This window comes from Longispora sp. NPDC051575 (assembly GCF_040681875.1).
In the GTDB taxonomy this organism is placed as follows: Bacteria; Actinomycetota; Actinomycetes; order Mycobacteriales; family Micromonosporaceae; genus Longispora.
This window is the reverse complement of sequence record NZ_JBFAZP010000003.1, coordinates 567993-625663: the sequence shown is the minus strand read 5'-3', so window position 1 is coordinate 625663 and position 57671 is coordinate 567993. Positions and strand designations below refer to the sequence as shown.

General features: G+C 73.2%; 49 protein-coding genes (2 of these 49 cut by a window edge). 26 read left to right on the top strand and 23 right to left on the bottom strand.

The features are described from left to right. A protein-coding gene (locus tag AB0M43_RS10240) for an AAA family ATPase (RefSeq protein ID WP_363723025.1) crosses the window boundary here: on the top strand, window positions 1–430 show its 3' portion. The gene continues 2306 nt to the left of window position 1, outside the view; only the last 430 of its 2736 coding nucleotides appear in the window; its start codon lies beyond the left edge, outside the window; its stop codon occupies window positions 428–430. Here AB0M43_RS10240 and AB0M43_RS10235 read toward each other — a convergent pair. Continuing rightward, window positions 402–1979, bottom strand: a complete 1578-nt coding sequence (locus AB0M43_RS10235) for a GGDEF domain-containing protein (protein ID WP_363723023.1) — start codon at window positions 1977–1979, stop codon at window positions 402–404. The genes AB0M43_RS10240 and AB0M43_RS10235 overlap by 29 nt on opposite strands. 117 nt (window positions 1980–2096) lie before the next feature. Continuing rightward, complete coding sequence (locus AB0M43_RS10230; protein ID WP_363723022.1) at window positions 2097–3332, bottom strand: hypothetical protein; 1236 nt, start codon at window positions 3330–3332, stop codon at window positions 2097–2099. A 365-nt stretch (window positions 3333–3697) separates the two neighbouring features. Here AB0M43_RS10230 and AB0M43_RS10225 point away from each other — a divergent pair, with 365 nt between their 5' ends. Continuing rightward, complete coding sequence (locus tag AB0M43_RS10225) at window positions 3698–5629, top strand: M3 family metallopeptidase (protein WP_363723020.1); 1932 nt, start codon at window positions 3698–3700, stop codon at window positions 5627–5629. Window positions 5630–5665: 36 nt separating this feature from the next. Here the strand turns inward: AB0M43_RS10225 and AB0M43_RS10220 are convergent, their stop codons facing one another. Both AB0M43_RS10220 and AB0M43_RS10215 read right to left on the bottom strand, forming a co-directional pair. Continuing rightward, complete coding sequence (locus AB0M43_RS10220; protein ID WP_363723018.1) at window positions 5666–6115, bottom strand: hypothetical protein; 450 nt, start codon at window positions 6113–6115, stop codon at window positions 5666–5668. 20 nt (window positions 6116–6135) lie between these two features. Beyond that, window positions 6136–6498, bottom strand: coding sequence for a DUF2089 domain-containing protein (locus AB0M43_RS10215; protein ID WP_363723016.1), 363 nt, complete (start codon window positions 6496–6498; stop codon window positions 6136–6138). 310 nt (window positions 6499–6808) lie between these two features. Between AB0M43_RS10215 and AB0M43_RS10210 the strand changes: the two genes are divergently transcribed. Further along, window positions 6809–7126, top strand: a complete 318-nt coding sequence (locus AB0M43_RS10210) for a DUF6355 family natural product biosynthesis protein (RefSeq protein WP_363723014.1) — start codon at window positions 6809–6811, stop codon at window positions 7124–7126. 209 nt (window positions 7127–7335) lie between these two features. Here the strand turns inward: AB0M43_RS10210 and AB0M43_RS10205 are convergent, their stop codons facing one another. After that, on the bottom strand, window positions 7336–10176 hold the full coding sequence (locus AB0M43_RS10205) for a M36 family metallopeptidase (RefSeq protein ID WP_363723013.1): 2841 nt from the start codon (window positions 10174–10176) through the stop codon (window positions 7336–7338). A gap of 296 nt (window positions 10177–10472) precedes the next feature. Here AB0M43_RS10205 and AB0M43_RS10200 point away from each other — a divergent pair, with 296 nt between their 5' ends. Further along, a complete protein-coding gene (locus AB0M43_RS10200; protein WP_363723011.1) occupies window positions 10473–10847 on the top strand; it encodes a hypothetical protein in 375 nt (124 codons plus the stop codon). Window positions 10848–10949: 102 nt separating this feature from the next. On the opposite strand, the gene AB0M43_RS10195 is transcribed toward AB0M43_RS10200, so the two are convergent. Next, on the bottom strand, window positions 10950–11825 hold the full coding sequence (locus AB0M43_RS10195) for a sigma-70 family RNA polymerase sigma factor (protein ID WP_363723009.1): 876 nt from the start codon (window positions 11823–11825) through the stop codon (window positions 10950–10952). Between the two features lie 319 nt (window positions 11826–12144). On the opposite strand from AB0M43_RS10195, the gene AB0M43_RS10190 reads away from it, so the two are divergent. Continuing rightward, window positions 12145–13692 carry a S1 family peptidase gene (locus AB0M43_RS10190; protein ID WP_363723007.1) on the top strand — a complete coding sequence of 516 codons (1548 nt, stop codon included), beginning with the start codon at window positions 12145–12147 and terminating at the stop codon, window positions 13690–13692. A 60-nt stretch (window positions 13693–13752) separates the two neighbouring features. On the opposite strand, the gene AB0M43_RS10185 is transcribed toward AB0M43_RS10190, so the two are convergent. Both AB0M43_RS10185 and AB0M43_RS10180 read right to left on the bottom strand, forming a co-directional pair. Continuing rightward, a complete protein-coding gene (locus AB0M43_RS10185; RefSeq protein WP_363723005.1) occupies window positions 13753–14142 on the bottom strand; it encodes a VOC family protein in 390 nt (129 codons plus the stop codon). Further along, on the bottom strand, window positions 14139–14426 hold the full coding sequence (locus AB0M43_RS10180) for a metalloregulator ArsR/SmtB family transcription factor (protein WP_363723003.1): 288 nt from the start codon (window positions 14424–14426) through the stop codon (window positions 14139–14141). Before AB0M43_RS10180 ends, AB0M43_RS10185 begins: the two co-directional genes overlap by 4 nt. 179 nt (window positions 14427–14605) lie before the next feature. Here AB0M43_RS10180 and AB0M43_RS10175 point away from each other — a divergent pair, with 179 nt between their 5' ends. Further along, window positions 14606–17824 carry a PQQ-dependent sugar dehydrogenase gene (locus tag AB0M43_RS10175; protein ID WP_363723001.1) on the top strand — a complete coding sequence of 1073 codons (3219 nt, stop codon included), beginning with the start codon at window positions 14606–14608 and terminating at the stop codon, window positions 17822–17824. 139 nt (window positions 17825–17963) lie between these two features. Here the strand turns inward: AB0M43_RS10175 and AB0M43_RS10170 are convergent, their stop codons facing one another. Beyond that, window positions 17964–18296: a helix-turn-helix domain-containing protein gene (locus AB0M43_RS10170; protein WP_363723000.1), complete on the bottom strand. Its 333-nt coding sequence runs from the start codon at window positions 18294–18296 to the stop codon at window positions 17964–17966. 87 nt (window positions 18297–18383) lie between these two features. On the opposite strand from AB0M43_RS10170, the gene AB0M43_RS10165 reads away from it, so the two are divergent. Further along, a complete protein-coding gene (locus AB0M43_RS10165) occupies window positions 18384–19379 on the top strand; it encodes a zinc-dependent alcohol dehydrogenase family protein (RefSeq protein ID WP_363722999.1) in 996 nt (331 codons plus the stop codon). 78 nt (window positions 19380–19457) lie between these two features. Here the strand turns inward: AB0M43_RS10165 and AB0M43_RS10160 are convergent, their stop codons facing one another. Together AB0M43_RS10160 and AB0M43_RS10155 are read right to left on the bottom strand one after the other, a co-directional pair. Then, window positions 19458–19931 carry a dihydrofolate reductase gene (locus AB0M43_RS10160; RefSeq protein WP_363722998.1) on the bottom strand — a complete coding sequence of 158 codons (474 nt, stop codon included), beginning with the start codon at window positions 19929–19931 and terminating at the stop codon, window positions 19458–19460. Beyond that, window positions 19928–20725 carry a thymidylate synthase gene (locus AB0M43_RS10155; protein WP_363722997.1) on the bottom strand — a complete coding sequence of 266 codons (798 nt, stop codon included), beginning with the start codon at window positions 20723–20725 and terminating at the stop codon, window positions 19928–19930. Before AB0M43_RS10155 ends, AB0M43_RS10160 begins: the two co-directional genes overlap by 4 nt. A gap of 100 nt (window positions 20726–20825) precedes the next feature. On the opposite strand from AB0M43_RS10155, the gene AB0M43_RS10150 reads away from it, so the two are divergent. From AB0M43_RS10150 to AB0M43_RS10140, 3 genes are all read left to right on the top strand, one after another. After that, complete coding sequence (locus AB0M43_RS10150; protein ID WP_363722995.1) at window positions 20826–21497, top strand: TetR/AcrR family transcriptional regulator; 672 nt, start codon at window positions 20826–20828, stop codon at window positions 21495–21497. A 78-nt stretch (window positions 21498–21575) separates the two neighbouring features. Continuing rightward, window positions 21576–22016, top strand: coding sequence for a GNAT family N-acetyltransferase (locus AB0M43_RS10145; protein ID WP_363722993.1), 441 nt, complete (start codon window positions 21576–21578; stop codon window positions 22014–22016). Between the two features lie 264 nt (window positions 22017–22280). Continuing rightward, window positions 22281–23246, top strand: coding sequence for an NAD(P)-dependent alcohol dehydrogenase (locus tag AB0M43_RS10140; RefSeq protein WP_363722991.1), 966 nt, complete (start codon window positions 22281–22283; stop codon window positions 23244–23246). Window positions 23247–23430: 184 nt separating this feature from the next. On the opposite strand, the gene AB0M43_RS10135 is transcribed toward AB0M43_RS10140, so the two are convergent. Beyond that, window positions 23431–23874, bottom strand: coding sequence for a hypothetical protein (locus AB0M43_RS10135; RefSeq protein WP_363722989.1), 444 nt, complete (start codon window positions 23872–23874; stop codon window positions 23431–23433). A gap of 8 nt (window positions 23875–23882) precedes the next feature. Next, window positions 23883–24227, bottom strand: coding sequence for a hypothetical protein (locus AB0M43_RS10130; protein ID WP_363722987.1), 345 nt, complete (start codon window positions 24225–24227; stop codon window positions 23883–23885). 178 nt (window positions 24228–24405) lie between these two features. Between AB0M43_RS10130 and AB0M43_RS10125 the strand changes: the two genes are divergently transcribed. The 5 genes from AB0M43_RS10125 (at window position 24406) to AB0M43_RS10105 (ending at window position 30594) form a co-directional block, all read left to right on the top strand. Beyond that, window positions 24406–25113, top strand: a complete 708-nt coding sequence (locus AB0M43_RS10125; RefSeq protein ID WP_363722985.1) for a hypothetical protein — start codon at window positions 24406–24408, stop codon at window positions 25111–25113. Then, entirely contained in the window at window positions 25110–26687 is a 1578-nt protein-coding gene (locus AB0M43_RS10120; RefSeq protein ID WP_363722983.1) for a protein kinase, read from the top strand. The genes AB0M43_RS10125 and AB0M43_RS10120 overlap by 4 nt, the downstream gene beginning before the upstream one ends. Before the next feature lie 134 nt (window positions 26688–26821). Beyond that, window positions 26822–27418, top strand: coding sequence for a TetR/AcrR family transcriptional regulator (locus AB0M43_RS10115; protein WP_363722981.1), 597 nt, complete (start codon window positions 26822–26824; stop codon window positions 27416–27418). 97 nt (window positions 27419–27515) lie between these two features. Further along, window positions 27516–29717 (top strand): MMPL family transporter, encoded by a 2202-nt coding sequence (locus AB0M43_RS10110; RefSeq protein WP_363722979.1) that lies wholly within the window; start codon window positions 27516–27518, stop codon window positions 29715–29717. Between the two features lie 235 nt (window positions 29718–29952). Continuing rightward, window positions 29953–30594: a hypothetical protein gene (locus tag AB0M43_RS10105; protein WP_363722977.1), complete on the top strand. Its 642-nt coding sequence runs from the start codon at window positions 29953–29955 to the stop codon at window positions 30592–30594. A gap of 219 nt (window positions 30595–30813) precedes the next feature. Here the strand turns inward: AB0M43_RS10105 and AB0M43_RS10100 are convergent, their stop codons facing one another. Further along, window positions 30814–31446: a TetR/AcrR family transcriptional regulator gene (locus AB0M43_RS10100; protein WP_363722975.1), complete on the bottom strand. Its 633-nt coding sequence runs from the start codon at window positions 31444–31446 to the stop codon at window positions 30814–30816. A 71-nt stretch (window positions 31447–31517) separates the two neighbouring features. Between AB0M43_RS10100 and AB0M43_RS10095 the strand changes: the two genes are divergently transcribed. Further along, window positions 31518–32180, top strand: a complete 663-nt coding sequence (locus AB0M43_RS10095; RefSeq protein WP_363722973.1) for a class I SAM-dependent methyltransferase — start codon at window positions 31518–31520, stop codon at window positions 32178–32180. 198 nt (window positions 32181–32378) lie between these two features. Here the strand turns inward: AB0M43_RS10095 and AB0M43_RS10090 are convergent, their stop codons facing one another. Then, window positions 32379–35207, bottom strand: a complete 2829-nt coding sequence (locus AB0M43_RS10090) for a LuxR family transcriptional regulator (RefSeq protein ID WP_363722971.1) — start codon at window positions 35205–35207, stop codon at window positions 32379–32381. A 185-nt stretch (window positions 35208–35392) separates the two neighbouring features. Between AB0M43_RS10090 and AB0M43_RS10085 the strand changes: the two genes are divergently transcribed. Both AB0M43_RS10085 and AB0M43_RS10080 read left to right on the top strand, forming a co-directional pair. Then, window positions 35393–37627, top strand: a complete 2235-nt coding sequence (locus AB0M43_RS10085) for a S8 family serine peptidase (RefSeq protein ID WP_363722969.1) — start codon at window positions 35393–35395, stop codon at window positions 37625–37627. A 74-nt stretch (window positions 37628–37701) separates the two neighbouring features. Beyond that, window positions 37702–39735, top strand: a complete 2034-nt coding sequence (locus AB0M43_RS10080; RefSeq protein WP_363722967.1) for a fibronectin type III domain-containing protein — start codon at window positions 37702–37704, stop codon at window positions 39733–39735. A gap of 380 nt (window positions 39736–40115) precedes the next feature. On the opposite strand, the gene AB0M43_RS10075 is transcribed toward AB0M43_RS10080, so the two are convergent. Next, window positions 40116–41120, bottom strand: a complete 1005-nt coding sequence (locus tag AB0M43_RS10075) for a helix-turn-helix transcriptional regulator (protein WP_363722965.1) — start codon at window positions 41118–41120, stop codon at window positions 40116–40118. Between the two features lie 520 nt (window positions 41121–41640). On the opposite strand from AB0M43_RS10075, the gene AB0M43_RS10070 reads away from it, so the two are divergent. Then, window positions 41641–41994, top strand: coding sequence for a hypothetical protein (locus AB0M43_RS10070; RefSeq protein ID WP_363722963.1), 354 nt, complete (start codon window positions 41641–41643; stop codon window positions 41992–41994). A 55-nt stretch (window positions 41995–42049) separates the two neighbouring features. Here AB0M43_RS10070 and AB0M43_RS10065 read toward each other — a convergent pair whose 3' ends face one another. After that, the gene (locus AB0M43_RS10065; protein ID WP_363722962.1) at window positions 42050–43657 is read right to left on the bottom strand and encodes a nucleotidyl transferase AbiEii/AbiGii toxin family protein; all 1608 of its coding nucleotides are present in this window, start codon (window positions 43655–43657) and stop codon (window positions 42050–42052) included. Window positions 43658–43836: 179 nt separating this feature from the next. Between AB0M43_RS10065 and AB0M43_RS10060 the strand changes: the two genes are divergently transcribed. The 3 genes from AB0M43_RS10060 to AB0M43_RS10050 all read left to right on the top strand — a co-directional run bounded on the left by AB0M43_RS10060 (window position 43837) and on the right by AB0M43_RS10050 (window position 45585). Beyond that, window positions 43837–44367 carry a GNAT family N-acetyltransferase gene (locus AB0M43_RS10060; RefSeq protein WP_363722960.1) on the top strand — a complete coding sequence of 177 codons (531 nt, stop codon included), beginning with the start codon at window positions 43837–43839 and terminating at the stop codon, window positions 44365–44367. A 262-nt stretch (window positions 44368–44629) separates the two neighbouring features. Then, entirely contained in the window at window positions 44630–44959 is a 330-nt protein-coding gene (locus AB0M43_RS10055; protein WP_363722958.1) for a hypothetical protein, read from the top strand. Window positions 44960–45081: 122 nt separating this feature from the next. Further along, window positions 45082–45585: an HIT family protein gene (locus AB0M43_RS10050; protein ID WP_363722957.1), complete on the top strand. Its 504-nt coding sequence runs from the start codon at window positions 45082–45084 to the stop codon at window positions 45583–45585. Between the two features lie 26 nt (window positions 45586–45611). Here AB0M43_RS10050 and AB0M43_RS10045 read toward each other — a convergent pair whose 3' ends face one another. Both AB0M43_RS10045 and AB0M43_RS10040 read right to left on the bottom strand, forming a co-directional pair. Continuing rightward, on the bottom strand, window positions 45612–45983 hold the full coding sequence (locus AB0M43_RS10045) for a hypothetical protein (protein WP_363722955.1): 372 nt from the start codon (window positions 45981–45983) through the stop codon (window positions 45612–45614). A gap of 41 nt (window positions 45984–46024) precedes the next feature. Continuing rightward, window positions 46025–47824 (bottom strand): caspase family protein, encoded by a 1800-nt coding sequence (locus tag AB0M43_RS10040; RefSeq protein WP_363722953.1) that lies wholly within the window; start codon window positions 47822–47824, stop codon window positions 46025–46027. Between the two features lie 385 nt (window positions 47825–48209). Between AB0M43_RS10040 and AB0M43_RS10035 the strand changes: the two genes are divergently transcribed. The 4 genes from AB0M43_RS10035 to AB0M43_RS10020 all read left to right on the top strand — a co-directional run bounded on the left by AB0M43_RS10035 (window position 48210) and on the right by AB0M43_RS10020 (window position 54711). Beyond that, window positions 48210–51797 carry a serine protease gene (locus AB0M43_RS10035; protein WP_363722952.1) on the top strand — a complete coding sequence of 1196 codons (3588 nt, stop codon included), beginning with the start codon at window positions 48210–48212 and terminating at the stop codon, window positions 51795–51797. Between the two features lie 11 nt (window positions 51798–51808). After that, entirely contained in the window at window positions 51809–52135 is a 327-nt protein-coding gene (locus tag AB0M43_RS10030) for a CU044_2847 family protein (RefSeq protein ID WP_363722950.1), read from the top strand. 128 nt (window positions 52136–52263) lie between these two features. Next, window positions 52264–53535, top strand: a complete 1272-nt coding sequence (locus tag AB0M43_RS10025; RefSeq protein ID WP_363722948.1) for a hypothetical protein — start codon at window positions 52264–52266, stop codon at window positions 53533–53535. Window positions 53536–53628: 93 nt separating this feature from the next. Next, window positions 53629–54711 (top strand): FAD-dependent oxidoreductase, encoded by a 1083-nt coding sequence (locus AB0M43_RS10020; protein ID WP_363722947.1) that lies wholly within the window; start codon window positions 53629–53631, stop codon window positions 54709–54711. A 167-nt stretch (window positions 54712–54878) separates the two neighbouring features. Here the strand turns inward: AB0M43_RS10020 and AB0M43_RS10015 are convergent, their stop codons facing one another. The 4 genes from AB0M43_RS10015 to AB0M43_RS10000 all read right to left on the bottom strand — a co-directional run. After that, window positions 54879–55766, bottom strand: a complete 888-nt coding sequence (locus AB0M43_RS10015) for a hypothetical protein (RefSeq protein ID WP_363722945.1) — start codon at window positions 55764–55766, stop codon at window positions 54879–54881. 10 nt (window positions 55767–55776) lie between these two features. Further along, window positions 55777–56268, bottom strand: coding sequence for a SigE family RNA polymerase sigma factor (locus AB0M43_RS10010; RefSeq protein WP_363722943.1), 492 nt, complete (start codon window positions 56266–56268; stop codon window positions 55777–55779). A 329-nt stretch (window positions 56269–56597) separates the two neighbouring features. Next, the gene (locus tag AB0M43_RS10005) at window positions 56598–57266 is read right to left on the bottom strand and encodes a response regulator transcription factor (RefSeq protein WP_363722942.1); all 669 of its coding nucleotides are present in this window, start codon (window positions 57264–57266) and stop codon (window positions 56598–56600) included. Window positions 57267–57283: 17 nt separating this feature from the next. Beyond that, window positions 57284–57671: the 3' portion of a histidine kinase gene (locus tag AB0M43_RS10000; protein WP_363722940.1), read on the bottom strand. 707 nt of this gene lie beyond the right edge of the window; 388 of the gene's 1095 nt are visible here — the last part of the coding sequence; the start codon falls outside the window, past its right edge; it ends in the stop codon at window positions 57284–57286.

The following is a 57671-nucleotide window of genomic DNA, read 5'->3' as shown; positions in this document are numbered from 1 at the left end:
GGCCGCCGACCGGCTGCGGGCGGCCCTGCCGGCGGCGCACCCGTACCCGTTGGAGATCGCCCGCGCCTATCTGACCCTCGCCGACATCGAACGGCGGGCCCGCCGCCGCGCCGCGTCCCGGACGGCCCTGCGCGAGGCCGCCGACCGGTTCGCCGAGGCGGGCTGCGTGCCGTGGCGGGTGTACGCCGAGGACCAGCTCCGCCGGCTCGACGGCCCCGCCCCGACCCTGACGGCGCTCCAGCGCGGCATCGTCACCATGGTCTGCTACGGGGCCACGAACCGCGAGATCGCCGCCACCATGCACCTGTCCGTGAAGACCGTGGAGGGCAACCTCACCCAGATCTACCGCCGGCTCGACGTCCGCAACCGGGCCGAGCTCGCGCTGTGGATGCCGGGCCGGGTCACCGGTCCTTCTTCTCCTGGAGCATGACCAGGTCGGCGGCCCGGAACGCGGTGGCCAGGTCCGTGCGCGGCCCCAGTTCCGCCAGGCCCATGGTGAGGGACACCGGGGTGCCGGGCACCACACTGGACCAGTCGAAACCGGCCACGGCGGCCACCAACCGGCCCGTCACCTCCGCCGCCGCGCCCAGGCGGGTGTCGGGCAGCACCACCACGAACTCGTCCCCGCCGTACCGGGCCAGGAAGTCGCCCCGGCGCAGCAGCCGGCTCAGGATCGCGGCCACCTGGCGCAGCACCTCGTCGCCGGACAGGTGCCCGTGCACGGTGTTCACGGCCTTGAACCCGTCGAGGTCGGCCACCCCGACCGTGCCGTACGTGCCCCGCCGGGTCAGGTCGGCCACGAACCGCTCCAGGTGCCGGCGGTTCGGCAGACCGGTCAGCATGTCGGTGTGCGCCTCGTCGGAGTAGCGGGTGACGCTCTGGCGCAGCTCGTCCTGGTCCAGGCGGGCGGCGACCCCCTCGACGTACAGGCCGTGCAGCCGGGCCGTCCGGTCGCGCAGGGCGCGGTGCACGGACCTCTCGCAGGCGAGCGCGGCGGCCAGTTGCCCGTCGCGCGCGTACGCCAGCGCCTGCAACCGGCGCACCTCCGGCTCGGACACGTGCCCGTCGCGGTCCACCTCGGCGAGATGGACGAGCGCGCGCCGGGGGTCGCCCGCCGCGATGGCCAGACACGCCCGGGCCGCGAGCATGACGGCCACGTCCTCGGGGGAGGTCGCCTCGTAGCTGAACGCGTCCGCCGGCTGCCGGGGCCGGACGCCGAGCGCGGCGAGCCGGGCGGCCGAGTACACCAGATAGGGGATCTCCTGGGGTTGGGCGTCGTGCTGGCCCAGCGTCGCGTTGATCCGCAGCAGCTCGCGCACGCAGCCGGACGTGTCGCCCTGCTGGTCCAGCCACAGGGCGTACCGGACCCGGATCTCGGGGTGCGAGAACGTCGCCGCGTCCAGCCCGGCGGCCCCGGCCACCCGTTGCGCCCGGGCCAGGGCCTCCACCGCGTCACTGTGGAACCCGATGTACGAGTACGTGACGGCGAGGTCCAGCCAGGCCATCGCCGTGGCGAAGCCGTCCGGGGCGCGCTCCAGCGCCCGCGCCCCGCGCACCAGGTGGTTGACGGATCGCTCCAGGGCCCCCAACCGCTGGGCCACCCCGGCGGCGAGGGCGTGGAACTCGCCCACCATCGCCGGGTCGTCGAACCGGCCGAGCAGCGTGTGCAACGCGTCGACGGCGGCCGGGCACCGTTCGATGTCGTCGAGGTTGAGCAGCGCGCCGAGCCGTTTGAGGTGCACCAGGGTGGCCGTGTGGTCGGGCAGGGACTCCTGGAGCGCGGTGTCGGCGAGCGCCACGGCCTCGCCGGGGCGACCGGCCCGGATCAGCCGGCCGAGCTCGTCGAGGAGGGCCGCGTGGCCGTCGTCCACGTGGCCCTCGGTCGCCGGATCCTGGGCCGAGTGCTCCTGGGCCGGGTGGTCCTCGGCGGCGTGGTTCTGGCCCGTGCGGTCCCGCTCCGTGCCGGTCTCCTGCGTCACCCGCGCCCCCGAGCAGTCCGTGGTTGACACCATTGTCGGCCACCGACGGCCCGGACGAGGCCCACTTCGACGCCCCCGGCCACACCACACCGCCCGCGACACCGTGTCCCGCCAGGGTCAGGGCACCGGGTTCTCGCACGCGTCGAGCGTCGTCCGCGCGCCGTTGAGCGTCGCCCCCGCCGGCAACGTCGCCTCCACCCACCACCGCAGCGGCAGGTTGCCCCACCCCGACACCGTCCACCGCTGATCGGCCCCCACGGTCATCGGTCCCGAGTACGTCCCCGTCGAGTCCGTGAACGAGAGCCTGACCTCGGTCGGCGTCGCGCCGGTCACCGTGGCCACGACGGTGAACCGCTGCCAGTCGCCCATGCACCGCGCCGAGCTGACCGCCGCGTCCAGCGCGGCCGGGGCCTGGCTGGTCGGCGACGGGGTGGGGCTGGACCGCCGGGCGCTCGGCGTCGGGCGCGCGCTGGGCGTCGGCGTCGCGAGCCTGGCCACCTGTCGGTCCTGCTGGGGCAGGGGCGGCGGCGCGGCGACGACCGGCCTGAGCCGGGGGGTGGGCTGCCCCGGCTGCACCACCACCGCCGACACGACGAGGACCACCGTGGCGATCACGGCCCCGGCCACGCACCAGCCGACGACGCGGACGCGGCGCCGCTCGCGCTGGCGGGGGAAGCCGTGCCGGTCGAGGGTGCCGACCTGGTCGGCCAGTTCCGTGAGCAGCGCGGGCGTGGTGCTGTCCAGGGTGGCCTGCAACCTGTGCCACGCGCCGGATCCGACCTCCGGCGGCGCGAGCCGGGCGTACCGGTCGAGCAGCCCGGGCGGACCGGCCCGGGTGATCAGGGTGAGGGACCGGGCCAGCCGGGCGGCGACGACCCGCGCCGGCGCGCCGGTGACCGCCGCGATGTCGGGGACCGCCAGGCCGTGCCGCACCGACAGTTCGACCCGTTCGAGGTCGGGTCCGCGCAGCCCGACCGTGGCGGCGGCGAAGGCCCCGAGGGTGCACCGCTCGTCCCCGCCGGCCGGCAGCTCCACGGTGTCGCGGGTCGGGCCGCCCGGCTCCGGGACCCGCCGGCGCGCCACCCACCTGACCAGTGCGAACAGCCATATCCGGGTACGACCCGGGTCGCCCAACCTCGGATACAGCTCGGCGGCGACGACGAACGCGTGGTGCACGATGTCCCCGGCGGCCGCGTCGTCGAACCCGAGCGCGGCACAGTATCCGCGCAGGCCGCCGCCGTGCTCCCGGACGGCCCGTTGGACCCACCCGGGTCCGGCTTCCGGGTCGGCGCCCGCGCCGTCCACCTCACCGGGGTCGCTCGGACTCGGGCGGTCGGCAGCGGCTGCGGGCACGGCGGGCTCCTTGAGGGGAAAGAGTGCGCGACCCGGGCCGACGGGCCGGGGCCCTGGGGGGACCTCCCCAGGGCCCCGGAGTTCCGGTCAGCCGAGACGCGTCGAAGAGTACGCATGCATCCCAACTCGGTCAATACATCCTTATCTATTAATAAGCTTGCCAGCTCCACAACGGACCCAGCACGTGGCCGTTCGCCCCCGCCGCGAAGCCGGGCCCTCCGGCGGTCCGGCCAGGCCCCGGCACCGCCCACCGCCACGCGCCCGCCGCCCGCTGCCACGCCCCGTCGACCGTGCCACCGCCCCCACCGCCGCCCCCGCCCGAAAATCCCGATCGCCCCCGCCCGCCGCTGGATAGGATGCCCGACATGTCACACACCCCGACCGGTACCGCGCTGATCACCGGCACCCCCGAGCAGCTCAGGACCGCCGCCACCGAGGCCATCGCCACGGCCCGGGACACCATGGCGGCCTTCGTCGCGGGAGCTTCCACGCTGCCCGCCGAGGAGGCGCTGGAGCTCTACGACGAGGCCCGCGCCACCCTGGACGGCGTCCTGCACGCGGCGGTCCTGGTCCGGCAGGCGCACCCCGACCCGCTGATGCGCGCGGAGGCGGAGGCCACCGAACAGCTGCTCGGCCGGGCCGGCACGGAGTTCTCCCTCGACCCGGCGGTGCACGCGGCCCTGGCGGCGCTGGACGTGGCAGCCCTGGACGCCCCCGGCCGGCACCTCGTGACCCGGGCCCTGCGCGACATGGGCCTGCTGGGCGTGGACCGCGACGAGGAGACCCGGGGCCGGGTCCGGGCGCTCCAGGACCGGCTGGTCGGCCTGGGGCAGGCGTTCGGCCGCAACATCGCCGCCGACACCCGGGAGCTGAAGGTCGACCCGGCGGCGTTGGCCGGGCTGCCCGCCGACTACGTGGCCGCCCACCCGCCGGGCGCGGACGGCCTGGTCACGGTCACGACGAACTACCCTGACCTGTTCCCGTTCCTGACGTACGCCTCCGACGCCGCCGCCCGCGAGCGGTTGTGGCTGCTGAACCGGCGGCGCGGGTACCCGGCGAACGTGTCCGTGCTGGCCGACCTGCTCGCCGGCCGGCACGAGCTGGCCACCCTGCTGGGTTTCGACACCTGGGCGGACTACGTCACGGCGAACAAGATGATCGGCTCGGAGGCGGCCGCCGCCGGGTTCGTGGCCGAGGTGTCGGCGCTGGCCGGCGACCGGGCGGCCCGGGACGTGGCGACCCTGTTGGAGCGCAAGCGGGTCGACGAGCCGGCGGCGGGGGAGCTGCGCCCGTGGGACCTGGGGTACCTGACGGACCGGGTGCGTTCGGAGCGGTTCGCGTTCGACTCGCAGTCCGTGCGGCCGTACTTCGAGTACGAGCGGGTGAAGGCGGGGCTGATGGCGGTGGCCGGCCGGCTGTTCGGGATCGAGTTCCGGGCCGTGGCGGTCGAGTCCTGGCACCCGGACGTGGAGACCTTCGACGTGCTGGAGGGCGGCCGGACGATCGGCCGGATCCACCTGGACATGTTCCCGAGGGCCGACAAGTTCAGCCACGCGGCGATGTACCGGGTCGTGACGGGCAAGCGCGGCGTGCGTACCCCCGAATGCGCACTGCTCTGCAATTTTCCGCAGCCGACGGCCGAGCCGGCGCTGATGCAGCCGTCGGACGTGGTCACGTTCTTCCACGAGTTCGGGCATCTGCTGCACCACGTGTTCTGCGGCGACGTCCGGTGGGCGGCGAACTCGGGGATGGCGATCGAGCGGGACTTCATCGAGGCCCCGTCGCAGCTGCTGGAGGAGTGGGTGCGCGACCCGGCGACGCTGGCGACGTTCGCCGTGCACCACGGGACGGGCGAACCGATCGACCCGGGGACGGTCGCGCGGATGCGGGCGGCCGACGAGTTCGGCAAGGGGCTCGACGTCCGGCAGCAGATGTTCTACGCGGCCCTGAGCCTGGAACTGCACCGGGGCGCGGACGTCGACCCGGTCGCGGTGGAGCGGGCGACGGCGGCCACCCACCTGCCCTACCCCTATGTGGACGACCCGCGCATGCACCTGTCGTTCGGCCACCTCGACGGCTACTCGGCGTTCGTCTACACCTACATGTGGAGCCTGGTGATCGCGAAGGACCTGATGACCGCGTTCGACGGGAAGGATCTGCTGGACCCGGCCCGGGCCGCCCGGTACCGCGAGGCGGTGCTCGCGCCCGGGGCCAGCGCGCCGGCCGCCGACCTGGTCCGCGACCTCCTGGGCCGCGCGTTCACCTTCGACGCCTACCGGGCCTGGCTGGACGCGTGAGTGGGGCCGGCCCGAAGGGCCGGCCCCACCGCGGAATCAGCGCTCGACGAAGAACCGGACCGTGCTGTTCTTGTTGTTCTTCTCGTTCTCCACGTCGACCGTCACGTCGTCGAGGTGTTCGAGCAGCAGGTCGAGGTCCTCGGTCTTGAGGGTGGACACGTCGAACGCCGCGCCCTTCTGCCGGAGCACGTCGTTGACCGTGTCCTTGGCCCGGTCCGGCAGCATGGTGCCGAGCTTCATGCCGGCCCGCAGCAGCTGCACGGGCACCCGGAGGTTGACCCGGGTGGCGTGCTTGCCTGTCTCGTCGTCGCCCTCCGCCACGACCACGCGCAGGTATCTCGCCTTGCCGGGGGCGACCGGCGGGGCGCTCCCGATGGCCGCCGTCGCGCTGTCGTGTCCGAGGACCGCGAGCAGCTGCTCGCCCTCCTCCGCGGTGATCTGGCCGGAGGCCACCATCCGCAGCACCTGCATCCGCTCTTCGCTCATGTCCGCTCCTTCGGGGGGTGTCACTGGCGGGACCGCAGTTCCCTGAGTGCGTCGGTCACGTCGATCTCGCCGCGCTGGAGCCGCTCCAGCACTTCTGTCCGGGGCGGGGCGGGGTCGGTCTCGACGTATTCGAGGCTCTGGGCGATGCGGTTCAACCGGTTCTTGATCGTCGGGTAGCTCACCCCGAAGATCCGCTCCATCTCCTTGATGGAGCCGTGGCAGCGGACGAAGGCGGTGACGAACACCTGGTCGGCCGCCTCGAGATGCGCGAGCTGGGGCAGCTCGAACTCGCCCTCGATCACCACGCCGCGCTCCGGCAGCCGGACCCGCTCGACCACCAGCGGTTGGCCCTGCGTCAGTTGCGTCAGCTCCTGCCATTCCATGCTTCAGTTCTACCTGAAGAATCTTAAGATCACAATCCAAAAACCTTAACTTCTTTGATTGTACGGTGAAGATAGATCGTTCCTTGCCCATGAATGCCCGAATACTCCGGTATGCGCGCGGGCCGAATCCGGTGATCATGAACGGTTCGTTGATCGTTTACCGGGCGGCCATCTGGCGTAGTCGCTGCATTCCAGTACTTAAAGCATCTTAAGTGGACATGGCGGGGCGTTACTCCACAAGCAATCCGGAGCACCGCAAGAGCCATGGACCCTGTGTTGTCGACACAAAGGAGTGAACACGATGCGAGGAATGACGAAGCATGGCGCGATCCTGTCCGGCGCGGTCCTGCTGGGCGCGGCCCTGACCGCCATGGCCCCGACCGCCGCCGTGGCAGCCCCGGCCGCCGCTTCGGCCCCGGCCTCGGCGAGCATCCAGGTGTGCGGCTTCTACGAGACGCACGCCACCGCCTACTACAACCACTGCGGCGACGCCCCGATCTGGATCGTCGTCGACTACGCCTCGGGCCCGAACCAGTACCGGCAGATCTGCGGCCGGGGCGTCACCGACATCGGGGGCGCCGGCGCCGTCGACAACGCGTGGTACTCGCACCCGGCCCCCGCCTGTTAGAGCCCGTCCACCCCACCGGAGGCCCCGCCCGCGCCGTCGGGCGGGGCCGTCCGTCCACCGTGTCCCGTCATGTGGACGGACACCGTGCGTTCCGGCAGCTGGAGCCGACCGAAAGTACGGGTCGGCGGCCCGCCCCGGGGCCACGGAGGTGGCAGCATGTGGGGCGTCCCGCCGGGCTCAGGAGGACCACTGAGCCCGGCGGGGCCACGTCAGCTCAGGGCGCCGTGCACGCCGAGCTCGCTCGCCGACACGTAGGTGCACGCGGAGAAGTTCCCCGGGCACACGCCGCCGATGTCGCCGAGCTGGGTGCCGACCATCGTGAACCGCAGGTACCGCACGCCCGTGCCGGTGCCCGCCGTCGGCACGACCGCGTTGGTGCGGTGCCGGTCCGCCGGCCCGAAGTGCCCGGCGGCGGCCGTCTGCCACGCCTGGCCGTCGGCGGACGTCTCGACCGTGTAGTCGCCGACCGAGGCGCTGCCGCCGAGCCCGCACGAGGACGCCGGGTCGATCAGGAACTCCGCGACCGTGACCGCGTCGGGCAACTTCACCGTGACGCTGCGCGGGGCGATCCCGTTGCCCTGCGCCACGACGTCGCTGACCCAGCCGTTGCCGGGGGACTGGTCGATCATGTTGCCCGGCCCGCAGCCGTCGGCCGTGAAGTCCTGGCCGGTGGACGCGGTGACCGCACCGCCGCCGGACCGCGAGGCCCAGTTGCGGGTGAGCGACCAGTCCGTGGTGTTGGCGCCGGTGTTCACCGACACCGCCGAGCTGCGCTGGTCGTAGCCGGCGGCGCTGGCCGACACCTTCGGGTACGTGCCGGCCGTGATGTTGTTGATCACGTACTTGCCGGCGGTGTCGGTGACCGCCGTGTACGCCCCGGCGAAGCTGGACCGGTGCCCGCCGAACACGACGACCGCCCCGGTGAGCGGCTTGCCCGTACCCGTGTCGGTGACCGTGCCGGTCAGGGAGCCGCGCGGCGTGTTCGGGCCCGGCGGCAGGCTGAAGTCCTCGGCCGGCGTGGTGTCGTCGCCGTCGAGCGTGCCGGCGAACCAGCCCATGCCGCGCGCCGCGAACACCTTCCAGATCGCGGCCTGGTGCTTGCCGCCGCCCACGATGTTGTCGGCGCGCAGGATCGCGTTGCGCTGGTCCAGGAAGGACGGGTTGGCCGGGGACAGCTCCATGCCCCGGGTGACCAGGTTGCGGGTCAGCTCGCTGCCGAGCGCGGTCCGCAGGTCCCACAGGGTCTCGCCCCAGATCTCGCCGTCGGCGTGCACCTCCGGCCCGGCCGTGATCTTCCCGAACTTCCCGTAGGTGTACCCGCCGCCCGGGCACTTCGGCGAGGCGGGCCCGACCGGGCAGTCCAGGGGCTGGGTGCGCAGCAGGTTCGCGCCCGCGCCCAGGTACTTGCCGAGCTGGATCTCGCCCGGGGCCGCCGTGTCGGGGAACAGCCCCTTGCTGGCCAGCAGGTCCATCGCGTACCAGTCGCTCCACGCCTCGCCCATCGAGCCGGCCTGGATCCCGCCGAGGGTGGACACCCCGTTGGCGTCGACGACGAGCCGGTTGGACAACCCGTGGGTGTACTCGTGGTAGACCACGTCGGCCACGTCGCCGGAGTTGCCGGCCAGGAACGGGTCGTCCGGGTTGGTGGGGCTGTGGAACAGGTACATCCGCATCTGGGGCGAGATCCCGTCGGGGAACGTCGCCATGTTCGCGTTGTCGATGTGGTCGGCGTCGGGCAGCCCGTCGGCCGTGTTGGCCCCGTCGAGGCCCCGGATCTGGACGGCGTCGTTGTCCTTGGCCTCGAAGTTGCCGGCGGCGCTGGTGAAGCCGATCGGCGCGGCGGCCAGGTGGTCGTGGAACGTGCCCGCGAACGCCAGCAGCTGCACCGCGTTCTGCTTCGCGTTCTTCTGCCACGAGTTGGCCACGGCCGGGTTCCACGAACACGGGTACTGCGCCGAGCACGGCGGCCCGACCGCCTGGTTGAAGTTGGTGAACGGGTAGTTCCACTTGCCGGGCGCGCTCGGCCCGACCTCCTCGCCCGGGTCGGCGGCGGCGTTGTCGTTGAGGTCGAGGTAGACGTGCGCGACGTTCCCCTTCAGGGTCGCCGACCCGGCCGGCAGCCAGCCCGGCTTCGTGAAGTCGCGGGACACCTGCTGGCCGCCCTTCGCGGCACCGGGGTAGTTCTCCCAGGTCGTGCCGGAGTCGTGGTGGGTCAGGTTGCGGCGGAGCAGCACCCAGCCGGTCCGCGCGTCCACCACGTGCAGGTACGCCGCGCCCCGCAGCGTCGTCTGCCAGCCGAGCCGGGGGCCCGTCGCGGTCTGGAACACCACGAGCTGGGCCCGGTCGCCGTTGCCGAACTGGGTGGCCCGCTCCGGGCCGTCGGTGCCGTCGCCGGAGCCGGACACCGGCGCGCCGTGCACGTCCTTCGCGGCGGCGGCGCGGGCGGCGGCGGCGGTCAGGGTCGCCGGTTCGAGCTTCGCGGGCAGGTCCGCCAGGGGCGAGCCGTCGATCTGGATCAGCTCGCCGGCCTTCGTGACGTGCGCCTTGACGCCGTTGCCGTACACGGGCACGCCCGCGACGCGCTGGACGTAGTGCAGGTGGTGGGTGCCGGCGATGTCCACGTAGTCCTTGCGGAGCGTGAGCCCGGCGACGGCCGCCGGGGTCAGCCCGAACTCGTCGGCGTGCGCGCGCAGGTAGTCGAGCGCGACCGTGCCCGCCTCCGCGCGGGCCGGGCCGGTGAGGAAGCCGTCGAGCCGGGTGACGAGCCTCGGGGTACCGGTCAGCGGGTCGATGTCCACGATGCCCTGGGTACCGAGGGACTCGCGCAGCGCCTGCACCCGGGCGTACGCGGCGGCGCGGTCGGGGGCCGCGCGGCCCGCTCCGGTTCGGGCGTCGTAGTCCGGCGGTCGTTCGCCCCGGGTCGCGCCGCCCGGGGTGGTCGGCGGGTCGGCCCGCGCGACGGTCGGCTGCAGCCAGGCGCCCAGCACCGCCAGTACGGCGACGCCGGTCGCGGCTCGTCGCCGCGAGAAGAACGCGAAAGGTGTACGCACAGAGCCTCCTCGACGTGGCGGCCGCACAGCGCTACCGCACCAGCGGGGACTCTATTGACAATTACGGCATAAATCCGTACTTTGCGGATTCAGCCGGTCCGGGGCCGGTCGGATGCTCACCGCCCCCCTGACATCCCCCGAACAACGGACATCGACCCACGCCGGTCGCTTCCGGGCCCCGAACAGGGCGGACGGCCCCCGACCGGCGGGGAGCGGGCCGGACGGCACCCCTCGTTTTCACCCTTGGCCTGCGGTCGCGGGTTGAAGAAAGCCCAGCGTGACCCCATGATCCAGACGTGGAACCGACCCTGTGCGACATATGTGGACGGGTCCTCGCGGCCTCCCAGGCCCGTACGGCCCTGGTCCCGGACTCCTCGGCGGTGCACCCGACCCGCCCGCACCTCGACGGCCTGCGCCCGGTCACGGCGTGCGGCGCGAACCACCTCGCGGCCGTCACCGCCGAGCTCGCCACCCGGGACTGGGTCGACGAGGAACTCTGGGCCGGCCAGATCATCCGCGCGCTGAACGCGGCGGTCCCGGACGCGCTCGGCGGCGACGACCTGGCCCGGGCGACGGCCCTGACCCGCGACCAGATCGAGCGGGCCGTGACCTGGCACAACACCCAGGTCCGCCGGTGCGACCTGACCGGCTTCGGCCCGCTGCCACTCTGACCCGTCCCGCGCGGGCGGACGGCCTCGATCAGCGCCCTGCCTCGACCAGCGGCCGGCCCGGCGCCCTCCGCCCGCGCGGATCCGGGGGCGCCCGGCCGGGCCTCAGTCGTCCAGCACCGTGAGGTCCAGCTCCCCGATGGTCGCCTTCTCGCCGACCAGGTCGATCGCGGAGATCCGACCGGCCACGATGGTGAACCGCAGCACCACCTTGGGCTTGCCGCCCGGCGCCCACGTCGCCCCGAACACCCCGTCGATGAGGGCGACCTTCGCCGCGGCGGCGCGCCCGTTGAAGTAGGTCGCCACGTCGAAGGCGCCCCGCGTGACACTCGTCGAGCCCAGCGCCACGGCGCCGCTGTCGGCCCGGACGACGACGTCGGGGTCGAGGACCTCCAGCAGGGCGGCGAAGTCCCCGCCGCGCGCGGCCGCGAGGAACGCGCGCACGATCTCGCGCTGCCGGGCCGGTTCGGTCTCGGGGGCGGGGTCCGCGCCCTGGACCCGGCGGCGGGCCCGGCTGGCGAGCTGCCGGGCGGCGGCCGGGGTCTTGCCCACGATCGGGGCGATCTCGTCGAAGGACACCGCGAACAGGTCGTGCAGGACGAACGCGAGCCGTTCGGCGGGGGCCAGGGTCTCCAGCACGACGAGCAGCGCGAGCCCGACCGCGTCGGCCCGCACGGCCTGCTGTTCCGGGTCGACCCCGTCCTCGGGGTCGGCGACCGGTTCGACGACGCGGGACTCCAGGGACTCCTCGCGCCGGGTCTTCCGGGAGCGCAGCATGTCCAGGCACACCCGGCCGACGACCGTGGTCAGCCAGCCGCCCAGGTTCTCCACCCCGTCGGTGTCGGAGCGGCTGAGCCGGATCCAGGCCTCCTGCACGGCGTCGTCGGCCTCGGTGTGCGAGCCGAGCATCCGGTAGGCGACCGCCCGCAGGTGGGTGCGGTTGGCCTCGAACCGCTCGGCCAGCACGTCGTGTTCGTCCATCGGGCACTTCCCCGTTCGTCGTCGCGTTCCGTCGCACCACTGACGCGCCGGCGCGCGCTGTTGTGACAGGGAGGCCCGCTCGGCGGCCAACCAAGATCATAAGAGCCGAAGATCCAGACCGGGGCCCATGGGGGTACGCGGCCCGCGCGGTGACCCTCGGTGTAACTCTTATGCCCGGAGTACCCCTCAATGGTGGTATTTCCGATGCCCCTGCGTGAGGACAAGGGTTTCCCCTGTATCGGCCCGCCCCGGTGCGCGGCGATGCTGGGCGGCACCCGCGCTCGGGGGAAGGCGCGTCCGTCGAACCCTGGAGTCCCGCATGTCCCGAACCCGCACCGCCGCCCTCGCCGCCTGCCTGCTCGCCACCGTGGTGGGGACGTTCGGGTCGGCCCCCGCCGGGGCGGCCCCGCCCGGCGCACCCGCCCCGGTTTCCTCCCCGGGCGGCGACGCGGCCGTCGCGTCGCCCGGCATGCTCGCCGCGATGCGCCGCGACCTCGGCCTCAGCGCCGACCAGGCCCGCGACCGGATCGCCCGCGAGTCCGCCGCCCGGCGCACCGCCGCCGACGTCCGGCGGGCGCTCGGCGACCGGCACGCCGGCGTCTGGTACGACGCGGAGGCCGGCGCGCTCGCCGTCGCGGTCACCGACCGGGCCGCCGCCGAGCGGGCCCGCGCGGCCGGGGCCCGCCCGACCCTGGTGCGCCACGACCAGCGGCACCTCGACCGGGCCGGGGCGGCCGTCGCGGCGCTCGTCGGCCGGGACCACCCGTCCGGGGTCAACGGCTGGGGCACCGACGCCCGCGCCAACGCCGTCGTCGTGACCCTCGACCGCACCACCGCCCCGGCGGGGCTGGCGGCCCGGCTCAGAGCCCTCGACGGGGCCGTCACCGTGGTCGAGACCGACTCCTCGCCCCGGCAGCAGGGCGGGGACGTCCGGGGCGGGGACGCGTGGCGGCCCGGCACGGAGACCAACTGTTCGATCGGGTTCGCCGCCACCGGACCGGGCGGCAGCAGACACTTCCTGACCGCCGGGCACTGCACGAACGACTACCCGACGAGCCAGGCCGCCTACGGCAAGGACGGCACCCAGCTCGGCGTCTCCGGCGCCAGCACCAACGGCGCGACCGGCGACTACGGCCGGGTCGACGTCACCGCGGCCGGCTGGAACCTGTCGGCCACGGTCAACGGCTACGGCAACGGCGACGTCATGGTCACCGGCACCGGGGACACGGTCGTCGGCCAGTCCGTGTGCCGGTCGGGCCAGACGACCCAGTGGCACTGCGGCACCGTCACCGAGGTCGACTACTCCGCCGTGTACGGCTCGCTGACCGTCAACGGCCTCGTCAAGACCGACGCCTGCTCGGAGGCCGGCGACTCCGGCGGCTCCTGGGTCTCGGGCAGCACCGCCGTCGGCCTGCACGAGGGCGGCACCACGAACGGCTGCCACGTCAGCACCCACGTCGCGTACTTCCAGCCGGTCGGCGAGGCGCTCGCCGCCTACGGCCTGACCCTCTACACCGGAGCCGCGACCCCGACCCCCACCCCGGTCCCGGCCGGGTGCACCGGCTACCAGTCCAGCTACTCCGGTTCCCTGACCGGCACGACGACCTCCCAGTTCCAGCCGAACGGCACCTACTACCAGACCACGGTGTCCGGCACCCACAAGGCGTGCCTGCGCGGCCCGGCCGGCGCGGACTTCGACCTGTTCCTGCAGAAGTGGAACGGCAGCGCCTGGACCACGGTGGCCACGTCGAACGGGTCGACCTCGGAGGAGAGCGTGACCTACACCGGCGCCGCCGGGTACTACGTCTACAAGGTCGTCGCCGACAGCGGCACCGGAAGCTACACCCTGGCGGTGACGAAGCCCTGACCGGCGCGGACGGCCGGCGCCGGCCCACCCGGGACCCCGGGCGGGCCGGCGCCGCCGGGTCTAGTTCATCTGCATCAGCTGGATGAGGTTGCCGCAGGTGTCGTCGAGGACGGCCGTGGTGACCGGCCCCATCACCGTCGGCGGCTGGGTGAACTCCACGCCCAGCCCGGTCAGCCGTTCGTACTCCGCCCGCACGTCGGTGACGGCGAACTGGGTGAACGGGATCCCGTCGGCCACGATCGCCGTCTTGAACTGCTTCGAGGCCGGGTGCTCGTCGGGCTCCAGCAGCAGTTCGACCCCGTCGGGGCGCTCGGGCGACACCACGGTCAGCCAGCTGTGGCCGTTGCCGAGGGGGACGTCGGTCTTCTTCACGAAGCCGAGTACCTCCGTGTAGAAGCGCAGGGCCTTGGCCTGGTCGTCCACCCAGACGCTGCACACGTTGACGATCATGTTGGCTCCTCAGTGTTCCGCCCCCGCCACCTGTCGGCGAGGCGCTCCAGCGGTCCGGTGTCGATGTCGTGGAACTTGTACCGCCCCTGCCTGCGGGACCGCACCAGCCCGGCCGCCTCCAGCACGTCGAGGTGCTGCGAAACCGCCTGCCGGGAGGAGGCGAGCTGGTGCTTCATCGCGAGCCGGGAGCAGAGCTCGAACAGGGTCTGCCCGTCGCGCTCCGCCAGCTCGTCGAGGATCAGGCGGCGCGTGGGATCCGCCAGCGCCTTGAAGATGTCTCCCACCCGGCCATCATAGGCAAGTAATCACTTGCCTATGCGAGGTCGGGCCAGGTTTCTGCGGGGGAGGAATGCAATTTGGGACGCCGGGGGAGCTATCTCCGAAGTCAATCCCGACTAATGACGCCTATGGGAGCATCTAGGCGCTGTCCGAGGAGAGTCCGCCGCGCTGGAGGTCCGTCCCGATGCACCGTTCGCCCCGCGCGTCGCGTACCCGTCGGCTGGTTGTCGTCGTTCTGGGGCTCGTTCTGGTCGTGCTGGGGTTGCCCCGGCCCGCGCTGGCCGCCGTGCCCACCGGCTTCTCCGAGTCGGTCGTGGCCGCGCCCACCGCGCCGACGGCGATGGAGTTCGCCCCCGACGGCCGGCTGTTCGTGTCCGAGCAGGCCGGCACGCTGCGCGTCGTCAAGAACGGGGCGATGCTGCCGACGCCGTTCGTGACCGTGGACACCGACGCGCAGAGCGAACGCGGCCTGCTCGGCATCGCCTTCGACCCGGCGTTCGCGACCAGCCACTTCGTGTACGTGTACTACACGGCCAAGCTCCCCGCCAGCCACAACCGGGTCAGCCGGTTCACGGCCAACGGCGACACCGCCGTCCCCGGCAGCGAACAGGTCCTGATCGAACTGCCGACCCTGGGCGCCCTGGTGCACAACGGCGGCGACATCCACTTCGGCACCGACGGCAAGCTCTACGTGCCCGTCGGGGACAACGCCTCGCCGTCCAGGGCGCAGCTGCTGACCAGCCCGCTCGGCAAGATCCTCCGGTTCAACGCCGACGGCACCATCCCGGCCGACAACCCGTTCCACGCCCAGACCACCGGCATCAACCAGGCCATCTGGGCGCTCGGGCTGCGCAACCCGTTCACGGCGGCCGTCCAGCCGGGCACCGGCCGGTACTACGTCAACGACGTCGGCGAGCACACCTGGGAGGAGGTCAACGAGGTCACGGCCGGCGCGAACCTCGGCTGGCCGACCGTCGAGGGCCCGTCGACCGACCCGCGTTTCACGGCCCCCCTGTTCGCCTACGGGCACGGCACCACCGCCACCACCGGCTGCTCGATCGCCGGCGGCGTGTTCTACGACCCGGCGACGGCCCGGTTCCCGGCGCAGTACGTGGGCCAGTACTTCTTCGGCGACTACTGCGGCTCCTGGGTCCGCCAGCTGAACCCGGCCAACGGCACGGTCACCCCGTTCGGGACCGGCTTCCGGTTCGTCGTCGACCTCGCGGTGTCCCCGGACGGATACCTCTACGTCCTGACCCGCGCCGACCGCGACCCCGCCCGGGTCCGGCGGATCTCCTACGACGCCGCCCTGCCGCCGACCGTCACCACCGACCCCGCGCCCCGGACCGTGTCCCTGGGCGACCCGGCCTCGTTCACGGTGTCGGCGAGCGGGACCCCGCCGCTGGCGTACCAGTGGCAGCGCGACGGCGTGGACATCCCCGGCGCGACCTCGGCCACCTTCACGATCGCCGCCACCACCCTCGCCGACGACAACGACGTGTTCCGGGTCCGGGTGACCAACGCGCACGGGACCGCCGTCAGCGCGGGAGCCCGGCTGCGGGTCCTCGACAACCGGCCGCCCGTCGCCACCATCGACCAGCCGGCGTCCGGCGCGCGGTACAGCGCGGGGGACACCGTCACCTACTCCGGCGGCGGCGCGGACCCCGAGAACGGCCCCCTGCCGCCGTCCGCCCTGACCTGGGAGGTCGTCTTCCACCACGACGACCACGTGCACCCGTTCCTCGGCCCGGTCACCGGTCAGGCGTCGGGTACCTTCGTCGTCCCGACCGTGGGGGAGGTGTCGGCGAACGTCTTCTACCGGATCCACCTGACCGCCACCGACGCCGCCGGGCTCACCCACCACGTCGTCCGCGACATCCACCCCAACACGGTGCAGGTGACCCTGGCGTCCACCCCGTCCGGGCTGCGGCTCACGCTCGACGGGCAGCCCGTCACCACCCCGCACACGGTGACCGGGGTGGTGGGCATGACCCGCGAGCTGGGCGTCGTGTCCCCGCAGGACGGGCGGGAGTTCTCCTCCTGGTCGGACGGCGGCGCGGCCACCCACCCGGTCACGCTGCCGGCGGCCCCGGTCACGTACACGGCCGCGTTCACCGCCCCGGCCGGGATCACGTTCCGGGCCGCCGCGTCGAACGGGTCGGACGCCGGCCGCAACAGCGTCACCATCGCCAAGCCGACCGGCACCGCGCCCGGGGACGTGATGGTCGCGGCCATCGTGGTCAACGGCCAGGCCCCGGGCCTCGGCACGCCCGCCGGCTGGACCCTGGTCCGGGAGGACAGCATCGCCGGCCGGCTGCGGCAGGCCGTCTACACCCGGGTCGCGGGCGGCACCGAACCGGCCGCCTACACCTGGACCCTGACCTCGGACTTCCGCAGGCTGGCCGGCGGCATCTCCTCCTACCAGGGCGTCGACCAGAACCAGTCGGTCGACGTCTCCGCCGCCACCGTCGACACCACGGCGGACACGGCGGTCGAGGCGCCCTCGGTCACCACCACCGTGCCCGGCACCCGGCTGCTGCACCTCGCCGCCGTCAACGCCGAGGGCGGCCTCACCCCGCCGGCGGGCCTGACCGAACGGTACGAGGCCTCCTCACCCAACCCGACCGACACCCGCGACGCCCTCGCCGGGGCGTCCGACGCGGCCCAGCCGACCGCCGGCGCGACCGGGGTCCGGACGGCCACGGCCAGCGCCGCCGGGGTGCACATCGGGGCGCTGGTCGCCCTGCGCCCGGCCGGATCGGTGCCCCCTGCGGGCGGGATCGGCTTCGTGGCCTCCGCCTCCTCGGGTTCCGCCGCCGGCCGGCAGAGCGTCACCGTCGCCCGGCCGGCCGGCACCACCGGCGGGGACGTGCTGGTGGCCTCCGTCGTGGTGAACGCGGACGACGCGCCGCTCACCGCCCCGCCGGGCTGGACCGAGGTCCGGCAGGGCACCGTCCCGGGCGCGCTGCGGCACGCCGTGTACGTGCGGGTCGCCGGGGCGGCCGAACCGGCCGGGTACACGTGGACGGCCACCCAGGTCCGGCGGCTGGCGGCCGGGATCTCCGCCTACCGGGGGGTCGCTCCGGGCAGCCCGGTGGACGTCTCGGGGATCACCGTGGACACCAGCGCGGACACGGCCGTCGAGGCGCCGTCGGTGACGACCACGGTGGCCGGTGCCCGGCTGGTCCACCTGGTCGGGCTCAACGCCGAGGGCGGGGTGACGCCGGCCGGCACCGAGCGGTACGACGTGTCCTCGCCGAATCCGGACCTGCCCCGCGACGCGCTGGCCGAGGCGTCCGACAGCGTGCTGGTGGCCGCCGGGGCGAGCGGGGTGCGGACCGCAACGGCGGCGAACCCGGGGGTGCACATCGGGATCCACGTGGCGCTGCGGCCGGCGCCGTGACCGGGGGCTGAGGATCCACGTGGCCGGTCGGCACGCGTGAGCCGGTTCGGCGGGTGTGCGCCGCCGGGTGCCGGTACCCCTCGGATCGGTTTCTGGGTCTTCGCGATGCGCCCGCCGTCGTGGGGACGACGCGCGGCGGTCACGTCGTCGCGGGCGCCCCGGCCTCCGCCGTGACCAGCGCCGCCAGCAGGCCAGGGAACGCCCCGTCCAGCTCCGTGTCGCGCAGGGCGTTCATCCGGGACGTGCCGACGTAGTACTGCCGGATCACGCCCGCCTCGCGGAGCACCTTGAAGTGGTGGGTGGCCGTGGACTTGCTCACCGGCAGGTCGAAGTCGCCGCACCGGATGTCGGCCCCGGCGGTGGCGAGCTGGGTCACGATGCCGCGCCGCACCGGGTCGACGAGCGCCTCCAGGACCTGCTGGAGGCCGACCTGGGCCAGGTCCGGGTGCGGCGGGGTGCGTCCTTCGTCCATCCGGCCATGGTACGACACCGATCAAAGTTTGACAGCCATCGTACCTTCGTGCTTGAGTCGATCATCCGGCGAGCGAGGGAGTTTGGCGTGGCGAGAACGGTGCGGTTCCACGAGATCGGCGGCCCGGAGGTCCTGCGGCTGGAGGACCTCGACGTGGGCGAACCGGGACCGGGCGAGGTGCGGATCCGGGTGCAGGCGATCGGGGTGAACAGGGCGGAGGCGCTGTTCCGCGGCGGGGTGTACATCGAGAACGTGACCCGCTTCCCGGCCCGGCTCGGCTCCGAGGCGGCCGGCGTCGTCGAGGCCGTCGGCCCCGGAGTCACCGGCTTCGCGCCCGGCCAGGCGGTGAGCACGGTGCCGGCGTTCTCCCAGAACGACTACGGGGTGTACGCCGACCGCGCGCTCGTCCCCGCCGCCGCGCTGCTGCGCCGCCCCGACGGGGTGGACGCGGTGTCCGGCGCGGCCGTCTGGATGCCCTACCTCACCGCGTACGGCGCGCTGGTGGAGGGCGGCATGCGGGCCGGCGACACGGTGGTGCTCACCGCCGCCTCCAGCAGTGTCGGCCTGGCCGCCATCCACACCGCGAACCGGGTCGGCGCCACCCCGATCGCCGTCACCCGGACCGGCGCCAAGCGGGCCCGGCTGCTGGAGGAGGGCGCGGCGCACGTGCTGGTCTCCGACGAGGAGGACGTGCCGGCCCGGGTGCTGGAACTGACCGGCGGCAAGGGTGCCGAGTACGTCTTCGACGCCGTCGCCGGCCCCGGCGTCACCGACCTGGCCCGCGCGGTCGCCCCGGGCGGCACGCTCCTGCTCTACGGCGGGCTGAGCGGCCGGCCGACGCCCTATCCGGGGTTCGACCTGGGCATGCCCGCCCTCAGTGTCCGCACCTACACGGTGCTGGAGACCACGACGGACCCGGAGCGGCTGCGCCGGGGCGCGGCGTACGTCGCCTCGGGGCTGCGGACCGGTGCCTTCCGGCCGGTGGTGGACCGGGTGTTCCCGCTGGAGGACATCGTGGCGGCGCACCGGCACATGGAGGCCGGGGAGCAGGTCGGGAAGATCGTGGTGACGGTGGGGGACTGAGGATCGGGGGCGGGCGCCGGGCCGCCGGGTCGTCGGGGTGCGGCCCGGTATCCGGTTGGTCCCGGCCCGGCGAGGTCCCTACCGGACGTAGGTGACGTGCCGGTAGTGCAGTCCGGTGCTGGACGTCGCCCACTCGGTCGTCCCGGACACCGGCAGGTCCACGGCCGGCGCGGTCACGTCGCCCTCGAAGGACTCCTGGAGTTCCGTCACCTCCACCCGGTCCGCGAACGGCAGTGCCTCGGCGTAGACGGCCGCGCCGCCCATCACCCAGACGTCCCCGGTCGCCGCGTCCAGCGCGGCGGCCAGGGAACCGAACACCTCCGCCCCCGGGGCGGACCAGTCCGGCCGCCGGGTGAGGACCAGGTTGCGCCGGCCGGGCAGCGGACGGAACCGCTCCGGCAGCGAGTCCCAGGTCCGCCGACCCATGATCATGGTGGCGCCGGCGGTCAGGGTGCGGAAGCGCTTCATGTCCTCGGGCAGGTGCCACGGCAGCGCGTTGTCCCGGCCGATCACGCCGTTGGCGGCCTGGGCCCAGATCAGTCCGAGTGTCATACCGCGATCGGGGCCTTGATCGACGGGTGGTGCCGGTAGCCGACGACCTCGAAGTCCTCGTACCGGTAGTCGAACAGCGAGTCCGCCTTGTGCAGGGTGAGCTGCGGGAACTCGTACGCCTCCCGGCTGAGCTGCTCGGTCACCTGGTCGACGTGGTTGTCGTAGATGTGCACGTCGCCACCGGTCCAGACGAAGTCGCCGACCTCCAGGCCGACCTGCTGGGCGATCATGTGGGTGAGCAGCGCGTAGCTGGCGATGTTGAACGGCACGCCGAGGAACAGGTCCGCGCTGCGCTGGTAGAGCTGGCAGGACAGCCGGCCGTCGGCCACGTGGAACTGGAAGAACGCGTGGCACGGCGGCAACGCCATCCGGTGCAGCTCCGCGACGTTCCAGGCCGACACGATCATGCGGCGGGAGTCGGGGTTCTCCCGCAGGGTGGTCAGCAGCTCGCCGATCTGGTCGACGTGCCCGCCGTCGGGGGTCGGCCAGGACCGCCACTGCACCCCGTAGACCGGTCCGAGGTCGCCGTCCGGGGCGGCCCACTCGTCCCAGATCGTCACGCCGTGGTCGCGCATCCACTGCACGTTGCTGTCGCCGCGCAGGAACCACAGCAGCTCGTAGGCGACCGACTTGAAGTGCACGCGCTTGGTCGTGACCAGCGGAAACCCGCGATCCAGAGCGAATCTCATCTGGTACCCGAACACCGAGCGCGTCCCCGTGCCGGTGCGGTCCTCCTTGCGGGTCCCCTTGTCGAGTACGTGCCGGAGGAGGTCCTCGTATTGGGTATCGGGCATCCCGCGAGGGTACAACGCCGCCGGCCGGGGCGCAGGTCAGCGCGCGGTGGTGTCACGGCCGTCACGAACCGATATAACGCGGTTATGGCACCATGGCGGGATGCGTTCCCGACCCGAGGACCCCGATCTGCGCGCCCGGCTGGTGGCGGCCGCCATCCGGCTGCTCGCCGAGGGCGGCCCCGAGGCGTTGCAGGCCCGCCCGCTGGTGGCGGAGGCCGGCACGTCGACCATGGCCGTCTACACCCGGTTCGGCGGCATGCCCGGGGTCGTGGAGGCCGTCGCCGAGGAGGGCTTCCGGCTGCTCGCCGCGCGCCTCGACGCCGTGCCGGAGACGGCCGACCCGGTCGCCGACATCTTCGGGCTCGCGCTGGGCTACCGGCAGGCGGCCCTCGACAACCCGCACCTGTACGGCGTGATGTTCGGCCTCACCGCCCCCGCCGGCCGCCGGGTCCCCACCGTCCAGGTCACCGCCGGGACACCCCAGTTGGGCCAGCGCGCCTTCGAACGCCTCACGGGCGCGGTCCGCCGGGCGTACGACGCGGGCCGGTTCCACGTCGGCGAGCCGTCCTCGGCCGCCGCGCAGCTGTGGAGCGGGCTGCACGGCTTCATCACCCTGGAACTCGCCGGCTACTTCGGCGCCGAGGACGACAGCCTCGCCCAGGTGCTCGCCCCGCTCGGCGCGAACCTGGCGGTCGGGCTCGGCGACGACCTGGAGTCCGCCGCGGCCTCCTCGCTGGCCGGGGCCGGCGCGTGGCTCCGGGAGAACCGGTAGCCCACCGGCCATGCCGTGCGCGGCGCCTTGTCGACCGCTGTCGCCGGCACCGGGCCGGGGCTGTTCTAGCCTGGTGCGATGCACAGCCTCCGCGTCGAACAGCCCGACGACGACCGCCGCCTCGAGGACTGGCGGCAGGTCCACAACGCGATCATCCCGACCCATCCGCTGACCCTCGACGAGGTGCGCGAACGCGCCGGGCGCAACCACCTGGAGGTCGCCTACCTCGACGACGTCGCGGTCGGCTGCTCCACGGTGCGCCCGCCGTCGGGTGGGGAGCCGGCCGTCGTGATCGCCCGGGTGCTGCCCGACTACCGCCGGCGCGGCTTCGGCGCGGAACTGTACGCGCGCGGCCTGGAGCGGGCCCGGGCGCTGGGCGCCGGCCCGGTCGGGACGATCATCCTGGCGTCCAACGTGGACGGGCTCCGGTTCGCGGTGGCGAACGGTTTCGTGGAGGTCGAGCGGTACGTCCTGCCGGGCGACACCATCCCCTACGTCACCCTGACGCTGCCGGCCTGACCCGCTCGGGCTCCCGAGGGCGGCGCCCCGCGTCCGGCCGGCGAGACGGGCCCCACGATCGACGCCCGGCGCGGCCGCGCTCCGCCCGGTCCCACGCCGTCCGGCCCCCACGCCCCCGTGCGCGGTTCTACGCCGCCCGGCGCAGCCGTCCGCCGCCCGGATACCGCCGGGGGAGTACCCCGGTCGCCGCCACCGGACGGACGCGGGCGCGGCCGGTGCTCCGGCAGGCTGGGCGCACCACCCCGGCGACGAATGGGAACACCGATGAAGGCGATCGTCCGAAGCGCGTACGGCCCGCCCGACGTGCTGGAACTCCGCGACGTCGAGGTGCCGGCGGTCGGGGACGACGAGGTGCTGGTCCGGGTCCGGGCGGCCGGCGTCAACCCGTACGACTGGCACCACGTGACCGGCAGGCCGTACATCATGCGGCTGGGCCGGGGGCTGCGGGCGCCGAAGCAGGCGGAGACCGGGGTCGACCTGGCGGGCACGGTGGAGGCCGTCGGCGCGGGGGTGACCCGGTTCCGCCCCGGCGACGAGGTGTTCGGCATGAAGGGCGGCGCGTTCGCCGAGTACGTCGCGGTGCCCGTGGACAGACTCGCCACCAAGCCGGTGAACCTGACGTTCGAGCAGGCGGCGGCCGTGCCGATGGCGGCCATCACCGCGCTGCAGGCCCTGCGGGACGCGGGCAGGATCCAACCCGGTCGACGGGTACTCGTCAACGGCGCCTCCGGCGGGGTCGGCTCCTTCGCGGTCCAGATCGCCCGCTCCCTCGGCGCGGAGGTCACGGCCGTGTGCGCGACGAGGAACGTCGAAGCCGTCCGCGCGCTGGGCGTCGACCACGTGGTGGACCGTACCCGCGAGGACTTCGTCCGGAGTGGACCGTTCGACCTGGTCCTCGACGTGGCGGGCGACCGCACGCTCGCCGACCGCCGGCGGGCCCTGACGCCGACGGGCACCCTGGTCGTGGTCGGCGGGCCCAAGCGGAACCGCTGGATCGGGCCGCTGGGCTCCCTGCTCAGGGCGAACCTGGCCTCGCGGTTCACCGACCAGCGGCTGGTCGGGATGCTGGCGAAGGTGAACCACGCGGACCTGGAGTGCCTGCGCGACCTGATCGAGGCGGGGCGGGTGCGGCCGGTGGTCGAGCGCAGCTACCCGTTGCGCGAGGCCGCCGAGGCCGTCCGGTACGTGGCGGCGGGCCACACCCGGGGCAAAGTCGTCCTCGTGGTCTGACCCCGGCGCGGACGGGCGCCCGCCGCGCCGGGGCCCCGTGCGGTGGGCGGCCCGGCCCGCTCCCGCGACCACGTCCGGTCGGAAGACGTTCCCGGCTCGGCCCCGCACCCCCGATCGCCGTCGCGGGACCGCCGGATCGGGACCGTGGTGGTGGCCGGGGGAGCACCCCGGCCACCACCGCCGGTCAGCAGTGCGTGAGCCTCGGCTGCCAGGTGCCGGGGCCGCCGGTGGTCAGGTACCAGTCGTTGACGTACGCGGGCCCGCTCGCCCGGTACAGCCCCATCCAGTACCTGTAGCTGGGCTTGTCGGCCGCGCCGTCCCCGGTGGTCCAGCAGTCCACCTCCACCGTGTTCCCGTTGTACAGCCGGTAGAGCACCGGGGAACCGTAGTGCGGGGTGGTGCGGACGCCCAGGTAGGAGCCCGCGTTGATGCCGGTCACCTTCGCGCACAGCGACTGGCCGTCGCTGGCCGGGTAGCCCGGGTCGATGTCCCGGCAGTAGCCGATCGCGGTGATCGCCAGACCGGAGGACGGGGCCGCCCGGGCGGCGGTCGGCGCGAGCGCGAGGCCCGTGCCGGCGAGCACGGCGGCCACCGAGGCGGCGGTCCGGCGGGAGCGGAGGATCGTCACCGGGTCCCCTATTCCGCGCACAGGCCGACGCGGGAGGTGTAGCCGGTGGACACCCAGCCGGACCTGCCGTGCTTGCCGCTGTAGACGAACCGGTAGCCCCCGGAGACGTTGTTGGGGTCCCCGGTCACGGTGTCGCCGACGTAGAACAGGCCGAGGACGGTCCCGGATCCCGGCTGGGTCCAGAACCGGACGCCGTCGCCGGTGATCCGGTAGGTGCACACGGCGGTCACGGACCCGGCGCCGGCCGGCGCGGCCGACTGGCCGGTGGACGCGGCGGCGGCCGGAGCGGCCCCGGCGAGGGCGAGGGCGGACACGGCCGCCGCGACCACCACGGTCTTGCGAATGCGTTGCACGTTCACGTCACTACTCCCCGAATGAGTGCGGAAACTGTCCGGTCCACTGTCTACCGTGGCCGACGAAACGGGTACCTGTGACGTCGCAGGTTGACAACGCCACACTTCTGGACAGGTCCACCGGTACCGGCCTAGGATCGGTGGCGAGAACGCCCTGCGACACAGGTGGGGGACCTGGATGCCGGACGACCGCGCAGCGCCCCACACGGTGATCGTCCAGTCCGGCGAGGGCGGCCCGCCGCACCGGATCGCCCCCGGCCAGCGGCTCACGTTCGGCCGTGGCGCCCCCGGCCGGACCCCGGACATCGTGCTGGCCAACCCCGCGGTGTCCCGGCTCGGCGGCGAGGTCGTGGCCCGCGAGGACTACTGGCGGGTCAGCAATTTCAGCGCCGACACCGGCTACGTGGTCGAAAACCTCGAAGGCGCCGGCGAGTACGTGCGGGTGCCGCCCCGCCGGCTCGGCGTCCCCGTCCCGTTCGAACTCAGCCGGCTCGTCCTGCCCGGCGTCGACGGCCGCGCCGAACTGAAGGTGTTCGCCCCCGGCCACGCGTTCGCCGACCTGCCGCCGCCCGGGGTGGCCGGCGAGCCGACCGTGAGCGCGTTCGCCCTGGACGAGACCGCCCGCTACTTCCAGGTCCTCACCGCCCTGTGCGAACCCCGGCTGCGGGACCCGTCGGCGACCCGGATCCCCGGCTCCGAACAGATCGCCGCCCGCCTGGGCCTCGGCGCCAGTGCCGTCGCGTTCCACATCGGCTACCTGGCCGACCACAAGCTGCGGCTGCGCGACCGGGGCGACAGCGGACGGGAGGCCCTCGTCGCGCTGGCCCTGCGGTTCGGCCTCGTCCGCGAGGAGCACCTGGCGCTGCTGCCGCCCGGAAACCCGTGACCGCCGGCTGGGCCGTGCCGGTACCCGTCGGGTTCGAGGTCGCCGGCCACCGGGTGACCGCCCCGCTGGGCACCGGCGCCTGGGGCAGCGTGTACGCCGCCGAGCCGGTCGACCCGGCCGTACCCCCCGACGGGGTGGCTCTGAAGTTCCTGCCCGCCGGGGCGCTGAGCCCCGCCCAGCACGCGCAACTGGCCGAGGTCGTCGCCCGGGAACGCCGCTACGCCACCCGGCTGCGGCACCCCCGGCTGATCCGGACCCGGGCCCTGGCCACCGCCCGCGACCCCGGCGGCCCGCTCGACGGCGCCCCGGTGCTCGTCATGGACCGCGCCCGCACCAGCCTCGCCGAACTCCTCGCCGCCGCCGAACCGGGCGCGCCCCTCCCCGACGCCGGCCGGCTGCTGGCCGAGATCTGCGAGGGGCTGGCGCACATGCACGGCAACGGCCTGGTGCACGGCGACCTCAAGCCGTCCAATGTGCTGCTGGCCGCCGACGGCGGGGTGCGGCTGTCCGACTTCGGGCTGACGGCCGAGCTGGAGGGTACGCACGCCTACGGCCCGCACGGCGGCACCCCCGACTACCTGCCGCCCGAATGGTCGACCGCGCTCCTCGGCGCGCGCGGCGTCCCGACCCGCACCACCCGCGACGTCTGGGCCTTCGGGGTCCTGGCGCACCAGGTGCTGGCGGGCGGGCTGCACCCGTTCCCGGGGCAGACGGGGCGGGCCCGGGCGGGCGCGGCCCTGGGGTACGCGGCCGGCGTCGACGGGCTGCGGCTGTGGCCGGGGATCCCGGCGCCGTGGCGGGCGCTGGTCGCCGACTGCCTGAGCCCGGACCACGCGCGCCGGTCGGCGTTTCCGGCGGCGGAGCTGCTGCGCCGGATCCGGGCGCTGGACGGCGGCGCGCGGACCGGACGCCGGTTCCGCCGGCGACGCGCCCTCGATGTGTCGGGGACCCCGGGCGGCGGGGCGCCGGGGACCGGCCGGTCCTGGTTCGCCGCGCGGACTTCCGCGCCGGGGCGCCCGGGAGTTAGTCGGCTCGTCTGGTCGGTGGTGGCCCTGCTGGCCGTGTGCGCCCTGCTCACCGGCCCGACCGGCGAACCCGCCCCGCCCCGCCGGCTCGCGGTCGGCGACCTGCGGCCCGACGCGGACGTCCCCGCCGTCTACCGGGCGATGATCACGGAGGCGGCGCACCGCTGCCAGCACCCCGACCTGGTCACGCCCGCGCTGGTGGCCGCGATCCTGTTCGTGGAGAGCGGCTTCGACCCGGACGCGCGCCGGCCCAACGGCGACGGCGGACTGGCCATGTGGACGCCGGGCGTCTTCAACTCCTGGGCCGTCGGCGTGCGCGGGCCCCAGCCGAGCATCTTCGACCCGGGCGACGCGATCGCGGTCCTCGGCCTGTACCTGTGCGGCATCGACGCCCGCTTCGCCCACCTGCCCGGCGACCACCACCCGCTGCTCGCGGCGGCCTACGAGTACGGCAGCGGCTCCGTGCTCGCGGCCGGCGGGGTGCCGGAGAAGGCCCGCGCGTTCGTCGACCGGGTCCTGGCGGCCTACGACCGGTACGCGGTCCGCTGAGCGGGTGCGGGGCCCCGTGGACGCGGACGGCTACGCGCTGTGACGTAAGCCATGAACGAAACTGTTTCGTTTCGATGGGGGCCGGGCTAGGCTACTTCCAGTACGGAACAGTTTCGTTTCTCGGGGAGGTCGGCATGCCGGTGGACGCGGGCACGGCGCGACGCGGGCGACTGACCCCGCAACGCGAGGCCGAGCTGTACGAGGCGGTGCTCGACCTGCTGTGCGAGGTCGGCTACGACGCCCTGACCATGGACGCGGTCGCGGCGCGCACCCACTCCAGCAAGGCCACCCTCTACCGCCAGTGGAAGGGCAAGCCCGAACTGGTCGTCCACGCCCTCCGGCACGACAAGCCGGGCGGGGACGTCGCCGCCATCGACACCGGCACGCTGCGGGGTGACCTGCACGCGCTCGTCGACGCCGTGTCCCCCCGCCGGATGGAGCGGGAGAACGCGCTGCGCAGGGCGATGGCGCACGCCGTACACACGAATCCCGACCTCTGCGAGGCCCTCCGCGAACTTCTTGTCGAGCCGGCCGTAGCGGGCGTCGAGGTGCTCCTGCACCGGGCGGTCGGCCGGGGCGAGATCCGCGCGGACGTCCCGGCACTGCCCTTCGTCGCCCACGCCCTGTTCGGGGCGGTCCTGTCCTGGGAGATCATCGAGAACCGCCCGATGACCCCCGACTTCCTCGGTACGTACCTCGACGCGGTGGTCCTGCCCTCGCTCGGCCTCTGACCTACACCCACCAGCCCGATCCACCCGGTAGACGCATGTCCTCGGGCCGGTGCCGCACGTCCGTTTCCGCCCTTCGACCAGATCGGAAGTACCTCCGGTGGCCACTTTCCTGTACCGACTCGGGCGGTTCGCCTTCCGGCGGCGCGGCCTCGTCGCCCTGATCTGGGTGGCGCTCGTCGCGCTCGCCGGATTCGGCGCGGCGACCGCCGCCCCCGCCGCGTCGAGCTCGTTCTCCATCCCCGGCACCGAGGCCCAGAAGGCCTTCGACCTGCTCGACCAGCGCTTCCCCGGCGGCAACGCGGACGGGGCCACCGCCCGGGTCGTCCTCAAGGCGCCGGCCGGCCAGAAGGTCACCGACCCTGCTGCCCGCGCCCAGGTCGACAAGATCGTCGCGGACCTCAAGGGCGGCTCCGACCAGATCGCCGCCGTCGTCGACCCGTACGCCGCGCACGCGGTGAGCAAGGACGACGAGTCGACCGCGTACGTGTCGGTCACCTACAAGGTCAGCGGCATGGAACTCACCGACGAGTCCCGCGAGGCGCTCACCGGCGTCGGCAAGGCCGCCCAGGACGCCGGCTTCACCGTGGAGATCGGCGGCAACGCGCTCCAGGCGATGCCCGAACAGGGCGTCGGCGAACTGATCGGCGTCGCCATCGCCGCGCTCGTCCTGATGATCACCTTCGGGTCGCTGGTCGCCGCAGGCCTGCCGCTGCTGACCGCCATCATGGGCGTCGCCGTCGGCATCTCCTCGATCACCGCCCTGGCCAACGTCCTGGACCTCGGCACCACCACCTCCACCCTGGCCATGATGATCGGCCTCGCGGTCGGCATCGACTACGCCCTGTTCATCGTCTCCCGGTACCGCACCGAACTCGCCCAGGGCCGCGAACCCGAGGACGCCGCCGGCCGGGCGCTCGGCACCGCGGGCTCCGCCGTGGTCTTCGCCGGCCTGACCGTGGTCATCGCCCTCGTCGGCCTGGCCGTCGTCAACATCCCGATGCTCACCAAGATGGGCGCGGCCGCCGCCGGTACCGTCGTCATCGCCGTCCTGATCGCCCTCACCCTGATCCCGGCCCTCCTCGGCTTCGCCGGCCGCAAGGTCATGGGCCGCAAGGCCCGGGCCGCCGTCGCCGAGGGCGCGGAGGAGAAGGAGAACGGTGGCAGCCGCTGGGCCCGGTTCGTGGTCCGCCGCCCGCTCCTGGTGCTGCTCGTCGCCGTCTTCGGACTCGGCGCGCTCGCCATCCCGGCCGCCTCCCTGCAGATGGGCCTGCCCGACGACGGTTCCCAGCCGACGTCGACCACCCAGCGCAAGGCGTACGACCTGCTCTCCGAGGGCTTCGGACCCGGCTTCAACGGGCCGCTGCTCCTCGTCGTCGACGCGGCCGGCAGCACCGACCCGAAGAGCGCCGTCGACAAGGTGTCCCAGCGGATCGGCGCGCTGCCGGACGTGAAGACCGTCGCCCCGGCCACCTTCAACAAGGCGAACGACACCGCGATGATCACGGTCATCCCGGCGTCGAAGCCCTCCTCGGTGGAGACCGAGAACCTCGTGCACGCCATCCGCGACCTCGCGCCCGAACTCAAGGGCGCCACCGGGGCCAGCGTGCTCGTCACCGGCTCCACCGCGATGAACATGGACTTCTCGCAGAAGATGAACGACGCGCTGCTGCCGTACCTGGCGCTCGTCGTCGGGCTCGCGTTCCTGCTGCTGATGCTGGTGTTCCGCTCCATCCTCGTACCCCTCAAGGCCGCTCTGGGTTTCCTGCTCTCGGTCGTCGCCGCCCTGGGAGCCGTCGTCGCGGTGTTCCAGTGGGGCTGGCTGGCCGGCATCATCGGCGTCGAACAGACCGGCCCAATCATGAGCATGATGCCGATCTTCATGATCGGAGTGGTGTTCGGGCTGGCCATGGACTACGAGGTCTTCCTCGTCACCCGGATGCGCGAGGCCTACATCCACGGCGAGACCCCGCAGCAGGCCATCGTGACCGGGTTCCGGCACGGCGCCCGGGTCGTCGCGGCCGCCGCCGTGATCATGATCGCGGTGTTCTCCGGGTTCATCGGGTCGAGTGAGTCGATGGTGAAGATGATCGGCTTCGGGCTCGCCGCGGCCGTGCTGTTCGACGCGTTCATCGTGCGGATGGCGATCGTGCCGGCGGTGCTGGCGCTGCTGGGGCGGTCCGCCTGGTGGTTGCCGCGGTGGCTCGACCGGGTACTGCCGAATGTGGACGTGGAGGGGGAGCGGTTGCAGCAGCGGTTGGCGGCTGAGGCGGACGCGGCCCGGGAACCGGTGGGCGTCTGAGTTCCTGACCGCGAACGGGCAGTATCCTTCCCTGACTAATCCGACCTGCGGTTCTTCATCCGAACGGATGAGGGGCCGCAGGTTTCGTTTCGCCGGGGTGCCCAGCGTCCAGGAGGCCACCGGTGGCGAAACGCGGTGCGCTGGGACCGGTCGCGTTCACTCGGTGACGGTGGTCGCGCCCGTTCCGTGCCGGTCAGGTCTTGCCGCCGTCACCGTGTTTCCCCACACTGACCGCATGGGGGATCTCCACGCGATCGCCGTGGCCTGGCTGACGGCCGGCCGTTGGCGCACGATCCAGACCGCGTACGCCGATCTTGTCGTGGCGGGTGCGGTCGAGCCGAGCAGGGGCGGACTGCGCCGGACGGGTGTCGTGCCGCGCGACTGCCACCCGGTGCGGCGTTCGCTCTACGGGGCGTTGAGCGCCACCCGCTTCCCGAAGGAGGCCGCCGCGCAGTGGGCGGTCGACCGCGCGCTGGGCGGCCTGAGGGTCGAGTTGCGCGGGGCGGGGCTCCTGCGGCCCGGCTGGCGGCGGGTGCTACTGCCCGCACTTTTTCTTCTGGTACCGAGCTGGTTGCTGGTGCGGATGGGCGCCGGGCATGTCCGGCTCGCGTTGGGGCTGGTGGTGCTGGGCGCGGTGCTCGCACTGGTCTTCCTGCCGCGCCGGACGATGCGGGCCGAGGTGCGTCTGGCCCGCATGCGCCGGGCGCGGTCCGGCGACGAACACGTCGCGATGGCGGTCGCCTGGGACGGCGGGCGGGCGCTCCGGGAACGACTACCCGAGATCGCCTTGTCGAGTGGGCTGCTCGCCAGCAGCAAGGGCGGCCGGCATCACGACTCGGCCAGCCTGAGCTTCACCCACGGTTCCTCCGACCTCTGAGCACGGCCCCCGATCCGTGACCGGGTGTGACCGCCGAGGCCGTCGACCGGAACGAGCCACGCTGGACCAGCACCCTGCACGGCGGCAGCGGTGTGCCCAGGAGGAACACACCGCTCCCTCGGATCACCCCGCGCCGGCACGGACGCCCGTGGGCCGAGTGCCGGCGTTGTCCTAGCCGGCAGCGGGCCCGGCCCTGGCGGCCCGGCGGCGGTAGGGCGGTCAGGAGGGTGGGGCACTGCGGGCGCGGATCAGGAAACCGTCGACCAGCCTGTCGACAAAGGCGTCGTCGACCGGATCCCCGGTGACGAGGACCCGGTGGAAGATGGACCCGACGAGTTGGTCGACCTCGGCCGCCGCGTCGAGGTCCGCGGGCAGGTCGCCGCGCCGCATCGCGCGTTCCAGCGGGAGCATGTCGCGCAGCCGCTGCTCGGTGAGGTACCTGGCCCGCAGCACGGTGGCGAACGCGGGATCGTGCTGGGCCTGCCCGAGCAGGGCGCGCAGGACCGCGCCGCCGTCGGACCGGGTGAGGAAGTGGGCCAGCTGGCGCAGGTGAGCGCGCAGATCCCGGCCCAGGTCGCCGTGGTCGGGCGGGGTCAACTCCTCGGCGGCGTCCTGGAGGAACGCGTCGAGAAGGATGTCGGTCTTGGAGGTCCACCAGCGGTAGATCGTCTGCTTGGCGACTCCGGCGCTGGCCGCGATGGCCTCGATGGTCACGCCGGCGAAGCCCTTGGCGACCAGGAGGTCGTCGGCGGCCTCCAGCACGGCGGTCCGGGCCTGCTCGCTGCGCCCGTGCCGGTTGCCGCGGTGCGCGCGGTCGGTCCCCGCCGTGGCGGTCGCGCCGTCCTGCTCCATGTCCACCTCCGGGGTAGATCGTAGACCCTGCGCTCTAGACGCAACGCAACGGTGCGTCTAGTCTAGGCGCCATGACACAGACCAGCACCCTCCAGGACCCGCGCGTCGTCTCCGCCCTCGACCGGATGTTCACCGACGCACGACGCGACGACCTGACCCGCGTCCGCATCGAGTCGTCCCGGCCCGAGGGGTTCGCGTCGGCGACCCCGCAGGAACAGGCCGACGCCAAGGCCGAGGTGTACATGCCGATCTCCGAGGAGGGCGGCAGGCTCCTCTACAACCTGGTCCGGGCCACCCGCCCGGCCACGGTCGTCGAGTTCGGCACCTCGTTCGGCATCTCCACCCTGTACCTGGCCGCGGCCGTGCGCGACAACGGCACGGGACGGATCCTCAGCACGGAGTTGAGCGCGAGCAAAGCCGCCGCCGCGCGGCGGACCTTCACCGAGACGGGCCTCGACGACCTGGTCACCGTCCTGGTCGGCGACGCCCGCCACACCCTCGCCGCCCACAGTGGTCCGGTGGACTTCGTCCTTCTCGACGGCTGGAAGGACCTGTGCCTGCCCGTGCTCCGGCTACTCGAACCACACCTGGCGCCGGGCACGCTCGTCGTCGCCGACGACATCGACCTGGATGACCTTCGGCCCTACCTGGACTACGTCCGTGAGACCCGCAACGGCTACCAGAGCGTCTCGTTCCCCGTCGAGGACGGCATGGAGATCAGCTGCCGGCTGTGAGGACCGACCCCGCCGCGCGCCAGGTCCACCACCCGGCCCGGCCACGCCACGGCCCTCGGCTGTTCGTAGCCGCCGGCCAGGTGGTGGCGGGTCCCGGCAGCCGTGCTCGGCGGAGGTAGCCGCAGCTCGGTGGCGCCAGGCGCACCGCATCGCCGCCCTGGACTTCGTGTCGCGGCGGCTCGCGGGGAGGCCGGGCGGTCACGACGTCAGTTCGTGACGGGACGCGGCACCGGTCTTGCGCATCGCCTTCGCGATGTGCTGTTCGACGGTTCGGACCGACAGACCCAGGCGCGCGGCGATCTGGGCATTGGTGCGGCCCGCCGAGGCGAGGTGGGCGACCTCCACCTCGCGGGGAGACAGCGCGGGGCCGTAGCTCGGCCTGCCACGGCGCTTGGGTCGCCGGCTGTGCAGGGAAGCTCTGGCGCTGCTCTCGGCGGCGGTCGCCCCGAGTGCCCCGAACAGCTCGATGGCCTGGTCGAGGTCGTCGGTCTCCTGGTGCAGTTCGGTGTGCACGAATCGATCGCGCCACACATGGGTCGTCGCCGTCCAGTAGGGACGGCCCAGGTCCGCGAACGAGGCCAGGGCGTCGTCGTAGGCCGCGACCACCGTGGGCGCCGCCCCGCCGCCCAGGTCGAGGTCCATGGCTCTGCTGAGCGTCAGACCCGCGGTCGCGGCGGGAGCGTCCCGGCCGTCGAGGCCGTGCTCCATCGTCCGCAGCAGGGCCGCGACCTCCGTGCCCCGGTCCAGGCCGTGCAGCACTTCGACGGCGATCGGCATGACCTCGCTGGCCCACACCCACAGGCCGGTCTGCTGGATGATCCGCAACGCGCCGTCGAGTTCACGGGCCGCCGTCGTTCTGGCTCCGCGATGGTAGTGGTGGCGGGCCAACAACGCCCCGGTCGTGGCGCGGACCGGCGGTGCGGCGGTTTCCCGCGACCGGGCCGCGCCCACACCGCTGAGCAGGGTGACGGCGGCCTGGCTGTCCCCGTGCTCGAAGGCGAGGGCGCCCGCGATGAGGCGGCACTCGGAGGCGACCCGTGGCAGCGAGTGGTAGCGCCCGACGAGCTGTTCCGCTGACGCCCGCAGGGTCGACCAGTCGCCGCGCAGCCAGTTCAGCCGCACCGCCGTGACCCGGAGCTGTTCGGCGAGGTAGTCGGCTCCGAGCTGGGTGGACCAGGCGCGGCCCCGGACGAGGAAACCCTGCGCCGCCGCGTAGTGCCCGAGCCAGCTCGACCCGTCGGCGAGGTTCAGGCAGCCCCGCATCCGCTGTCGGGCCAGTTCGGGGTCGTCCGTGTCGCGGCTGACGACCTCCGCCGCGGCCCACGCCTCAGGGGCACCGACCGTCATCAGCGCGGTGAGGCGGTTCACCTGGACGGTGGCCTCGGTCAGAGGGTCGAGGAGCGGGGCCGCGTCGAGCCCGGCCTCGACCTGGCCGAGCCAGCCGAGATGGGTGTCGACGTGCCGCTGGCCGGAATAGGGAAGCGCGAGCGAGGACATCACCTTCAGCGCCAGTGGTGGATCGCTGTCGCGGAGTTCACCGACCGCCGTCTCGAGTTCCCGGTACCCGCCCTCGTGGTCGCCGAACTGGCTCAGGAGCAGGATTCCCAGATTGTTGCGCAGCTCGCCCCGCGTCGCGCTGGGCAGCGGCACCTCCGAGAGGATCTCGCGCACGGTGACGACGATCTGTTCGCAGTCCAGCCCGTCGAACGCCGCCCGGCTGAGTACCGTCGCGAACCGCACCCGGTCGGAGTCGGTGAGGTCGGCGTTGCGCAGCAGGGCGCGCAGGAGGTGCACCGCCGTGGTCCAGTCACCGGACCCGATCGCGGCGTCGGCGTTGTGTTCGCTGTGGTCACGCCAGCGGTCGAGGTCGCCTGCCTGGTACAGGTGGTGCGCCGTGAACACGGCGTCGTGGGGCCGCAGCGCCGCAGCCGTGTGGTGCAGCCGACGCCTCGTGGCGGGCGAGGTCGACTCGTGCACGACGCGCCGCGCCACCTCCCGGCTCCAGACGAAGTGATTCGGCCACGCCTCGCGCAGCACCCCGGTCGCGACGGCCTCGGCCATGGCGTCGCCGATCGCGGTCGACGTCAATCCGGACAGCACGCGCAACTCGTCCTCGGTGACCGCCTGTTCGCAGACCGCCGCCGCGTGCAGCAGGGCGCGCGCCTCCTTGCCGCAGAGCCGGAACCACTCGGTGTGGACGTCGCGCAGAGCCCCGGGGATGGCGACCGCGACCGACTTCGCGCGCCCACCGGGGTCGTCACCTTCGGCGCGGCCGAAGTCCCGGACCAGCGCGGTGATCGCGTGGGGCAGCCCCTCCGCCAGCGACAGCGCCCGGCGCAACCCCGGAGGCAGTGGCCCCTGACCGTGAAGCGACTCGGCCAGGGCCACGGCTTCCCTGTCGCGGAGCGGGCCGAGCCGGACGTGCTCCACGGGGAAGGCCGGCTCGGCCAGGTGGGTCAACAGGGGCAGATCGGCGTGGGGACGGTACGCCAACACGATCGCCAGCGCGGGTAGCCGGTGCGCGCACAGGTAGCGCAGGAACGCCCGGCTTGCGGCGTCGCACCATTGGACGTCGTCCAGCATCAGCACCAAGGGCGCCGGATACGAGAACAGCTCGCGCAGGGCACGGAAACAGCGGGCGAGGTCGGCGCGGGGGTCCGGCAGCGGAGGGAGCGCGGGGGGCAGCCGGTCGGCCAGCTCGGGTAGTCGCGGAACCAGGGCGCCCAGCACGGGGTTGGGGCGCGGCGGCAGGCGCGGATGGCTCAGCGCCGCCTCCAGCACCGGGCCGAGTTCGCTGGCGAAGGGTGTGCACGCCGCCGACAGGGCGAGTCGCCCCCGCGCGGTGGTGGACGTCCGGAGTCCGCGCAGCAGATGGGACTTGCCGACCCCCAGCTCCCCTTCGATCAGCACCACCGACGGCGCGGCGTCGATCAGGCCGGTGATCGTCTTCGCGATCCGGCCGCGCTCGGACCGGTCACCGGCACCGTGACCGGGTGTCGGTGCGGTCCCCGCTGGGGCGCCGTTCATCGGCACATTGTAGGCGCGAAACGGGATCGACGACAATCACGCGACGATGGCTTCTGACCAGGTCAGGAGCCGGATTTTCTGCGTGAGGACGTGCTTTTTCTGGGTGGCGCCACGGCTTGAAGACCCTTCGTGGATCGAGGACCGTCGGAAGCCGCACGCATCGATATCTCACCAGGAGGACCGTCATGATCCGACGTCCGTCCCGCCCCCGATCGAGAGCGGCGGCAGTACTCGCGGCCGCTGTCTCCCTCATCGCCCTGACTTCTCAGGCGTCCTTCGCGGCGCCCCCGACCGGCCCCACCGCGGCCGCCGCGAGCGTACGCGCCTACCTCGTGCTCACCAGTCCTGGATCCGTCGACGCCGTGACCCCGGCGATCACCGCCAACGGCGGCCAGGTTCGTGCGAGTTACAACACGATCGGCGTGATTCTCGCCCATTCCGGCGCCTCCGACTTCGCCACCAGGATGCGCAGGGTCACCGGGGTGCAGAAGGTCGGCGACACGCGCGGCGGCTACGACGTGCCGACCCCGGGCACGCTGGCCGCGACCACGGGCCGCGACTCGGCGGCCCGCCGGGTCCTCGAACGGGAGCTCGGCGCCGCCATCGCCGCTCCCGCCGAGCCGGTCGACTGGAACATGCAGCAAATGGGCGCGGACCAGGCCTGGGCGATCAACCCCGGCAGCAGGTCCGTGACCGTCGGGATCCTCGACACCGGGGTCCAGGGAACACACGAGGACCTGCGGGACAACTTCGACTCCGCGAACTCGGTGTCCTGTCTCTACGGCAGGCCCAACACCGCGCCGGGTGCCTGGGAGCCGGACAACGGCGCACCCGCCGCCGGGCACGGCACGTCGGTCGCGGGCATCATCGCCGCCGCCAAGAACGGCAAGGGCGTCGTCGGCGTCGCGCCCAACGTGAAGATCGCTTCGGTCAAGGTCATGGAGCCCGAGGGGTACATGTACCCGGAGAACGTGGTCTGCGGTCTGATGTGGTCGGCCGACCATGGCTTCAGGGTCACCAACCACAGCTACTACGTCGACCCGGTGACGTTCAACGACCCGAACAACCTCGACCAGGCCGCGGTGATCGAAGGGGTCGAGCGCGCCGTCGACTACGCCAAGGGCAAGGGCAGCGTCACGGTCGCCGCCGCGGGAAACTACGCGACCAACCTCGACACCGAGCCGGGTCTGTTCCTGCCGGGCGATCTCCCGAACGTCATCTCGGTCACCGCGGACACCGTCGACAAGAAGCTGGCCTCGTACTCCAACTACGGCCTCAACACCGTCGAGGTGACCGCTCCCGGCGGCGAGGGCTCCGCCATGATCAACACCACGGCCATGGGCGGCGGGTACACCACCTTCAACGGCACCTCGGCCTCGTCGCCGCACGCGGCCGGCGTCATGGCGCTGCTGGCGTCGGCGAACCCGCAGGCCACCGTCGACCAGCTGCGCGCACTACTGCTGAAGCAGGCCATCGACACCCCCTGCCCGTCCGGCGACAGCAGGTGCACCGGGACGGCCGCCAGGAACTCGCACTTCGGTGAAGGCATCACCAACGCCCTCGCGGCGGTCTCCGGGGGCACGTCGGGGGACACCCAGGCTCCCACGGTGCCGGCGTCCGTTCGTGCGCCCAGCGTCACCGCGACGGGTGTGTCGCTGGAGTGGAACGCCTCCACTGACAACGTGGGTGTGACGGGTTACCAGGTCTTCAACGGCACCACGCTCGCGGCGACGGTCGCGACCACGGCGGCGACGGTCAGCGGACTGGCCCCGTCGACGAGCTACACGTTCAGCGTCAAGGCCGTCGACGCGGCCGGGAACGTCTCGGCGGCCAGCAGTCCGTTGACCGTCACCACCAAGCCGGGTGGCTCCGAGACGACCGTGTACTCGTCCGACTTCGAGTCCGGGGGTTGGACCGTCAACGCCAACGGGACCGACACCGCGACGTCAGGCCGGTTCGAGGTCGCCGCTCCCCTAGCGACGAGTTACAACTCGCTGATCATGCAGCGTGGCAACACCACCAGTGGTACCCGGGCGTTGGTCACCGGTGCGGCGGCGGGCGGCTCCGTCGGTGACAACGACCTCGACGGCGGCGTCACGAGTGCCTTGTCCGCGCAGATCACGCTGCCCACCGACGGCAGGCTCACCCTCTCGCTGTCGTGGTACCTGGGTCATCTGGCGAACTCGGCGGGCGCGGACTACCTCCGGGTCCGGGCGATCACGTCCGATGGGTCGACGGTGCTGTTCGAGAAGAAGACCGGTTCCAGCGACACCGCGGCGCAGTGGACGACGGCGACCGTCGACCTGACCTCCCTGGCGGGCAAGACGATCAGGATCTCCGTCGAAGCCGCCGATGTGGCCGGCGGCAGCCTGGTGGAAGCCGGTGTCGACGACGTCCGCGTCACCCGACGCACCCCCTGACCCGGCAGCCAGCAACGGGGTCCCGCCCCTCCGGGACCCCGTTCCCTCCCCCCTCACAGCAACAGGAGACAGCCATGCGCACACGTGTCCTCACCGCGATGATCGGCGCGGTCGCCCTCACCCTGGGCGCGGTGACAGCCAGCCACGTCGCCGCCGCGACCCCCACCCCGCCACCGGACTCCCCGCCCACGGGGATGGTCGACGCCCTGTCCAGGGACCTCGGCATCAGCCGGGACGCCGCCCTCCACCGACTTCTCGCGCAAGGTGCCGCCGAGGAGGTCGCCCGAACCCTGTCGACAAGGGTCCGGGACCAGAGCCCCGGCCACTGGCTCGACGAACGCACCGGCAGGCTCATGGTCGCCGTCGTCGACGAGCAGGCCGCCGCGCAGGTGGGCGCGACCGGCGCGACCCCGGTCAGGGTCCCGCGCGACCGTGCCGAACTGGGGCGGCTGAGCGCCGAGGTCGCCCGCCTCGCCTCGCGGGGTGCGCCCACAGTGACCGGGTGGGGAATCGACCCGGTCACCGACACCGTGGTGGTCCGGGTGCTCGCGTCCGCCGGAGACAGGGACGGCGACGCCGTCACGGGACAGCTCCGCCGGCTCGGCGACGGCGTCCGTCTCCTCTCCGTGCGGGACCGGCCGGGTCCCCAGGGCGGTGACGTCCGCCCCGGCGGTCGGTGGCTCCCGGGCGCCGAGGCCAACTGCTCGGTCGGATTCCCGGCCACGGACAGCGGCGGGGGCCGTCACTTCCTGACGGCGGGCCACTGCACGAACGACGCGAACCAACCCGCCTGGGGCGCGGACAACCAGCAGGACCGGATCGGCACCTCCAACGTGGGCGGCACACGCAGCGTGTTCGGTCGTGAAGGGGACATGGGAGTCGTCAGCGTCACCGAGGCGGCGTGGCGGCTCTCGGCCTCGGTCAACACCTACGGCGGGCCCGCCGTCACCGTCACCGGTGCGACCGAGCCGATGGTCAACCAGGCCGTCTGTCACGCGGGCCTCGCCAGCGGCTGGCAGTGCGGCAGGGTGACCGCGGTCAACCAGACCGTCGTCTACACCACCGCGACGCTGGAGGGGATCACCCACACCACCGCCTGTTCCCTCGCGGGCGACTCCGGTGGCGCCTGGCTCGCCGGGACCCGCGCGGTCGGCCTGCATTCTGGCGGCTACGCCTCCTGTTCGCCGGGAGGCGCGGACGACCAGTCCCTGTTCCAGCCGGTCGGCGAAGCGCTCGGCAAGTGGGGCCTCACCCTCTACACCGGGGGTACGTCGGGGGACACGCAGGCCCCTACCGCGCCGACGTCGGTTCGTGCGTCCAACGTCAGCGCCACGGGTGTGTCGCTGGAGTGGAACGCCTCCACTGACAACGTGGGCGTGACGGGTTACCAGGTCTTCAACGGCACCACCCTCGCGGCGACGGTCACGAACACCGCCGCGACGGTCAGCGGACTGGCCCCGTCGACGAGCTACACGTTCAGCGTCAAAGCCTTGGACGCCGCCGGGAACGTCTCGGCGGCCAGCGGCCCGCTGACCGTCACCACCAAGCCGGGTGGCTCCGAGACCACCGTCTACTCCTCCGACTTCGAGTCCGGAGGCTGGACCGTCAACCCCAACAGGACCGACACCGCGACATCCGGCCGGTTCGAGGTCGCCACGCCCCAGGCCACGAGCTACAACTCGCTGACCATGCAGCGCGGCAACACCACCAGCGGAACACGCGCGCTGGTCACCGGCGCGGCGGCGGGCGCCTCCGTCGGCGACAACGACCTCGACGGCGGCGTCACCAGCGCCCTGTCCGGGCAGATCACCTTGCCCGCCGACGGCAGGCTCACCCTCTCACTGTCCTGGTACCTGAGCCACCTGGCGAACTCGGCGGGCGCGGACTACCTCCGCGTCAGCGCGATCACCTCCGACGGGGCGACGGTGCTGTTCGAGAAGAAGACCGGCTCCAGTGACACCGCAGCGCAGTGGACTGCCGCGACCGTCGATCTGACCCCGTTGGCGGGCAGGACCATCAGGATCTCCATCGAGGCCGCCGATGTGGCCGGCGGCAGCCTGGTGGAAGCCGGTATCGATGACGTCCGCGTCACCCGACGCACCCCCTGACCACCCGCCACGCCAGAAGTGAGTGGCCTGCGCGGAAGTGACCGAGGCGGGGATGCATCAGAGGCTGTTGTCTTCCAGCGCCCCTGTGCCGGGTAGGTCGGTCCGCCCCGATGCGCGCGTCCTCCCCGCCGCCGCGCCACGATGCCGCCTGCTTCCTTGGCTGGCCTCGATCAGCGCGGGTGCCTACGTCGCTGAGGTCACGACGTGACATGGATCCGGCCCGACACACCCCAGCGCCGCCCACCCCGAGCCGGGATGGGCGGCGCTGGTCGACGTGTCGATGACAGCGCCGACCACGACAAGGACGGCGACCGCTTCGGCGGACGTACCAGTCAGCTCCGTCCAATAGGGCGGGGCCGGCCGGCGGTGGTGGACCTGGTCTAGGACGCCAGGGCGGTGACCAGTTCCTCGCGGCTGGTCACGCCCGTCTTGCGGTAGACGGCCCGGAGGTGGTCGTTCACCGTGTACGGCGACAGGTCGAGCCGGCGGGCGATCTGCTTGACCGGCAGGCCGAGCAGGGCCTGCTCGACGACCGCTTGTTCGCGGGCCGTGATCCGGTACCAGCCGACCAGTGCCGGTAGCAGCATCGTTCCGCCGGTCGGGCCGAGCGTGACCGCCACGTCGGCTGTCCCGTCGATCGCCTGCGCGCTCATCGTCACCCAGCCGAGCGAGGTCGGCACCCGGGTGAGGGCGGGTTCGCGGCGGGCGGGCAGGGCCACGGTCAGTACCAGGGTGCACACCTCGTCGTCGCCGCGCGCACCCGTCTCGCGCCGCAGCACGTCCAGCCACTGGTTTCCGGCCGGGGTGGCCGCGCGGATCCGGTTGTCGGCGCCCACCAGCACCACCCCGTGCGGCCCGGCGGGCGCGCCCGGGCGGAGCAGCCGTCCCGCGACGAAACACCGGACCGCCGCGGCCAACTCGCCGGCCAGCCGGTTGGCCACGTCGGCCTCCTGCGCGGAGAACGGCCGTCGGCCGCGTTCGCGGAGCAGGAACAGTCTGCCCCGTGGCACTCCCCGCTCGGCCAGAGTCAGGTACATCTCGGCGCCGAAGCCCTCCGCCGCCATCAGCCCGTGCAGGTAGTCGCTGTGCCGCTCGTCCACGAAGCCCGACCCGGTCACCTCGACCGGCGACCCGCCGCCGAACGGGCCGGGGCTGCGGTGCGGGCCGACCCCGCCGGCGTCGGCGATGCGGATCCGGAGCCGGGCCCCGGGGGAGTAGCAGTCCCGCCGGGTCAACAGGCAACCGGTCCCGGTGGCCGGATCCAGACCCACGAGGACGTACCCGTCGTGCGGCACGGAACCTTGCAGACACGCTGACAGGGCCTCGCCGAGCTCCGGCATCGTCTTAGCCTCGGTGGCCGCGCCGCGCAGATCCGCCCGCACCATGACCACTCCCAGCCGTCGCCACAGCGGCATCCGCGCCGCGCACCGCCTGGAAAATCGTACCCCCCGAATTTTAGGGATTGTCCGGTTTTCTGGGCTCAGAGAGGGTGCAAGAGGGCCTTCCCTCGGGGGCGGCACCGGAGAGGAGCGGTCGGATGCACACTCGGACGGCAGTACCCGCGGAGGTGTCCGGGCCGGTATCGGGCCGGGCCGCCTCGGCCGCGTCAGGAGAGTTCTGATCGCGGAAGTTCCCTGCCGCTGGTGACGAGCCTGTTGGAGGACGCCGGGAGATTAGGGCCTGTGTCGAGGTTAGGCGGGGAGGCCGAACGGGACAGCGACACCGGCACAGAGGCGCCTAGGCTCATCGGATGAACACGGGCGGCGGCGAGCGCCGGGACACTCCCATGTCCGGTTGTCGAGCCGACTTCGGCCCCGCGCGGCGACGCCTGGCCTTTCACCGGGACACCATCGACCGCAAAGTGCCGCCGCAGATCGACCTGCCCCTGGTCCCTGGCCAGTGCCGGTGACTGACGACATGATGAAACGCCCGTTTCCCCTCGGCGGCCTGTGGGCGTGCCTGGTGGGCGGCGTCCTGGTGACATCCTTGTTGGTGGTGCTGGATCCGATCACCCGTCAGCAGGACTGCCCCAACTACGGCGCGTCCGGCAACGCGAGCGTGTTCGCGAATTCCATCTGGGACCTCTATTTTCCCCTGGCACTCTTCGGGTGGGTGGCACTCGTCATCGTGGAGCAGGCACTTCCGACCACCTGGCGCCACCGCAGCCGGCTCGATCTGCTACTTCGGGGGGCGACTGCGGTCGGGGTGTCCCTGATCGCATCGTGCGCCCTCGGCGCTCTACTCATCACCTGCCGCTGACTCGCGGTCGGGCGGGCCGTGTTCCGACCGAGCCCAGTGGGTTCGCCGGGCGGCACTACCCGCCCGCCGGGCCCGGCACCCGGCTCAGGGCGAGCGCGAGCCGGCGGAGCCACCCCTCGGCCGTGCCGTCGGCGCCGGGGTACTCGTCGCGGAAGTTGCCCCAGTCCACCTCCCAGGCGAGCACCGATTCCGGCCGGAAGTCGGCGGCCGTCGTTTCCCCCAGCTCCGGGGTGAGCAGCTCGCGGACCAGGTCGAGGGACACGGTGGTGTGCTCGGCGAGCAGTACCGCGTCGTAGAGGTCCTTGCCCTGCGGATACATGTCGGTGGCCAGCCAGAGCAGTTTCCAGGCCAGGGACAGCTCCGCGGTCGCGCCGAGCACGGGATCGCGCAGCGGCCGGACCAGTGCAGGCTCGGGCGGGATCGGCAGCAGCTCTTCGAAGACGAAATCCAGTTGGACGCCGCCCCTCGGTAGACCGGGGACGACGAAGGGGAACACCAGCCGGCGGCCGGAGGCGCGCTCGTAGGTCCAGATGTCCGTGGCGGCGACGGCGTCCGCCCGCAGCCCCGGCCCGGGCGAGTGGCGGACCGCCTCGACGAGCCCGTCGAGCAGCTCGTCGGCGGCCGGCCCCGTGGCGGGCACCGTGTGCGGGATGACGACGAAGTCCAGATCTCCCGGCTCGCGGGCGGCCTCGCCGAACCACGTCCGCATCAGTATGCTCCCGCGCAGCACCAGGTGGTCGGCCCACCGGGAGCCGGCCACGATCCCCAGCACGTGCTCCATGGCGGAACGCCGGGCGGCCCGCCACGCCTCGCCGGTGTCGGGGTCGGCGAACTCGGGCTCACCCGCCCGGTAGGCGTTGGCGAACTGCTTGAGCGCCGGATCGAACGCCGCCCGTTGCCGGATGTCCGGGCTGTGCGGCAACGGAAGGTACGTGGCGGGGAAGTCCGGCCTGCCCGCGGGTGCCGAGCGCATCCGGTCCTCGCGCGCGGTCCGCCAGGAGTAGCCGGTGGACGTGGTGTCGCTGTCGGTCGTACCCCCGGCATCGAGCCAGCCGGAGTCGAGGCGCTCGGCGCTGTCGTGCACCACATACTCCCGCTCCACCTCCAGCACCTCGTGCCCGGCGGAGCGCAGCGCGTCGAGCAGCGCCTCCAGCCGGGCCTGGGCGGTGCCACGTCCGACACCACGGCAACGCTGGGTCACGAAACGCTCCTCGCGACCGTCGGGGCGCCGCCGCCGGGCGTTGCGCGACGGCTGCGCGCCGTGCGGGGCGCTCAGCGCGGTGAGGGCCAGCAGCCGGTCCACGCCCGCGTCGGGCAGCAGGATCTTGACGTGGTGCTCGAAGTACTCGGCACCCGGCCGGGAACGGACATCCTCGTCGGTCTGCGGCACGCCCTCGTTCCACGGCGGGACCTCGATCTTGACCCGGCTGACCCGCAGCTTCGCCGCGTCGAGTTCCCGCTGCCACCGTTGGGCGGTCAGGTGCTGCCGCTCCAGCGGGCCGTTGCCGGTCACGGTCACCATCGGCTGCGACGGGTACTGGCCGTGGGCGAGCACGATCTGGCTGAACTTCAAGCCGTGCCGGACGGCGAACGCCTCCAACTCCGGGGCCTGGTGCGCGCCCACGGTCAGATGGATCTCGAAGTCCCCGGTGAAGTCGACCATCCGGAGACGATCTCACATCCGAGCCGGCCGCTCATGCCGTCAGGAGTGACCCGTGGCGCGGACCCGGCCTGGACGCCGCCGGCACCACGCCCGGCTCGCCGCCGCCATCTCCGCCGTCTAGGCGGGGCACAACGCGGCGCCAGTCAAACCAAGATCAATCAGCGGGTAGCCTCTGACACATGACCGAACTGCGCACCGAGCGTCTCCTGATCCGCCCCTGGCGGGAGTCCGACATCGCCCCGTGGGCCGCGATGAACGCCGACCCCGAGGTCCGTGAGCATTTCCTGGGCTTGCAGACCGCCGAACGCAGCGCCGAGCAGGTCGCGCTGTTCCAGGGCGAGGTCGCCGAACGCGGCTGGGGCTGGTGGGCCCTGGAGGTCGCGGCGACGGGGGAGTTCGTGGGCATGGCCGGGCTGGACCCGGTCGAGGAGGAGATGCCGGTCAGCGGTGTCGAGATCGGCTGGCGGCTGGCCCGCCCGGCGTGGGGCCACGGCTACGCGACCGAGGCAGCCCGGGGGGTGGCGGACTTCGGCTTCACCGAGCTGGGGTTGGCGGAGATCCTGGCCCTGACCACCGCGACGAACGTCAAGTCCCAGGCGGTGATGCGCCGGCTGGGCATGACCCACGACCCGGCCGAGGACTTCGAGGACCTGACCGTGCCGGCCGGGCCGCTGCGCCCCACCGTGGTCTACCGGCTGGCGCGCCCCTGACCTCTGCCGATGAGCAGGTTGCCGGCTGCGGAACGCCGCCGGTGGTTCTCCTCGGCCGCGCAGCCATGACTGGGACCAGCGCCGCCCGTGCCTCCCTCAGCCGCGCCCCAACCAGCCCGTGCCCCGCGCGCCGCCACGGGCACCCGGCCCGAGCGCCCCGCCGTGTGCGGCCACCTCGAACCGCCCACGCACCGGGCACCACCGCGGATCGGGGCCGGGGAGGGCATCGTGCCCGGCGGCAACAGCCGGCATGATGGGACTCGTGGAACCGAACCCGGGCGTCATCGAGCAGTTCGCGTCCGTGGTCGAGCAGCTGTGGCGGCAGTTCGCGGGCGGGGAGAACGCGCGGCTGCGCGACACGGGCGTGGTGCACGCGGTCGGCCCGGTCCGACTCCTGGGCGAGCTTGTCGTCCCGGGGGCGCGCTGCCACACGGGTGTGGCCGGCGGGGAGCTCGGCGCGATCACGCCCACGAGGGACGCGGTGACGTGTCGGACGTGCCTCGAGATGGCGCGCCTCCGCGGCGAGGCTCCGGGCCCCGACGGCGCGTTGCAGCTCGTGCTGTTCGACCTGCCGGACGAGAGGAGCCGGTAGTACCCGACCCACCGCGCTGATCCGGTGACGGGGCGGCCCCGACCAGGGCCTGTTCCCAAAGTTGATCATCGCGTAGCGTCGACCGCGTCTGTTGCGGCGAGAGGTCTACGAGGGGGCGAGACGTGCGGGAACGCGTGCCGTTCGATCTGGCGGCCTATGAGGAGCATGTCCGTTCGATCCGGTGCTTCGTCTGCCAGTTCCTCGACGGGGATCCCGGTTTCGAGCACGAGCTGGTCTTCGACGACGGGGAGCACGTCGCGTTCCTCGGCAGGAATCCGACGATGTACGGGCACGTGTTGGTGGCGCCGCGCGAGCACGTCGAGCACGTCGTGCGTGACTTCGACCAGGACGCCTACCTGCGGTTGCAAGCCGTGCTGTACCGGGTGGCCCGGGCCGTGGAGGCGGTGGTGCCGTCCGAGCGCACGTATCTGCTCTCGCTGGGCAGTCAGCAGGGCAACACGCATCTGCACTGGCACATCTCGCCGCTGACGCCGGGGACACCGTCCGAGCGGCAGCAGTACCACGCGCTGATGCACGAGAACGGCGTGATCCCGTGGTCCCGGGAGCAGGCGGCGGAGCTCGGTGCGAAACTGCGTGCGGCGTTGGCGACGGGCACCGCGTCGTGATGGTGCGGGGTCGGCCCGCCGCCTGGCTATTCGTGGCGCCGCAGGAACGCGTCGATGAGGGACTGCTGCTGCTCAGGGGTGGGCGCCGGCAGTTCGATGCTGTCGTCGCCGAGGGTCATGACGATCCGGTGGCGCGCCGTGTGCCGTCGCAGCCAGTCCTGCGCGGTGCGGACGAGCGCGGGGAGGACCGCGCCGGACCCGCTCATCGCGACGACGACGGCGGCCAGCGTGACGGCGTCGGGGCCCTTGGTGCCCACCGGTGCCGGGCCGCCGGTGGCCAGGGCGGCGGAGTCGACGTCGAGCTGGGCGAGCTCGTCGCGCAGCCGGAGTGCCAGGTCGTGCGCGATGTCGGGGTCGAATCTCGGATCGGGTTCCACGGTCAACAGGACGTCCACCATCGCACGTACCTCCACGCGTCGGTCTGAAAGGTCGGCCGTGCTCACCGGTACTGCTGTGCCGCGTCGTCCCAGGTGATCGTGTTGTGCTCGAACTGTTGGCTGTAGGTGCGGCCCACCTGGATCTCGGATCCGACGGGGTAGCCGTAGGCGCCCTCGCGGCCACCGTGCCGGTGCCATTCCGCGAAAATCCTGATCATGACCGCCTGCGGGCCGTTCGACCGGGTCGGGTGCTCGACGATCTCGCCGCCCTCGAAGTTCTGGTACCGGCCGCCGTCGGGGGTCCGGACCACGTCGCCGATCGGGTACCCGAGTGGCCCGCGCTCGTGCTTCTCGTTCGGCCCTTGCCGCGCCCAGACACCGAAGAACTCGGCGAAGACGGGATGGGCGCCCTGCGACCGGGTCGAATGCCAGTAGATCATGCCGTTCTGGAACGCCGCGCGCCGTCCGCCGCCCGGATTCTCGATCTCGTCGGTGATCGGGTAGCCGAGACTCCCGGTCACCAGCCCCAGCTCCGCCCACTTCTTCCCGATCTCGCCCTGGGCCAGGTGGGCCCCTGTCGAGGGGCTCCAGTAGATCCAGGACGTGTACTCGCTGTGCACGGTGTCGAAGACCGCGTACTCGCCGTCGCCGACCGGAGCCGCCCGCACCGAGGTCACCGGGCACAGGACGGCCGGACGCCCGTTCTCCTTCTCCAGCCGCTGGTGCTCCCTGTACTTGGCCAGGACCGGGCCGGTGAGCAGGTGCGGCCGACCGCAGAACCGTTCACCCCGCTCCGTGTTCGACAGGATCATCCCGGTGGCGGCGAGCGCCAGGACGACCCCGGCGGCGACGGCGAGCAGGCGGCGGCGTCTGCGGGACATGGCCGGCGGGGGTTCGTCGTCGGATTCGGCGGTGTCCGGCTGTTGGAGGATCGACCTCAGATGCCGGGTGGCCGTGCTGGCGACCACCGCGTGCTCGTCGTCGGCGAGGTTGCCGAGCTCCTCGCGGACCCGGGTCCGGACGACGTCGCTTCCGACCTGGTAGAGGCCCGCGAGCCGCTCCGCCGCCGCGACGCGGTTGTGGGCGTTCGGACTGCGGAGATCCTCGCGGAGAGCGGAGGGGAGCCTCCAGTTGATGTTCTTGGCGAAGACGACGACGCCCTCGACGGCGCTGAATTTCTTGGGCCGCTGGTTCGTGACCCGGGCGCTGATGTAGGTGTACAGCTCGTCGACGGTGATCTCGCCGTCGCCGTCCAGGTCGGCGCTGCCGTCACTGAGCCCGGCGATCATGTACCGGGTGAACTCCGACCACTTCACCTCGCCGTGCAGGTGGTCGCCGTCCCATGCGGGCTCGATCGCGTCCGACGCCGTCAGGACGTAGCGGCCCTTGCCCCCGAACCTGTCCCGCGTGTGCGCGTCCGCGACGACGCCCTTGGCGCCGAGCCTGCCGGTCGGGTACGCCCCGCTGAAGCAGCAGTCGAGCACGATCAGCTTCCGGCCCGAGGGGAGGGCGCCGAGCAGTTCGTCGACCAGGTCGGCGGACAACCCGGTGATCGACAGCTTGTCGCGATACGTGTCGGTCATCGCCAGGTACAGGTGGGAGTTGTCGTTCTTGAGGCCGTGACCGCTGAAGTACAACAGGATCGTGTCGTCGTGCCGGCTGTCGGCGAACCGGTCGCTGATGGCGTTGGCGACCACCAGCCGGGGCTGGTTGACCAGCACCTCCACCTCGAACCCGGCGATGTCGGGGTTCTCCAGCACCGCCCGCAGGTCCTCGACGTCGTGCGCGGGGCCCACCAGGCCGGTCAGCTTCGGGTCCTCGTGCTCGTACGTGGCGATCAGCAGCGCCAGGCGCCTACCCACGAGTGACCGCCCGGGCGGGGGCCGTCGACGTGGGGATTCCCGCGACCCGCCCGGTCCCGGAGCGCGGTAACCGTCCCGTCCGTGTCCGCAGAGGTCTCTCGTCGGCCATTCCACCCCCTGGCGCGCGGTGACGGTGCTCACCCAGCGTAGGAGCCACTACGGGACATTGGCGACCTCGGAGACCAGAAGGCGACAGACGCCAGGAGTCGGATGCGGGCGGACGTACCGGGTCCGAAACCCGACGGTCGGTAGGCGTCCTCACGGGCCTCGTCGCGTCCGGGTTGGACACGTACCCGCACCTGGAACTCCGGGCCTGTCGCGTCGGGTACCGCCGTCCGGACCGGGAATGAGAGGATTGCTCCACTGTGGCGAAGGGGGGCGGCGGGTGAGCGGGGCTGGACGCGTACCCCTGGAGGCGGCTCTCGTCCGGGTCTGGAACGGCGACACCTCCGTGGGCGCGGGCTTCCTCGCCGGCCCCCGGCACCTCCTCACCGCCGCGCACGTCGTCGCCAGCGCGCTGGGCACCCCGCCCGACGGCCCGCCCCCGACGGAGCACGTCCTGGTCGACTTCCCGCTGCTGGCCCCCGGCGTGCGGTGCGCGGCCGAGGTGGTGGCCTGGTCCCCGGTCGGCGCGGACCTCACCGGGGACGTCGCCGGACTGCGGCTGCTCGGGCCGCCGCCGGAGGGCGCCCGCCCGCTCGTGCTGACCCGGTACGGGGGCCTGAGCGACGACCAGCTGGTCATGGTCGGCTTCCCGCGCGGGCTGGAGATCGGCAGCTGGATCTACGGGCGCCCCGGCGGGCCCGTGGCCACCGGCTGGGTGGAGATCGAGAGCGATCCGGCGCGCGGCGCGACGATCGAGCGGGGCTTCTCCGGCGCCCCCGTCTGGCATCCCGGGCTCGACGCGGTGGTCGGCATGGTGGTGCGCAAGGTGGGCGGCGCGCCGCCGAAGATCGGGTACATGATCCCGGTCGGCGCGCTGCTGGCGGCGTGGCCGGAGGTCGAGCGGGTCATCGAGCGGGCGTCGCCGTTCCGGGCACTGCGGCCGTTCACGGAACGCGACGCCGGGCTGTACTTCGGCCGCGAGGACCAGGCGGCGCGGATCGTGCGGCGGGTCCGGGCGGGCACGGCGGCGATCTGCGTGACCGGACCCACCGGGGTCGGCAAGTCCTCGCTGCTGGCGGCCGGGGTCCTGCCGGGACTCCGCGCGGGCCCGGGGGCGGCGGGTGCTCCGGGACCGCAGGCCGGCCCCGGAGCCGCTGGCGTGCCGGGATCGCAGGCCGGCCCCGGCGCGGCCGGCGTGCCGGGATCGCGGGTGAGCCCCGGGGCGGAGGCGGGGCCGGACTCCGAGGTGGCCGTCGTGGTGCTGCGACCGTCCGACGGGAGTACCCCGCTGCGCGCTCTTGCCTTCGCTCTCGGCCGGTTGACCGGTTCCGACCCCTTCGAGCGGCTCGCGGCCGGCGGCACCGCCGACGTCGTGGCGGAGATCCTCGACGGGTACCCGGCGGAGCGGCTGCTCGTCGCGGTCGACCAGTTCGAGGAGCTGTTCGGGTACCCGGCGGAGGAGCAGGCCGCGTTCACCGCCGCCCTCGGGTCGGCGCTGCGCCCGGGGGCCCGGTTCTCGGTGCTGGTCGCCCTCGCCGACACCTTCCGGGCCGCCGCGTCGACGAACCCGGCCGTCGCGGAGCTGGCCGCCCGGTGGCTGCCCGTCACCCTCGGCGAACTCACGACGACCGAACTGCGCCGGGCCGTCACCGGTCCGCTGGCCACGATCGGCACGGTCGACTACGAGACCGGGCTGGTCGACCGGATCCTCGACGACGTGCAGAGCGCGCCGAGTTCGCTGCCGCTGCTCCAGTTCGCCCTGACCCAGCTGTGGGAGCGGCGGCGGGGCGGACTGCTCACCCACGAGGCGTTCGACGAGCTCGGGGGAGTGCGCGGGGCGCTGGCCGGCTACGCCGAGGACGTCTGGGACGGGCTGGAACCCGCCGCCCGGCTGGCCGCGCGCCGGCTGCTGGTCCAGCTGGTCAGGCCGTTGCCGGACGGCGACCTGTCCGTGCGGCGCACCGCCCGGCGTGACGAGCTGGACGAGGACCAGTGGACGATCGCCCAGCGGCTCGCGACCGGCCGGCTGCTCGTGCTGCGCAGCGCGCCCGAGGTCGGCGTGGAGCTCGCGCACGAGTCCCTGGTGGTCGAGTGGGACCGGTTGCACGGCTACGCGACGCGGTACCGGGAGTTCCGGCTCTGGCAGGAGAACCTCCGGCAGCGCAGGGCGCAGTGGACGGCCGAGGACGGCGCCGCCCGGCGGCTGCTGTCGTCGGTGGAACTGCGCGACGCCCGGCACTGGGAGGACGGTCACGGCGCAGACCTCGCGCCGGCCGAACGGCACTTCCTCCAGCTGAGCCGGAACCGGAGACGCGGCCGGCGCGCCCGGTGGGCCTTCGCGCTGGTGGTGGCCCTGGTCGCCTCGGTGGTCGGGTACGGGCACCTGCGCGGGCAGGTCGCCGAGAGCAGCGCGATCGAACTGACCAGGAACGCCGCCCAGCTGCGCCTCTCCGGTGACCGGGACGGGTACGGCGCGCTGCAACTGGCGCTCCGCGCGTTCCGTACCCATCCGGACGTGACCTTCGAACCCGGGTCCTTCAGCGAGGACTTCGAGGGCGTCGACACCCTGCTGCCGGGCCGGGCCGTGCGCGACGGGGACCTGCCCCAGCAGGTGAGCGCCGACGGCCGGACCATGGTGCTGCTCGACGCGGGGAAGACACCCCACGTCATGGTCTGGGACGTGCACGCCCGGCGGCGGCTGCACGCGGCCCCGCTGGCGGCGCTGTTCCACCCCCTGGACGCCGCCTCCCAACCGGTGATCAGCCGCAGCGGCCGGTACATCGCCTTCGTGCAGTGGGTCGCCCCCGTGTACCAACTCGGCCCCGTCGACGCCGAGGGGCTGCCGAAGCAGGACCCGAAGGACTTCCCCACCTGCAAGGTCCCGCACGCGGCCACCGCCGTGACCTGCCTGGTCGTCTACGACCTCAGCCGCGGCCGGATCGCCGTCGCCGCGCCGATGGGCGGCCTCTTCGCCCACATCCGGTCGATCAGCATCGACCGGGACGACCAGTCGGTGGGGGTCGTGGTCGCCGGCGACCTGGGGCTGGCCCCGAAGTCGTCCACCAACACCCTGGAACGGTGGGACCTCGGCTCCGGCCAGCGCCGGGAACCGGTCGGGTTGCCGTGGCGCAGCTGGGTGCACCGGCTGTGGCTGGAGCCCGGGGGCGCGTTCCTGGACGAGCTGCTGCCGAACGACGCCGGCACGGCCCCGGGGTCCTCCGCGCTCTCGTTCGCGGACCTCGCCGGGGACGGGCCGCTCCGGGTGCCGCTCGCCGACCGGACCACCGGGGCGGCGGCGAGCCTCGACGGCGGCACGGTCGCCGCCAGGGTGCCCCTCGCGGACGGCTTCGCCGAGCTGCGGACCTGGCGGACCGCCTCCCGCGCGCCCGGCGGCCCGGTCACGGGACTGTCCAGGGAGGAGAGCCGGGGCGCCCTGGCGCTCAGCCCCGACGGCTCGGTGGTGCTCTCGGCGTGGCAGCGGGGCGTCGGTGCGCTGGCCACGGCCACCGACATCCGCACGGTGGACATCGGCGGGGTCGCGGTGTCCGGCTGGAATACGGCCGGCGGCGCGAGAATCCCCGGAGAACCCCGATTCAGCGGGTACTGGTCCGCGCTGCTTCCCCTGGCCGAGGGCCCCGACGCGCCGGTACTCCTGCTCGGCGCCGGCATCGTCGGCGCGGTCCTGCCCGGCCCCGGCCTGCCGGCGCCCCTCCGGCGGCTCACCTCGGCCGAGCGGGACGCCCCGAAGCGTTCGGCGGCGTTCCGGGTCGACCGGCTGTGCGCCCTGATGGTCGAGCCGAACGAGGACGGCGCCGCCCGCAGGAAGAATGTGCCGTCCGGCGCCTATCAGGGCCCGGTGTGTCCGTGACGAGGAGTGCGATGTCAGAGTTGATGCGGTTCGAACTGGACGCCGGGGACGCGGTCCTCGTCGAGGTGGAGTTCGACGGGCCGGACATCTCCCCGGTCTCCCGCGCGGGGGACGTCATCCAGTCCGCCACCGGCTCCTTCGGCACCGCGCTCACCCAGGTCCGCAAGGCCGCGTCGGTGGCGCTGGAGACCTTCCGGGACATGGACGTGCGGCCCGACGAGGTGGAGGTCGAGTTCGGCGTGAAGTTCAACGCGCAGGCCGGGGCGGTGATCGCCAAGACCGGGGTCGACGGACACCTGACCATCAAGCTGAAGTGGCAGCGGGACCCGAAGCCCTGACCCGGGGCGTCACCGACGCGGCCCCGCCTCGGCCATGGCCGGCGAGGGTCCCGACTGTCGTGTGACCGACGCCAGCCAGGGCCGATCGGCTGGTGACCTTCGGCAACACCGGTGACACGCTGGGCGACATGACCACTGTGGCCGGTACGGTTCAGGGAAGACGACGACTGCGTGACCTCATCGGGGTCCACCCCGCCGCCGTGCCGTTCGCGATGGCTGTGGGGCTCGCTTTCCTGCTGGCCACGGTGCCCTCGTTCTTCGCGTTCCTGGCCCGGGTCGTCGACGTGGACCTCGCACTGGTCCACTGGCCCCTGGAGCACCTCCGGCAGCTGGCGGGATCCTGGAACCGGGCGTTCGGCGGCGCCGCGTTCGCGCCGTACAACACGGTGGCCACCAAGGGCGCGCTGCTCGCCGTACCCGTCCTGTGGCTCGCGGCGCTGGTGCGGTCCGCTCTGGTGCGCACCTGGCAGCCGTTGACCGTGTCGGCCGCGGCGGCCGTCACCGGGCTGATCGCGCTGCCGCTGGTCACCTGGGTCTCCACGATCGCGGTGCTGCTGTGGCGGCTCGGAAGGCTGATCGTCGACCTGGTGACCCGCTTCTTCCACTGGATCGCGCCGGTCCTGGCCTGGATCGTGGTCGCGGTGCTGGCAGTCGCGGTGCTCTTCGCCCTGTACGCGCTGGTCAGCTTCGTGCTGCGCGAGCACCACGTCCTGGGTGCGCTGCTCCTGCTCGCTCTCGGGGCGGTCGTGGTCGCCGGCTGCGCGCTGGGGTGGTTCGACGGGATCCTCGCCTGGATCGCGGCCGTGGCGCACGCGGTGGCGGTGTGGCTCGCGAAGTACGTCGGACCGGTGATCGCCTGGATCGTGTGGGCCGTCGTCATGCTCGCCGTCGTCCTCGGCGTCGTGGGCGGCGTCGTCGCGGCGCTGGGCCAGGTGGGCCGCACGGTGTACGTGCCGTTCGTGTCGGCGTTCGGCGCCGGACGGGACGCCGGCTGCTGCGCGGACGTCGCCGCTGGGGTGGGCGTGACCCTGTCGGTGGTCCTGACGGCGGCGGTCACCGACCCGGTGTTCGGGTCGTGGTTCGCGCGGACCTGGGCCGACACGCCCGGCATCGGGGCACTGCCCCCGCCCACCCCCGGCTTCGAGCTCCTGTTGCCCGACGCGGCGCAGCGGATCCTGGCCAGCGGGTTCGCGAACTACGCGCCGACCGTGGACGTCTCACTCGTGGTGCTGCTCGCGGGGGTCGGGATACTGAGCCTGCTGTTCCAGCGCCGGCGGTGGTTCAACGAACACGGCGCGCGGATCGCCCGGCCGGTACTCCTCAAGGTCGGGCTGGCGATCGCCGTCGCCCTGCCGGCCGTGGTGCTGATGATCCTGTTCTCCGGCGACTCCGAGAACTGAACCAGGGCCCCACCGCTGGGCCGGGGCCCTGGCGGAGAGTGGCGTCGGCCACCCGCTGGCAGGGAAGCCGGCCTCCCGGTTGTTGACCCGGAGGTGAGCGAACAACGTACGGTGCGGGTCGTCGTGATCGGGGCCGGGCAGGCCGGCCTGTCCGCGGCGTACCACCTCGGGCGGGCCGGTCTGCGGCCCTTCGAGGACCTCGTCGTCCTCGACCGCAACGCCCGGCCTGGCGGCGCGTGGCAGCACCGCTGGGACACCCTCACCATGCACGACGTGCACGGCATCGCCAACCTGCCCGGCACCGCCGTCCCCGACGCCGCCGACCGGGACCGGGCCAACGACGTGGTCCCGCGCTACTTCTCCGGGTACGAGGCCGCGATGGCGCTCCCCGTGCTCCGCCCGGTCGGGGTCACCGCCGTCCGCGACGTCGACGGCACGCTGCTGGAGGTCGACACCGACGCCGGTACGTGGCTGACCAGGGCCGTGGTGAACGCGACGGGTACCTGGGACCAGCCGTTCGTCCCGTGGTACCCGGGGGCGGAGACGTTCCGGGGCCGGCAACTGCACACCGCCGGCTACCACGGGCCCGCCGAGTTCGCGGGGCAGCACGTGGTCGTGGTGGGCGGCGGGCACTCCGCCGTGCAGCTCCTGGCCGAGATCTCCGTGTACGCCGACACGACCTGGGTCACCCGCCGGCCCCCGCTGTGGCGCACGGACGAGGAGTTCGGGCCGGAGCAGGGCCGGGCCGCCGTCGCCCTGGTCGCCGAGCGGGTCGAGGCCGGGCTGCCCCCGCAGAGTGTCGTGAGCGTCACGGGGCTGCACCTGCGCGAACAGGAACGGGCCGCCGCCGCGCGCGGGGTGTACGACCGCCAACCCATGTTCGAGGCCGTCACCCCCGACGGGGTCCGCTGGGCCGACGGCCGGTTCCAGCGCGCCGACGCGATCGTGTGGGCGACCGGGTTCCGGCCGGCCGTGGCGCACCTCGCGCCGCTGCGCCTGCGGGAGCCGTCCGGCGGGATCCGGCTGGACGGCACCCGGGCGGTCCGGGACCGCCGCGTGCACCTGGTCGGCTACGGGCCCTCGGCCAGCACCATCGGGGCGAACCGGGCGGGCCGGGCGGCGGCGCGCGAGATCCGCGCCCTGCTCGACGGGCCGGCCCCGGCACTGACCCCCTGAAGACCATGCGACGGGTACCGGTCACCGGGTGACCGGTACCCGTCGAGTCTTGCCCCGCTCAGCCCGGACCACCGCCGACCCGGCATGGAATCCCGCCCAGGCCCGGTTCCGGCGCGCGAGGTTCCGCCCGGGGCGCCCCCGTGGGCACCCCGGGCGGAACCGTCGGGTCACGGCATCGTCAGGCCGGGGGCCAGCGCGATCGCCTTCAGCTGGTCGAGGGTCAGCGGCGGGGTCGCCCGGGTCGCGTCGAACTCGGTCTTGGCCCCCTGGTGCTGGAGCACCCGGTTCCAACTGACGTTCATGGCCCACACGGTCACCACGCCACCACCGGGCCGCACCACGAGCACCTCGAACTCCTTGCCGCCGTTGGCCCAGTGCAGGCCGTCGCCGGCCGGGTCGTCGTACGTCATGGCCAGCACGGACTCGCCGTTCGGCCCGGTGGACTCGACACAGCCGGTCCGGTACCGGTGGTCCCCGTAGGCGGACACCTCCGAGCACCGGGTGGGGGCGTCCTCGCCCCGTTCGAGGACGATCAGGAACCCGCCCGGGCCGGCCGCGTCGGTGAGGTCCCCGGACGCCGACGCGTCCGTCGTGCCGCCGGTCATGAACGCGAGCGAACCGTAGTCCGGGCCCTTCATCGACGTGCCGGTGATCTGGGTGCCGGGCGCCGCGGCCGTGAACGCCGCCCGCAGCACCGCCGTCAACCGGTCGGCCTGGGCCTGCGTCATCGGCGTGCCGCTCGGCGGCGGCGGGGTCGGCATGTGGCCGTCGGGCCCGGCGGAGACCAGGGGCGGCTCCTTGGGGGACCACGCCGGCCGGGGGGTGGCCGTTCCGGTCGGCTGGGCGGCGAAGGTGCCCCGCCCGGCCGGTGCCGGACCGCCGTCGACCAGCACCCCGACCCCGATGGTGCCGGCGAGGACCGCGAGGGCGAGCCCGCCCGCGGCGCCCCAGACGCGCAGCCGCTGGCCGCGCCGGCCCCGGACGATCAGTGCCTCGAGGTCGACCGCCGGCGGCGGCGGGGCGCCGATGGCGTCGTCGAACTGTTTCTGGTACACGACAATGCTCCTAGGTGGTTTCGAGCCGGCTGACCAGCGGACGCAGGGCGTCGAGCCCCCTCGAGGACTGGCTCTTCACCGTGCCCTCCGAACAGCCCAGCAGTTCGGCGGTCTGCGAGACCGACATCCCGCAGTAGAACCGGAGCACGAGGACGGCCCTCCTCCTCGGCGGCAGCTCACCGAGCAGCGCGAGCAGGTCCGTGTCGCCGGCGAGGTCGGCGTCGGTGACCGGTACCTCGGGCAGCTCCTCGGCGACCTGTTCGCGCCGCCACGGCCGGCGCTGCTCGTCGATCCAGGCGTTGAGCAGGATCCGCCGGACGTACCCGTCGAGCCCCTCCATCCGCTCGGCGCGCCGCCAGTGCCGGTACAGCTTCAGCAGCGTGGTCGACACCAGGTCGTCAGCGGTGTTCCAGTCGCGACAGAGCAGGTACGCCACCCGGCGCAACTGGTCCATCCTGGCGACCACGTACTCGCGGTACGCGGCCTCCTCCGAACGCCTCATCAAGATCCCTCCGTCGGCTCCTGTCCAGAAGAACGGAACCCACCCGTGACGGGGTTGCCCGCCGGCCGGACTTTCCCGCCGGCCGTCCGGCGCGGACTACCGACCCGCCCGGTGTGACCGTGCGGACCTGCCCGGCGTGCCTGCCGGAGCACGCCCGGCACGCCCGCGAAGGCCGTGCCCGGAGGTCTGCCCGAGTGCGCTGGCCAAGGCCCTTCCCTGAGGCCTGCCCGGCACGCCGCGAAGGCCCTGCCCGAAAGCACGCCCGGCACGCTCGCCGATGCCCTCCCCGGAAGCCCGCGCGGCAATGCCCGCCGAAGCCCGCGCGACCCTCAGCGCGCCCGGTCCGGATCCGGCGGAGCCTGCAGATAGGCGAGGACGGCCAGTACCCGCCGGTTGTCGTCCTCCGACGGCAGCAGCCCCAGCTTCGCGAAGATGCTGTTCGTGTGCTTCCCGACGGCCTTCTCGGTGATCACCATCGCCGCCCCGATGGCCGCGTTGGACCGCCCCTGCGCCATGTGCCCGAGGACCTCCCGTTCCCGGGGGCTCAGCCGGCGCACGCCGACGTCGCGTTCCTGCCGGCCGAGGAGTTTGGACACCACCACCGGGTCGAGGGCCGTGCCGCCGGCCGCCACCCGGCGGACCGCGTCGAGGAACTCGCGGAAGTCGGAGACCCGGTCCTTGAGCAGGTACCCGATGCCGCCCCGGGTGTCGGCCAGCAGTTCGCGGGCGTAGAGCTGCTCGACGTACTGGGACAGCACCATCACGGGCAGGCCGGGGATCTGTTCCCGGGCGGCGAGCGCGGCGCGCAGGCCCTCGTCGGTGAACGTGGGCGGCAGCCGGACGTCGACCACGGCCAGGTCGGGGCGGTGGCGCAACAGGGCGCTCAGGAGTCCGGGCCCGTTGTCGACGGCGGCGACGACCTCGATGTCATGGGCCTCGAGGAGCCGGACGAGTCCCTCGCGCAGCAGGCCGAGGTCCTCCGCCAGTACCACTCGCATCGGGGTTTCCTCCGTGGTCATCGGTTCTCCAGCTCGCAGGGCACGTCGATCGTCACCCGGGTCCCCGCGCCGGCCGGGCTGTCGACGCGCACCCGGCCGTCGAACACCTCCAGGCGGTCGGCGACCCCGCGCAGCCCGGAGCCCCGGTCCGGCGCCGCGCCGCCGAGGCCGTCGTCTGCGACGGTCACGACCAGCCGGCCGTCGGCGTGCGCGAGGTCGACCCGGGCGGACCGGGCGCCGCTGTGTTTGACCACGTTGGCCAGGCACTCGGCGACCGCGAAGTAGACGGCCGGTTCCAGGGACCCGGGCACCGCGCCGGGCAGCCGGGCCGCGACGGTGACCGGCACGGCCAGGTCCAGGGCGAGCGCCTCGACGGCCCCGACGAGTCCCCGGTCGGCCAGCACC

Bases quoted from the DNA above. Each gene is read 5' to 3' on its own strand.
- AB0M43_RS10010 (WP_363722943.1), bottom strand. From the start codon at position 56,268: ATGAGGCGTTCGGAGGAGGCCGCGTACCGCGAGTACGTGGTCGCCAGG.
- AB0M43_RS10085 (WP_363722969.1), top strand. From the start codon at position 35,393: ATGATCCGACGTCCGTCCCGCCCCCGATCGAGAGCGGCGGCAGTACTC.
- AB0M43_RS10225 (WP_363723020.1), top strand. From the start codon at position 3,698: ATGTCACACACCCCGACCGGTACCGCGCTGATCACCGGCACCCCCGAG.
- AB0M43_RS10045 (WP_363722955.1), bottom strand. From the start codon at position 45,983: ATGGTGGACGTCCTGTTGACCGTGGAACCCGATCCGAGATTCGACCCC.
- AB0M43_RS10140 (WP_363722991.1), top strand. From the start codon at position 22,281: ATGAAGGCGATCGTCCGAAGCGCGTACGGCCCGCCCGACGTGCTGGAA.
- AB0M43_RS10175 (WP_363723001.1), top strand. From the start codon at position 14,606: ATGCACCGTTCGCCCCGCGCGTCGCGTACCCGTCGGCTGGTTGTCGTC.
- AB0M43_RS10150 (WP_363722995.1), top strand. From the start codon at position 20,826: ATGCGTTCCCGACCCGAGGACCCCGATCTGCGCGCCCGGCTGGTGGCG.
- AB0M43_RS10005 (WP_363722942.1), bottom strand. From the start codon at position 57,266: ATGCGAGTGGTACTGGCGGAGGACCTCGGCCTGCTGCGCGAGGGACTC.
- AB0M43_RS10060 (WP_363722960.1), top strand. From the start codon at position 43,837: ATGACCGAACTGCGCACCGAGCGTCTCCTGATCCGCCCCTGGCGGGAG.
- AB0M43_RS10125 (WP_363722985.1), top strand. From the start codon at position 24,406: ATGCCGGACGACCGCGCAGCGCCCCACACGGTGATCGTCCAGTCCGGC.
- AB0M43_RS10155 (WP_363722997.1), bottom strand. From the start codon at position 20,725: ATGCCCGATACCCAATACGAGGACCTCCTCCGGCACGTACTCGACAAG.
- AB0M43_RS10170 (WP_363723000.1), bottom strand. From the start codon at position 18,296: ATGGACGAAGGACGCACCCCGCCGCACCCGGACCTGGCCCAGGTCGGC.
- AB0M43_RS10115 (WP_363722981.1), top strand. From the start codon at position 26,822: ATGCCGGTGGACGCGGGCACGGCGCGACGCGGGCGACTGACCCCGCAA.
- AB0M43_RS10210 (WP_363723014.1), top strand. From the start codon at position 6,809: ATGACGAAGCATGGCGCGATCCTGTCCGGCGCGGTCCTGCTGGGCGCG.
- AB0M43_RS10025 (WP_363722948.1), top strand. From the start codon at position 52,264: ATGACCACTGTGGCCGGTACGGTTCAGGGAAGACGACGACTGCGTGAC.
- AB0M43_RS10145 (WP_363722993.1), top strand. From the start codon at position 21,576: ATGCACAGCCTCCGCGTCGAACAGCCCGACGACGACCGCCGCCTCGAG.
- AB0M43_RS10030 (WP_363722950.1), top strand. From the start codon at position 51,809: ATGTCAGAGTTGATGCGGTTCGAACTGGACGCCGGGGACGCGGTCCTC.
- AB0M43_RS10215 (WP_363723016.1), bottom strand. From the start codon at position 6,498: ATGGAATGGCAGGAGCTGACGCAACTGACGCAGGGCCAACCGCTGGTG.
- AB0M43_RS10185 (WP_363723005.1), bottom strand. From the start codon at position 14,142: ATGATCGTCAACGTGTGCAGCGTCTGGGTGGACGACCAGGCCAAGGCC.
- AB0M43_RS10190 (WP_363723007.1), top strand. From the start codon at position 12,145: ATGTCCCGAACCCGCACCGCCGCCCTCGCCGCCTGCCTGCTCGCCACC.
- AB0M43_RS10065 (WP_363722962.1), bottom strand. From the start codon at position 43,657: ATGGTCGACTTCACCGGGGACTTCGAGATCCATCTGACCGTGGGCGCG.
- AB0M43_RS10160 (WP_363722998.1), bottom strand. From the start codon at position 19,931: ATGACACTCGGACTGATCTGGGCCCAGGCCGCCAACGGCGTGATCGGC.
- AB0M43_RS10075 (WP_363722965.1), bottom strand. From the start codon at position 41,120: ATGGTGCGGGCGGATCTGCGCGGCGCGGCCACCGAGGCTAAGACGATG.
- AB0M43_RS10080 (WP_363722967.1), top strand. From the start codon at position 37,702: ATGCGCACACGTGTCCTCACCGCGATGATCGGCGCGGTCGCCCTCACC.
- AB0M43_RS10195 (WP_363723009.1), bottom strand. From the start codon at position 11,825: ATGGACGAACACGACGTGCTGGCCGAGCGGTTCGAGGCCAACCGCACC.
- AB0M43_RS10220 (WP_363723018.1), bottom strand. From the start codon at position 6,115: ATGAGCGAAGAGCGGATGCAGGTGCTGCGGATGGTGGCCTCCGGCCAG.
- AB0M43_RS10090 (WP_363722971.1), bottom strand. From the start codon at position 35,207: ATGAACGGCGCCCCAGCGGGGACCGCACCGACACCCGGTCACGGTGCC.
- AB0M43_RS10100 (WP_363722975.1), bottom strand. From the start codon at position 31,446: ATGGAGCAGGACGGCGCGACCGCCACGGCGGGGACCGACCGCGCGCAC.
- AB0M43_RS10105 (WP_363722977.1), top strand. From the start codon at position 29,953: ATGGGGGATCTCCACGCGATCGCCGTGGCCTGGCTGACGGCCGGCCGT.
- AB0M43_RS10095 (WP_363722973.1), top strand. From the start codon at position 31,518: ATGACACAGACCAGCACCCTCCAGGACCCGCGCGTCGTCTCCGCCCTC.